The 57671-nt window shown below is 39.4% G+C and carries 57 protein-coding genes, 1 tRNA gene and 3 riboswitches (1 of these 61 only partly in view); of the genes, 45 read left to right on the top strand and 13 right to left on the bottom strand.

Annotated elements, in window-relative coordinates; genetic code table 11:
* Nucleotides 1–233: 233 nt before the first annotated feature.
* Nucleotides 234–1133, top strand: coding sequence for a formyltetrahydrofolate deformylase (gene purU / locus BAOM_RS23240; protein WP_127762311.1), 900 nt, complete (start codon nt 234–236; stop codon nt 1131–1133).
* On the opposite strand, the gene BAOM_RS23235 is transcribed toward purU, so the two are convergent.
* The 3 genes from BAOM_RS23235 to BAOM_RS23225 form a co-directional block, all read right to left on the bottom strand.
* Nucleotides 1130–1792 carry an SIMPL domain-containing protein gene (locus BAOM_RS23235; protein WP_164853321.1) on the bottom strand — a complete coding sequence of 221 codons (663 nt, stop codon included), beginning with the start codon at nt 1790–1792 and terminating at the stop codon, nt 1130–1132. The two genes, purU and BAOM_RS23235, sit on opposite strands and share 4 nt — an antisense overlap.
* Before the next feature lie 125 nt (nt 1793–1917).
* Nucleotides 1918–2112 carry a YwbE family protein gene (locus BAOM_RS23230; RefSeq protein ID WP_127762309.1) on the bottom strand — a complete coding sequence of 65 codons (195 nt, stop codon included), beginning with the start codon at nt 2110–2112 and terminating at the stop codon, nt 1918–1920.
* Nucleotides 2113–2190: 78 nt separating this feature from the next.
* The gene (locus BAOM_RS23225) at nt 2191–3714 is read right to left on the bottom strand and encodes an FAD-dependent oxidoreductase (protein ID WP_127762308.1); all 1524 of its coding nucleotides are present in this window, start codon (nt 3712–3714) and stop codon (nt 2191–2193) included.
* Nucleotides 3715–4061: 347 nt separating this feature from the next.
* Between BAOM_RS23225 and BAOM_RS23220 the strand changes: the two genes are divergently transcribed.
* Both BAOM_RS23220 and BAOM_RS23215 read left to right on the top strand, forming a co-directional pair.
* A complete protein-coding gene (locus BAOM_RS23220) occupies nt 4062–5231 on the top strand; it encodes a ParM/StbA family protein (protein WP_127762307.1) in 1170 nt (389 codons plus the stop codon).
* A gap of 8 nt (nt 5232–5239) precedes the next feature.
* Nucleotides 5240–5785: a hypothetical protein gene (locus tag BAOM_RS23215; protein ID WP_127762306.1), complete on the top strand. Its 546-nt coding sequence runs from the start codon at nt 5240–5242 to the stop codon at nt 5783–5785.
* 50 nt (nt 5786–5835) lie between these two features.
* Here BAOM_RS23215 and BAOM_RS23210 read toward each other — a convergent pair whose 3' ends face one another.
* On the bottom strand, nt 5836–7131 hold the full coding sequence (locus BAOM_RS23210) for an NCS2 family permease (RefSeq protein ID WP_127762305.1): 1296 nt from the start codon (nt 7129–7131) through the stop codon (nt 5836–5838).
* A 275-nt stretch (nt 7132–7406) separates the two neighbouring features.
* Here BAOM_RS23210 and BAOM_RS23205 point away from each other — a divergent pair, with 275 nt between their 5' ends.
* From BAOM_RS23205 to BAOM_RS23170, 8 genes are all read left to right on the top strand, one after another.
* Nucleotides 7407–8891, top strand: a complete 1485-nt coding sequence (locus tag BAOM_RS23205; protein WP_127762304.1) for a DEAD/DEAH box helicase — start codon at nt 7407–7409, stop codon at nt 8889–8891.
* A 17-nt stretch (nt 8892–8908) separates the two neighbouring features.
* Entirely contained in the window at nt 8909–9814 is a 906-nt protein-coding gene (locus tag BAOM_RS23200; protein WP_127762303.1) for a phosphotransferase, read from the top strand.
* 159 nt (nt 9815–9973) lie between these two features.
* Nucleotides 9974–10318, top strand: coding sequence for a lmo0954 family membrane protein (locus BAOM_RS23195; protein WP_127762302.1), 345 nt, complete (start codon nt 9974–9976; stop codon nt 10316–10318).
* Between the two features lie 20 nt (nt 10319–10338).
* A complete protein-coding gene (locus tag BAOM_RS23190) occupies nt 10339–10962 on the top strand; it encodes a PspA/IM30 family protein (RefSeq protein WP_127762301.1) in 624 nt (207 codons plus the stop codon).
* Between the two features lie 96 nt (nt 10963–11058).
* A complete protein-coding gene (liaF, locus tag BAOM_RS23185; RefSeq protein WP_164853320.1) occupies nt 11059–11796 on the top strand; it encodes a cell wall-active antibiotics response protein LiaF in 738 nt (245 codons plus the stop codon).
* The gene (locus BAOM_RS23180) at nt 11793–12839 is read left to right on the top strand and encodes a sensor histidine kinase (protein ID WP_127762299.1); all 1047 of its coding nucleotides are present in this window, start codon (nt 11793–11795) and stop codon (nt 12837–12839) included. Before liaF ends, BAOM_RS23180 begins: the two co-directional genes overlap by 4 nt.
* Entirely contained in the window at nt 12832–13464 is a 633-nt protein-coding gene (locus BAOM_RS23175) for a response regulator (RefSeq protein WP_127762298.1), read from the top strand. The genes BAOM_RS23180 and BAOM_RS23175 overlap by 8 nt, the downstream gene beginning before the upstream one ends.
* Before the next feature lie 25 nt (nt 13465–13489).
* Nucleotides 13490–14677 (top strand): class I SAM-dependent methyltransferase, encoded by a 1188-nt coding sequence (locus BAOM_RS23170; protein ID WP_252282868.1) that lies wholly within the window; start codon nt 13490–13492, stop codon nt 14675–14677.
* 139 nt (nt 14678–14816) lie between these two features.
* Here the strand turns inward: BAOM_RS23170 and BAOM_RS23165 are convergent, their stop codons facing one another.
* Nucleotides 14817–16364 carry an ABC-F family ATP-binding cassette domain-containing protein gene (locus tag BAOM_RS23165; protein WP_127762297.1) on the bottom strand — a complete coding sequence of 516 codons (1548 nt, stop codon included), beginning with the start codon at nt 16362–16364 and terminating at the stop codon, nt 14817–14819.
* A 243-nt stretch (nt 16365–16607) separates the two neighbouring features.
* Here BAOM_RS23165 and BAOM_RS23160 point away from each other — a divergent pair, with 243 nt between their 5' ends.
* The 5 genes from BAOM_RS23160 (at nt 16608) to BAOM_RS23140 (ending at nt 21684) form a co-directional block, all read left to right on the top strand.
* Nucleotides 16608–17612 carry a DctP family TRAP transporter solute-binding subunit gene (locus BAOM_RS23160; protein ID WP_127762296.1) on the top strand — a complete coding sequence of 335 codons (1005 nt, stop codon included), beginning with the start codon at nt 16608–16610 and terminating at the stop codon, nt 17610–17612.
* Nucleotides 17613–17709: 97 nt separating this feature from the next.
* A complete protein-coding gene (locus tag BAOM_RS23155) occupies nt 17710–18186 on the top strand; it encodes a TRAP transporter small permease (RefSeq protein WP_127762295.1) in 477 nt (158 codons plus the stop codon).
* Nucleotides 18183–19463 carry a TRAP transporter large permease gene (locus BAOM_RS23150; RefSeq protein ID WP_127762294.1) on the top strand — a complete coding sequence of 427 codons (1281 nt, stop codon included), beginning with the start codon at nt 18183–18185 and terminating at the stop codon, nt 19461–19463. Before BAOM_RS23155 ends, BAOM_RS23150 begins: the two co-directional genes overlap by 4 nt.
* Before the next feature lie 19 nt (nt 19464–19482).
* Nucleotides 19483–20943 (top strand): MocR-like pyridoxine biosynthesis transcription factor PdxR, encoded by a 1461-nt coding sequence (gene pdxR / locus BAOM_RS23145; protein WP_127762293.1) that lies wholly within the window; start codon nt 19483–19485, stop codon nt 20941–20943.
* 126 nt (nt 20944–21069) lie between these two features.
* Nucleotides 21070–21684 (top strand): PH domain-containing protein, encoded by a 615-nt coding sequence (locus BAOM_RS23140; RefSeq protein WP_127762292.1) that lies wholly within the window; start codon nt 21070–21072, stop codon nt 21682–21684.
* A 150-nt stretch (nt 21685–21834) separates the two neighbouring features.
* Here the strand turns inward: BAOM_RS23140 and BAOM_RS23135 are convergent, their stop codons facing one another.
* Nucleotides 21835–22377, bottom strand: coding sequence for a recombinase family protein (locus tag BAOM_RS23135; protein ID WP_127762291.1), 543 nt, complete (start codon nt 22375–22377; stop codon nt 21835–21837).
* A 184-nt stretch (nt 22378–22561) separates the two neighbouring features.
* Here BAOM_RS23135 and BAOM_RS23130 point away from each other — a divergent pair, with 184 nt between their 5' ends.
* The 5 genes from BAOM_RS23130 (at nt 22562) to BAOM_RS23110 (ending at nt 27184) form a co-directional block, all read left to right on the top strand.
* Nucleotides 22562–24025 (top strand): SulP family inorganic anion transporter, encoded by a 1464-nt coding sequence (locus tag BAOM_RS23130; RefSeq protein ID WP_127762290.1) that lies wholly within the window; start codon nt 22562–22564, stop codon nt 24023–24025.
* Between the two features lie 21 nt (nt 24026–24046).
* Nucleotides 24047–24466, top strand: coding sequence for a universal stress protein (locus tag BAOM_RS23125; protein WP_127762289.1), 420 nt, complete (start codon nt 24047–24049; stop codon nt 24464–24466).
* A 239-nt stretch (nt 24467–24705) separates the two neighbouring features.
* Nucleotides 24706–25431, top strand: a complete 726-nt coding sequence (locus BAOM_RS23120; RefSeq protein WP_127762288.1) for an ABC transporter ATP-binding protein — start codon at nt 24706–24708, stop codon at nt 25429–25431.
* The gene (locus tag BAOM_RS23115) at nt 25428–26483 is read left to right on the top strand and encodes an ABC transporter permease (protein ID WP_127762287.1); all 1056 of its coding nucleotides are present in this window, start codon (nt 25428–25430) and stop codon (nt 26481–26483) included. The genes BAOM_RS23120 and BAOM_RS23115 overlap by 4 nt, the downstream gene beginning before the upstream one ends.
* A gap of 32 nt (nt 26484–26515) precedes the next feature.
* Entirely contained in the window at nt 26516–27184 is a 669-nt protein-coding gene (locus BAOM_RS23110; protein ID WP_127762286.1) for a TetR/AcrR family transcriptional regulator, read from the top strand.
* A gap of 80 nt (nt 27185–27264) precedes the next feature.
* On the opposite strand, the gene BAOM_RS23105 is transcribed toward BAOM_RS23110, so the two are convergent.
* Entirely contained in the window at nt 27265–28272 is a 1008-nt protein-coding gene (locus BAOM_RS23105; RefSeq protein WP_127762285.1) for a bile acid:sodium symporter family protein, read from the bottom strand.
* A gap of 143 nt (nt 28273–28415) precedes the next feature.
* Nucleotides 28416–28832, bottom strand: coding sequence for a DUF6306 domain-containing protein (locus BAOM_RS23100; protein ID WP_127762284.1), 417 nt, complete (start codon nt 28830–28832; stop codon nt 28416–28418).
* Nucleotides 28833–28951: 119 nt separating this feature from the next.
* Between BAOM_RS23100 and BAOM_RS23095 the strand changes: the two genes are divergently transcribed.
* From BAOM_RS23095 to BAOM_RS23080, 4 genes are all read left to right on the top strand, one after another.
* The gene (locus BAOM_RS23095) at nt 28952–29659 is read left to right on the top strand and encodes a Crp/Fnr family transcriptional regulator (protein ID WP_164853319.1); all 708 of its coding nucleotides are present in this window, start codon (nt 28952–28954) and stop codon (nt 29657–29659) included.
* A 48-nt stretch (nt 29660–29707) separates the two neighbouring features.
* The gene (locus BAOM_RS23090; protein ID WP_127762283.1) at nt 29708–31900 is read left to right on the top strand and encodes a DNA topoisomerase III; all 2193 of its coding nucleotides are present in this window, start codon (nt 29708–29710) and stop codon (nt 31898–31900) included.
* Nucleotides 31901–32066: 166 nt separating this feature from the next.
* Nucleotides 32067–34046, top strand: a complete 1980-nt coding sequence (locus tag BAOM_RS23085; RefSeq protein ID WP_127762282.1) for a methyl-accepting chemotaxis protein — start codon at nt 32067–32069, stop codon at nt 34044–34046.
* Nucleotides 34047–34169: 123 nt separating this feature from the next.
* Nucleotides 34170–34523 carry a Ger(x)C family spore germination C-terminal domain-containing protein gene (locus BAOM_RS23080; RefSeq protein ID WP_127762281.1) on the top strand — a complete coding sequence of 118 codons (354 nt, stop codon included), beginning with the start codon at nt 34170–34172 and terminating at the stop codon, nt 34521–34523.
* Nucleotides 34524–34820: 297 nt separating this feature from the next.
* Here BAOM_RS23080 and BAOM_RS23075 read toward each other — a convergent pair.
* Nucleotides 34821–34894: transfer RNA gene (locus BAOM_RS23075), tRNA-Arg, on the bottom strand.
* A gap of 121 nt (nt 34895–35015) precedes the next feature.
* Here BAOM_RS23075 and BAOM_RS23070 point away from each other — a divergent pair.
* Nucleotides 35016–35195, top strand: coding sequence for a hypothetical protein (locus tag BAOM_RS23070; protein ID WP_127762280.1), 180 nt, complete (start codon nt 35016–35018; stop codon nt 35193–35195).
* 72 nt (nt 35196–35267) lie between these two features.
* Here BAOM_RS23070 and BAOM_RS23065 read toward each other — a convergent pair whose 3' ends face one another.
* From BAOM_RS23065 to BAOM_RS23050, 4 genes are read right to left on the bottom strand one after another with little or no spacing between them, the layout of a single operon-like run.
* Complete coding sequence (locus tag BAOM_RS23065; protein WP_127762279.1) at nt 35268–36098, bottom strand: energy-coupling factor ABC transporter ATP-binding protein; 831 nt, start codon at nt 36096–36098, stop codon at nt 35268–35270.
* Complete coding sequence (gene cbiQ / locus BAOM_RS23060) at nt 36098–36886, bottom strand: cobalt ECF transporter T component CbiQ (protein ID WP_127762278.1); 789 nt, start codon at nt 36884–36886, stop codon at nt 36098–36100. The genes BAOM_RS23065 and cbiQ overlap by 1 nt, the downstream gene beginning before the upstream one ends.
* On the bottom strand, nt 36870–37178 hold the full coding sequence (locus BAOM_RS23055; protein WP_127762277.1) for an energy-coupling factor ABC transporter substrate-binding protein: 309 nt from the start codon (nt 37176–37178) through the stop codon (nt 36870–36872). Before BAOM_RS23055 ends, cbiQ begins: the two co-directional genes overlap by 17 nt.
* A gap of 1 nt (nt 37179) precedes the next feature.
* Nucleotides 37180–37923 (bottom strand): energy-coupling factor ABC transporter permease, encoded by a 744-nt coding sequence (locus BAOM_RS23050; protein ID WP_127762276.1) that lies wholly within the window; start codon nt 37921–37923, stop codon nt 37180–37182.
* A 257-nt stretch (nt 37924–38180) separates the two neighbouring features.
* A riboswitch (cobalamin riboswitch) is annotated at nt 38181–38375 on the bottom strand.
* A 260-nt stretch (nt 38376–38635) separates the two neighbouring features.
* A riboswitch (cobalamin riboswitch) is annotated at nt 38636–38821 on the top strand.
* A 146-nt stretch (nt 38822–38967) separates the two neighbouring features.
* On the opposite strand from BAOM_RS23050, the gene BAOM_RS23045 reads away from it, so the two are divergent.
* The 19 genes from BAOM_RS23045 to BAOM_RS22955 form a co-directional block, all read left to right on the top strand.
* Nucleotides 38968–39342, top strand: a complete 375-nt coding sequence (locus BAOM_RS23045) for a (2Fe-2S) ferredoxin domain-containing protein (RefSeq protein ID WP_127762275.1) — start codon at nt 38968–38970, stop codon at nt 39340–39342.
* Between the two features lie 28 nt (nt 39343–39370).
* Nucleotides 39371–41029, top strand: coding sequence for a precorrin-3B C(17)-methyltransferase (cobJ, locus tag BAOM_RS23040; protein ID WP_127762274.1), 1659 nt, complete (start codon nt 39371–39373; stop codon nt 41027–41029).
* A 20-nt stretch (nt 41030–41049) separates the two neighbouring features.
* Entirely contained in the window at nt 41050–42021 is a 972-nt protein-coding gene (locus BAOM_RS23035; protein WP_127762273.1) for a sirohydrochlorin chelatase, read from the top strand.
* Nucleotides 42018–42788 carry a precorrin-6A reductase gene (gene cobK / locus BAOM_RS23030; RefSeq protein ID WP_127762272.1) on the top strand — a complete coding sequence of 257 codons (771 nt, stop codon included), beginning with the start codon at nt 42018–42020 and terminating at the stop codon, nt 42786–42788. Before BAOM_RS23035 ends, cobK begins: the two co-directional genes overlap by 4 nt.
* Nucleotide 42789: 1 nt before the next feature.
* Entirely contained in the window at nt 42790–43440 is a 651-nt protein-coding gene (locus tag BAOM_RS23025) for a precorrin-8X methylmutase (protein WP_127762271.1), read from the top strand.
* A gap of 2 nt (nt 43441–43442) precedes the next feature.
* A complete protein-coding gene (locus BAOM_RS23020) occupies nt 43443–44576 on the top strand; it encodes a cobalt-precorrin-5B (C(1))-methyltransferase (RefSeq protein WP_127762270.1) in 1134 nt (377 codons plus the stop codon).
* Nucleotides 44539–45753: a precorrin-6y C5,15-methyltransferase (decarboxylating) subunit CbiE gene (gene cbiE / locus BAOM_RS23015; RefSeq protein ID WP_127762707.1), complete on the top strand. Its 1215-nt coding sequence runs from the start codon at nt 44539–44541 to the stop codon at nt 45751–45753. The genes BAOM_RS23020 and cbiE overlap by 38 nt, the downstream gene beginning before the upstream one ends.
* A complete protein-coding gene (cobI, locus tag BAOM_RS23010) occupies nt 45746–46453 on the top strand; it encodes a precorrin-2 C(20)-methyltransferase (RefSeq protein ID WP_127762269.1) in 708 nt (235 codons plus the stop codon). The genes cbiE and cobI overlap by 8 nt, the downstream gene beginning before the upstream one ends.
* Entirely contained in the window at nt 46453–47232 is a 780-nt protein-coding gene (gene cobM / locus BAOM_RS23005; RefSeq protein WP_127762268.1) for a precorrin-4 C(11)-methyltransferase, read from the top strand. Before cobI ends, cobM begins: the two co-directional genes overlap by 1 nt.
* Nucleotides 47229–48353: a cobalt-precorrin 5A hydrolase gene (locus tag BAOM_RS23000; RefSeq protein ID WP_180319806.1), complete on the top strand. Its 1125-nt coding sequence runs from the start codon at nt 47229–47231 to the stop codon at nt 48351–48353. Before cobM ends, BAOM_RS23000 begins: the two co-directional genes overlap by 4 nt.
* A gap of 205 nt (nt 48354–48558) precedes the next feature.
* Nucleotides 48559–49938, top strand: a complete 1380-nt coding sequence (locus tag BAOM_RS22995) for a cobyrinic acid a,c-diamide synthase CobB (protein WP_127762267.1) — start codon at nt 48559–48561, stop codon at nt 49936–49938.
* Between the two features lie 3 nt (nt 49939–49941).
* On the top strand, nt 49942–50583 hold the full coding sequence (locus tag BAOM_RS22990; protein WP_127762266.1) for a precorrin-2 dehydrogenase/sirohydrochlorin ferrochelatase family protein: 642 nt from the start codon (nt 49942–49944) through the stop codon (nt 50581–50583).
* Nucleotides 50580–51356 (top strand): uroporphyrinogen-III C-methyltransferase, encoded by a 777-nt coding sequence (gene cobA / locus BAOM_RS22985; RefSeq protein WP_127762265.1) that lies wholly within the window; start codon nt 50580–50582, stop codon nt 51354–51356. The genes BAOM_RS22990 and cobA overlap by 4 nt, the downstream gene beginning before the upstream one ends.
* 16 nt (nt 51357–51372) lie before the next feature.
* Complete coding sequence (locus BAOM_RS22980) at nt 51373–51936, top strand: nitroreductase family protein (RefSeq protein ID WP_127762264.1); 564 nt, start codon at nt 51373–51375, stop codon at nt 51934–51936.
* 25 nt (nt 51937–51961) lie between these two features.
* A complete protein-coding gene (locus BAOM_RS22975; RefSeq protein ID WP_127762263.1) occupies nt 51962–52498 on the top strand; it encodes a cob(I)yrinic acid a,c-diamide adenosyltransferase in 537 nt (178 codons plus the stop codon).
* Between the two features lie 17 nt (nt 52499–52515).
* Nucleotides 52516–54039: a cobyric acid synthase gene (locus BAOM_RS22970; protein ID WP_127762262.1), complete on the top strand. Its 1524-nt coding sequence runs from the start codon at nt 52516–52518 to the stop codon at nt 54037–54039.
* 51 nt (nt 54040–54090) lie between these two features.
* A riboswitch (cobalamin riboswitch) is annotated at nt 54091–54264 on the top strand.
* 120 nt (nt 54265–54384) lie between these two features.
* Complete coding sequence (locus BAOM_RS22965) at nt 54385–55353, top strand: ABC transporter substrate-binding protein (RefSeq protein WP_127762705.1); 969 nt, start codon at nt 54385–54387, stop codon at nt 55351–55353.
* Nucleotides 55319–56380: a FecCD family ABC transporter permease gene (locus BAOM_RS22960; protein ID WP_127762261.1), complete on the top strand. Its 1062-nt coding sequence runs from the start codon at nt 55319–55321 to the stop codon at nt 56378–56380. Before BAOM_RS22965 ends, BAOM_RS22960 begins: the two co-directional genes overlap by 35 nt.
* A 1-nt stretch (nt 56381) precedes the next feature.
* Nucleotides 56382–57671 carry the 5' portion of a heme ABC transporter ATP-binding protein gene (locus tag BAOM_RS22955; protein ID WP_127762260.1) on the top strand. It continues 180 nt past the right edge of the window, so 1290 of the gene's 1470 nt are visible here — the first part of the coding sequence; its start codon is at nt 56382–56384; its stop codon lies beyond the right edge, outside the window.

The following is a 57671-nucleotide window of genomic DNA, read 5'->3' as shown; positions in this document are numbered from 1 at the left end:
ACTTTTTTCCACGTTTGATTGTTGAAGGAGCAATTTGGACATGATTTTATTTGTATGGTAGACAGCCATTTCCTTGTTTCTATTTTACCCATTTTTAGTGGTGTTAAAATTAAGAAAAATCTAAACCTTCACTTCTTATAAACAAGCAGTAAAGAACGATGTATAGTTACTTTCCCTCTATGACCATATTGAAGTATAATGTATCAATAACAAAAGAAGGGTAGTTGGGAAAAGTGAGCAACTTTGTGCAAGAACAATTACGAGCATATCGTAAAAAAAATGAAAATATCGGTCGTTTAATTATAAAGTGTCCAGATCGACCAGGCATTGTCGCTACGGTCACAGCATTTCTAAAAGAGCATAATGCAAATATTGTTGAACTAAGTCAGTATTCCATGAATCCTGAAGGCGGCACATTCTTTACGAGAATTGAATTTGAATGTCCAGATTTAAAGAAGCAGGCGGAAAAGCTGGAACAGGAATTCCAAGAAGTAGCTGACCAATTTTCAATGGAATGGAAGTTTAATTATGTAAGTGATTTAAAGCGAGCGGCCATTTTTGTATCAAAAGAACCGCATTGCCTGCTGGAGTTGCTTTGGGAGTGGCAAAGCGGCGATTTAATGATGGATATTGCGCTTGTTATTAGCAATCATGAAGATGCAAGAGAAACGGTTGAAGCGCTGCAAATCCCTTATTATTATATTCCAGCTAATAAAGACATTCGTAAAGAAGTAGAAGAGAAGCAGTTAAAATTATTGCAAGTGTTTGAAGTTGATTTAATTATTTTAGCTCGCTATATGCAAATTCTAACACCAGATTTCGTAGCGGCTCATCCAAATAAAATTATTAATATTCATCATTCATTCTTGCCTGCTTTTATCGGTGCAAGACCGTATGAGCGTGCGTATGATCGTGGTGTAAAGCTAATTGGAGCGACTTCTCATTACGTAACGAATGATTTAGATGAAGGTCCAATTATTGAACAAGATATCGGCCGTGTGAATCACCGTGATTCAGCTGAAGATATGAAAAAAGCAGGGCGTACAATCGAACGCCGAGTGCTTGCTCGTGCTGTTAAATGGCATATTGAAGACCGTGTGATTGTTCACGGTAATAAAACGGTTGTCTTCTAATAACTATATTCAACTCGAACGGTTGCTGTAATATTGAGCTCTCCTGGTTTAAAAGGTGTCGGTGTAGAACTTTCCTTCGCATAGGTGCTTGCTTGCAAAACTATAGGTGGGCGAGCTGCTGATAGTTCTTCAATCTGAACGGGGAGCGGATGTAAGGATGTTCCTAATGTCTCTGTTAATGTAAGAGCTTTTTTATGGGCATTTTTTAAGGCTAGTGATAGTGCTTGGTTATAATAGACGTCTGGATTGGACAAGGAAAAATGGACATTAGAAACAGAATTGGCTCCTTGTTTGACAGCCGTATCGACAATTGTACCAACATGTTCAATATCATTTGTTTTGATTTGAATCATATGAAGAACTTTGTACTTATGAAAGATTTCTTTACCGTCCACGTAATTGTATTGAGGGTCGATCCGATAGTCACTCGTTTTGATGTTGTTTTCAGGGATGCCTATCTTACTCAAAGCATCTAGAATTTGTGCAATCGTTTGAGAATTTTCTTGCTGTGCAATTTTTGGGTCTACATTTTCAGTCACAACGCCAAGTGTAATAATGGCTTGGTCAGGGGCTATCTGTAATGTTTCTTCACCCGTTACTTTGACTGTTTGCTGATTAGAACGATGTGGAGTAGTGGAAAAGGGATTGATATGATTCATTCTTGTCACCAACCTTTTTAAAAATGCTATTAAACATTGTACGAAACGGTTGCAGAAAACATGACCTAATAAAAAGTAAAAAGGATGAATGCGTGTAGAATGATGCATTCATCCTTTTTTGTTTTTTAATGATGAATCACTTGCACGCGTCCGACCTGTCCATCTGTTAGCCTGACTTTAATTCCATGCGGGTGGGTGCTTGATTTTGTTAAAATGTCTTTTACGATTCCCTTTGTTCGTTTGCCAGTACGTTGGTCAGCTTTTAAAACGATTTCAACGGATAGCCCAGGGGTGATGTCTTTTCGATTTTGTCCGTTCATGTTTAATCCTATCTTTCCTCTTGTTTTCTGCTTTAATTAGGCAGTACCTTAAGTATAAATGAAAAAGATCGGATTGCATTATTCATTTTGTAACTTCTTCAATGGCTCGACTGCAGGTCCATCTAATACTTCTCCCTCAATTGAATAGCGTGAACCATGACAAGGGCAATCCCAAGTGCGTTCTCCACTGTTCCAACTCACTTCACAGCCCATATGGGTGCACGTTGAATCAACGATATGCAGCTTGCCGTCGTGATCCCGATAGCATCCTGCCTTCCGCCCTTTAAAATTAATAATTGCTCCTTCATCATTCATTAAATCATCTGGAGTTGTATAGGCATAAGTAAGTTTTCCACCAATGAGATGTTTTGCGACATCTAGATTGTCTTTTATCATATTCCCCCAGCCGTTTACACGGGAAGGGCTATATAATTCTGCATATCGATTTGGTTGCTCTAAAACGTAATCAGCTAGTATTTTTGCAGCGATTGTTCCATTGGTCATCCCCCATTTTGCATAGCCGGTTGCAATAAGCACATCTGGGTGTCCATCGGTTACGGGACCGACAAATGGCAGATTATCGGGTGTAACAATATCTTGTGCTGACCAACGATATGGAATTTCTTTTACACTTAAATACTGCTCACTGAAGTCTTGGAGAGCAGCATAATGTTGATAGGTTGGCATGCCTTGACCAGGTTTATGACTTTCGCCGCCAACTAAAATCAGCTTTTCCCCGTTCATTTCTGTATAGCGAAGCGAGCGAGTAGGACTGTCAGCACTATAGTACATTCCATTCGGGAAGTCTTCTTCTAATTTAATACCGAGTATATAGGAACGTTCTACATGCACTCGGGCAAAGTATAATCCTGTTTCATCATTAAATGGAAAATGAGAAGCAACAATGATTTTATTAGCGATTAACTTATGTCCATTTCTTAATAAAATAGTCAATTTTCCATCATCGACAATTTTCATAGCGGTTGTTTGTTCATATAGCGCACCGCCGTTTTCTAAAATAGAAGGGATGAGCGCCGTTAAGTATTTTAATGGATGAAATTGAGCTTGATCTTTCATGATGAGTGCTGCTTGACAAGGAATGGAGAAGGGGATGGAATCTACATACTCCCCATCAATACCAAGCTCTTCATAAGCCGACAGTTCACTTTTGATTTGTTGAACAGATTGCTCTGTGTTGCCATATACATAGGCATCTTGTGAGCTGAAATCGCAATCTATGGAATGCTTTTCAACTAACTCCTTTATGTAATCGATTGCTTCGCGATTTGCCTCATAATAAAGTTTTGCTTGATCGCCGCCGTGCTGTTGAATTAATTGATGATAAATTAGACCATGTTGAGCGGTGATTTTTGCTGTCGTATGTCCAGTTGTTCCAGTGAGAATATTACCTGCCTCAATGAGTGTTACTTTCTTACCCTGTTGAGTCAGTAAATAAGCCGTAGTAATCCCTGTAATACCACCTCCGACAATTGCGATATCGGTTTCTAAGTCTTCTTCTAGTTTTTCAAATGTTGGAATTGTAGTTGAATCAAGCCAGTATGGTTCCGGGGTTTTCGGTAATTGTTGTTCAGAATCAGCCATCAAAATATTCCTCCATTGTTCGTAATATAGTCATGTATTATTCTTTCCAAATGCTTCATTTTTAATCGATGCATACTTTTTTGTAAACTTGTAAACAGATTTTGTAAACATGTATACGAGTTGTGTACACATGTTTACATTTTTGTATACGTGTACACAAAGATGTAAACATGTAAACGAAATTTGTAAACTTGTACACATGTTTACAGACTTCGTTTACATGTTGATATGGCGCGATGTGTACATAAAAGTATACAAATCGGTCTAATGTTTTATGGACAATATGTAAAATATTACCTATAATAATAGTAGTTTGATTATATTTTCATAGAAGGGAATGTTTACGAATGAGTACTAGAGTTGCCGCAATAGACGTAGGAAATGATGCCGTTAAAGCACTTTTTGGAAAGCTAGACTCTGAATTGTATATCCCAAATGTGATTGCTAGAGATATTGAAGACCGTCCGATTATTGGGATTGAAGACCTCAATGAAAACAACCCGTTAGATGGACTTCATATTAGACTCCATTCTCCAGCACTCCAAGCGAATAATGTGATTTATCGTGTTGGCTATTTAGCGACGAAAAGTGATAATCCAACTGAGCTGGATATTGGAAGTAGTAAATCTGAAGAAGATCAGACATTAGTTATGCTGTTTGCTGCTCTTGCATTAGATGCTGTTCAGCAAGCGAGTACAGGTGTATTTAAAGTAAACAAATCCGTAGTAGAAGCCAATTATACGCTAGGAACAGGCTTGCCCCTTCGTGAAGTAAAGGAAGGAAAAGACGTTGGCTATCGTTCGAAGCTGTTAGGTTCTGTTCATCAAGTTGAATTTTTAGTGACACCTAAATATCAGGGGATGAAGGTAAACCTTAAATTTGACGAGGTAAAAGTGTATCCGGAAGGCTTTGCTGCTTATATTAATCTAGTTATGGATAATGAATTAAAGGTTATTAACCGTGATTTAATTGATAAACAAATTTTGATTCAGGATATCGGAGGACTATCTACAGATATTGCTGTAATCAAAAATCGAAAAGTAGATGATGATAAAGCAAGAGGTTTTAACTTAGGAGTTGCTGAGGCATTAGAAGCTATTCGTGAAGAGATTCGTAAAAAACATGGCGTAGAATTAGATAGCCGTCGTGATGTCGTTGAAATTATTACAAAGAAAAACGATCGCAATCATATTATGGTGCGTGGTAGCCGAACAAGTGTGCATGATATTGTCGATCGTATTTTAGGAGAACTAGCTAAGAAGCAGTACCGCCATCTACGTAATGTTTGGCAGAAGAATTCACAAACGGAAATTTGCTATTTTGTCGGTGGTGGTTCCCTTGTATTAAAAGAGTATTTGAAAACGTTGAATAATAGTTTTGATGGGTATAATATTGATTTCTTTGAAGATGAAAAGGAAAGCGTTTGGATGATGGCTAACGCTTACTATAAGCTTATAGCTGATTTTCATCGTCGTGAAGAAGCTAATAAGAAAAAAGTCGTTACAAATAATAAATAGGTGGCCATATGAGAAAACTAACCTCTGCCGAAATTAAGAGGGGACAAGCGATTACTTTTCGTATCCCTTCAGATACGCCAGATTATGCATTAAAACAGTTACAAAGATTAAAAGAAACAGAGGGGCGTAATTTTTCAAGTAAAGTGGCTCAATTTGTTTTATCTGGGGTGGGAAATGGCCCGCATCAAGATAAGGAGTTCGTTACGCTGCCGTTGCCGCAACGCCTAAGTAAGGCGCAGCGGGATTGGTTAAAGCACGCTCATTCAGAAGCATTGCTCGGTAATATTCTTTACGAGCTTTTGGAGAATCCAATGCGTACGACGGCCTTGCTTTCAGCCTTAAATGGCGGCGAAATGGATGTTCCTGAGCCTCCTATCACTCCTATACGGCGTGAAGCAGAGCGTGAATTGGCGGTTGCAGAGATGCCGGATATCGTCATTGCTCCAACCGTTGAAAATGTGCAAGAGAATGAACCGGAGCAACCGGAGCATCTAGATGTAGAAGAAGGTTTAGATGATCTTCTAGGTGACTTTTTAGCGCAAATGAATAGATGAAAAAAGCCGTGATTTAGCTTAGGGATAACTAATCTAGATCACGGCTTTTATTATGCTAGGAAAATAAGGTGATATAAAAATAACACTGCGAAAAGATAAAGGAGCGGATGGACATTACGAGCTTGTCCCTTTGCGATTTTCATAATCGGATAAGCGATAAAGCCAAGTGCAATCCCGTTTGCAATGCTAGAAGTAAGCGGCATAGCTACGATAATTAAGAAGGCAGGGAATGCTTCATCAAACTCTTTCCAATCGATTTCTGAAATGCTTCGAATCATTAAGCTACCGACAATAATTAAGCTTGGCGATGTAATAGCAGCAACATTGGAAACGGCGCCAACGAGCGGACTGAAAAAGGCGGCAACGGCAAATAATATAGCTACCACTAATGCAGTTAACCCTGTTTTACCACCAGCTCCAACGCCAGCCGAAGATTCAACAGAAGCAGCGGTTGGGCTCGTACCAAACATTGAGCCAACGGTTGCACCGATTGAGTCAGCAAAGAAGGCACTGCCTGGTTTTTCTAGCTTTCCTTTTTTCAGTAGCCCTGCTTGACCGATAATGCCGAGTAGAGCGCCTGTTGTATCAAATAACATGACAAGTAAAAAGGAGAAAATAACTCCGTATAAGCCAAACTCAATCACATCACTAATGGATTGAATCGGATTGTAAACGAGTACGCCCTCAGGCAAGCTAGGTAAAGACATAAAACCATTTGTAAACTTTAGTTGACCTGTGAAAAAGGCAATAATAGCGGTAATAATCATCCCGATAAAAAGAGCACCTTGTACATTGAGTGTCATTAAAACAAGGGCAATAACAAGTCCAATTAACGTTAGGGCAACACCAGGATCACGAAAGTTTCCGATTGTTACTAAGTTAGAGTCGTGATTTGTTACGATACCAGATAATCGTAAGCCAATGAACGTAATGAATAAGCCAATACCGGCACTAATAGCATGTTTTAAATTATTGGGAATCGCTTCAATTAATCTAGTACGGAAAGAGGTCAGAGAAATTAGTAAGAAGATAATTCCTGTCACAAAAACAGCTGAAAAGGCAATGATGTAAGAAATATGATGTGTCCCAAGCACAGAATAAGCAAAGTAAGCGTTTAATCCCATGGCCGGGGCAATAACGATTGGATAATTAGCTAAGAAAGCCATGCATAAGGTTCCAACCAAAGTTGCAATAATAGTTGCGGTAAAGGCTTGATTAAAAGGAACACCAGCATCTGCGAGAATCATCGGATTGACGATAATAATGTATGCCAACGTAAGGAAGGTTGTAATTCCAGCAAGCACTTCCGTTTTGACATTTGTGTTGCGTTCTTGAAGTTTAAACATGCTTTCGCTCCTTTTTATATACAGAAAACTCCTTGCTTTTGGGCAAGGAGGAGGTCACTACTCTCACTTAGAGTAAACACTCGGTATGTATGGATTGTTCGTGATACAAAACATAATAAATTATAGTAGAAAAACAAAGAAAGAACAATAGTTGATTTCATAAAGAAGCTAGCGAAAATATTGGATGAGGAACGTTTTTTAACAAAGGAGAAATGATATACTAACAAAAACAGCTTTCGATGAAGTGAAAATTAAAGAGAGTAGGCATTTATACAATGAAATCATTTAACGAACTTGGCATGAGTTCAGCAGTTGAATACATATTACAAAAACAAGGAATTGAACAGCCGACACCGATTCAGGAACGAGCAATTCCAGAAGTGATGGCAGGAAGAGACGTCATTGCAAAGGCTCAAACTGGAACAGGTAAGACGTTGGCTTTTTTACTTCCGATTATCGAACAGTTAGATGTGCAGGCAGAGAATATTCAAGCATTGATTGTTACTCCAACAAGAGAGCTTGCATTGCAAATTACAGCAGAAGTTCAGAAATTTGCTGCGGATATTGAGCATCTTACGGCGTTAGCGGTGTATGGAGGACAAGATGTCGAGCAGCAATTGAAAAAGCTACAGCGAACGATTTCCATTGTGGTTGCAACACCAGGACGACTGTTAGATCATGTGCGAAGAAGAACGATTGATTTATCGCAAGTCAAAACACTTGTATTGGATGAGGCTGATCAAATGCTTCATATTGGCTTCTTACCAGAAGTCGAGGATATTATCGAAAATCTTCCAGCAGAGCGGCAGACGCTTCTTTTTTCAGCAACGATGCCAGAGCAGGTGCAATATTTAGCGAAACGATTCATGAAATCACCTCTTACTGTTGCTGTTCAAACAGAGCAAGTGACGGTTAAACAAATTCGTCAGCTTGTAATTGAGACGACAGACCGAGCTAAGCAAGCTACTTTAATAAAAGTAATGCGAGAAGAGCAGCCTTTTTTAGCTATGATTTTTTGCCGAACAAAGCGCCGCGTATCGAAGCTGAATGAGGCTTTAAAAGAAGCAGGTTTTCTTTCAGATGAACTTCATGGTGATATTTCACAAGCTAAACGTGAGCGTGTGATGAAAAGCTTCCGTGAAGCGAAATTGCAATATTTGGTGGCGACAGATGTAGCAGCACGAGGGCTGGATGTAGAAGGTGTCACACATGTATTTAATTATGATATTCCAGAGGATGCAGAGAGTTATATTCATCGAATTGGACGAACAGGACGAGCTGGGGAACACGGCTTAGCCATCACATTTATTGCAACAAAGGACGTGAAGCAATTAGAGGAAATTGAATCTGCCATTTCTATGAAAATTGACCGGAGGAGAATAGAAGGAGTGACGATGTTCCAACCAACTGAAGTCGAGGAAAAAAGGAGTCGAAGAAGTGGGCGCTCTTCAGAAAGCCGCGGTCATTCTAGACAAGAGGACAGAGAACGAACTCGACGCAGTTCAAGAAGGGAAGGAGCACGAGATGAACGAGGGCGTGATCCGCGAAGAGTCGATACAGGGGGAAATCGTGGGGAAGACTCAAGAAGTGGAAGAGGACGCGACTCGAGGCGAATGGATACAACGGGTGAAAGAAGTCGTACGGCTAGAAGCGGCGGCTCAAGAAGAAGTGACAGCGGCCGTCGTTCGACGGGGCAGTTAGGCTCTCGCAGTGATTCCTCTTCTCGTACATCCAGAGGAAGAAACGATCGTAGAAGGTAAGTAAGGAGGGGGAATCAATGGAAAAGCCGTGGTTGGCGGATTATCCAATGTCATTAGAGAAAGCGAAACGATTAATTAATCAGCAATTTCCTGAAGTACATATTCGTGATATCCGGCTTTTAGGAGAAGGGTTTGACAATACAGTTGTTCAAGTGAATGAGTATGTATTTCGCTTTCCGCGTCGTGAGTTAGCGATGCAATTAATTGAAGTTGAAAATCAACTGTTGCCATTGATTGTTGGGCGAGTACCTTTAGAGATTCCAGAGCCGCTTTTTTTTGGAAAACCGAGTGAGAACTTTCCTTATTCTTTTACAGGATACAAAATGATAGGCGGAAGGACACCATACCGAGAGTCTTTGGAGGATAAGATTGCCTCTGCACAGAAATTGGCTTGTTTTCTTAAAGTATTACACGATGTGCCAGTCACTCAAGCAGCGAAATGCGGCGTAACCTTTGATCAGAGAAGAAGATTAGATCTTCCATTCCAAAAGGGTAAGTTGTTGGAAAATGCTAAGCTTGTTAAGCGTTTAGGATATGCAGAGCAAGCTAATCTAGTATTCAATTATGCGGCTTCTGTACAAGGTATGAAGCAGACCAGACATATATCGTTTGTTCATGGGGATATTCATATTCGGAATGTTTTACTAGATCATAGCGGTGTTCTAACAGGCATTATTGATTGGGGAGATGTTCATCTCGGTCATCCAGCGGTCGACCTTTCTTTTATATACAGCTATTTCCCTAAGCAAGCACGCGAAGCCTTTTTTGATATATATGGTGAGATTGACGATGAAACGGAGAAACTAGCAAGATTTCGAGCTATATTTATGCTTGTTACTTTATTTATATATGCAATTGATCGTCATGATAAGCCGTTGATAGAGTTAATTACAGAGGGGCTGCGGCTTGCTATTGAAGACTAAGAAGTGTCTGATTCTTTTATAAGGAATCAGACATTTTTTTATGATTGGACTAGTCTTATGACAAGCTAAGCCTCAAGTCTTATTCCAAAATATAGCTTAGGCTCATTATGAACTCTTTGAAAACTAGATAAGATAGAGACAAGAAAGGAGGACGTGAAAATGAAAAAATTTGGTTTATTCCTTGTAGGCTTAATTGCTTTGATGGTGGTGTTAGCGCATGTCGGGCCGCTTATTAGCTTAGCGCTTTGCTTGGTCATTTTATACTTTGGCTTTAAGCAATATGTGAAGGCTGAGTCAAAAGGAGCAAAGATTTCCTGGGCAATACTTTCAATCATTATGCTTATGGTGTCTATTTCTCACTTCCCGGCAGTAATAGGGCTTGTAGCAGCGTACATTTTGTATCTTGTGTATAAGAAGTGGAAGGAAGAGGATGAAGTAGTGGTTGAGCAAGCAGATCCGTTTATGAATTTTGAAAGACAATGGCAAGAATTAAATAAAAAATAATAGAGAGGGAGCGAATAAATATGGGCTTATTTTCAAGAATCAAGGCAACGGTTGAGGCAGATTTTCATGAGTTATTAGATAAAAAGGAGCAGAAGAATCCGATTGCGATGTTGAATCAATACTTGCGTCAATGTGAGCAGGAAACGGAGAAGGTTCGCAAGCTTATCGAGCGTCAATCGCTTTTACAAGCAGAGTTTACGAGGGAATATAAGGAGGCGCAAAACCTAGCTGAAAAGCGTAAGCGCCAGGCTGAGATTGCAAAACAAGCGGGTGAGGCAGAGTTAACGGAATTTGCGACGCAGGAAAGTCTTCAATATGAACAGCGTGCGCTGCATTTACAAGAAGCATTGCAACAAGCAGCGCAGCAATTGACGGAACTTGAGAGAAAATATGAAGAAATGAAACATAAGCTAAAGGACATGCATATTAAGAGAATGGAATTAATGGGGCGGGAGAATATTGCTCGAGCCAATCATCGAATAAACCAGGTCTTATCTGCCGACGATCCTTATACGCAGCCGATAGCTAAATTTGAAGAAATGGAACTTTATTTAGAGCGCATTGAGCAGCAGGTAAACACTAATTATCATCGTCACACGATTGATGCCCGCATTGCTCAGATTGAAAAGGAAAATAAACAATAAGAAAGCCATTCAATTTCTTATTGTTCTCGTGGTATTCTTAAAAGGCGTAGGTTTCTACGCCTTTTAACATCTGATGAAATGAAGGAGGGAAGGCCAATGTTTCATAAAATGAAAACAGATTATATGAGTTGGATTTTTTTGATTGGACTAGTGTTATTGATTGTCGAGATTTCATTTTTTGGCGGCGGCTTACTATATTCCCTCGCTTTTTCAATTGGATGCATCTTCGTTGGTAAGAAGTTCTTCAAACGGACATTAGGGAAAATTGTGTTTATCCTTGGAATGATTATGACGGTCGCAACCGTTTTAAATATGATGGTATTTCGTTTCTTTCTCATGGTGCTTCTGATTTATTGGTTACGTATGTATTATAAATCGAAAAAAAATCCGCAGTGGATGAAGCCAGCTTTTAATGAAATGAATGAGGGAATGACGAAAGAGAATCTCGTGAAAGTAGATGTTCTTTTTCAAAATAAATGGTTTGGTCATCAACAAACACCTGATACGGTATATGAATGGAATCCTGTGAATATCCAAACGGGTTTTGGGGATACGGTAATTGATTTAAGCCAAACACTTCTTCCGAAAGGGGATGCGGTTATTTCGATTCGCTGTTTGGTAGGGAATATGCAAATCCTTGTTCCATATGGAGTAGAAGTGCGTGTTCATCATTCTGTTATGGCTGGAAGGGCAACCATCTTTAATCAAGCTTATGAGGAGCGAATTTTTAACCAAATTGTCTCTTATCAAACGGAAGAGTTTACCGGGGCTAAACAAAAAGTGCATATTACGACAGCAGTCATCGTCGGCGATTTAGAGGTGAGACGCGTATGAGTATGATGACACGTCAAATTTTATCTGCTTTAGGTGTTTCTTTCGTATTGTCGATTGTCGTACCAGCGCTCGTTTTTCTCGTTTTTCCTTTAGATCATTGGCAATTACTGTGGGAGAGACGGGTAATGGATCTTCCTTTTGTTATTTTTGTCCCTATTATGATGATGGGAGCAGGCATTATATATGGTGTTTTTTCCGGTTTGTATTGGAAGCGCCAATGGAAGGAGCTAGATGAACAACTTTATTTACTCCAGCAAGGCCGAGCATCACAAAGGACTCCAGTCTTTTCTCTTCAAGAACTGAAGCGGATGGCGGAGCGAATTGGGCATGTGCAGAAGCAAATGAATGAACAAGTGAAGCTCTCACAAAAAATGGCCAATGAAAAAGCAGTGGATCAGGAAAAACAAATTCAAGAAATTATCTCCCAAGAGAGAAATCGCTTAGCGAGAGAGCTCCATGATTCTGTTAGTCAGCAATTATTTGCAGCATCGATGCTGATGTCGGCCATTACAGAATCGCATGCTGATGCTGAATCGACAGAAAAGAAGCAGTTGACATTAGTCGAAGGGATGATTCATCAATCTCAGCTTGAGATGCGTGCATTATTATTACATTTGCGTCCTGTTGCTTTACATAATAAAACATTGCAGGAAGGGATTCAGGAATTGCTCGTTGAATTAACACAAAAAGTACCAATGGAGATTGCGTGGAAGCTGGAACCCGTTATCTTAGACAAAGGTATTGAAGATCACCTCTTTCGCATTGTTCAGGAGTCTGTTTCTAATACATTACGTCATGCGAAAGCGAATTCACTTGAAGTGTTATTGATGAGTCGCGATGAGTTGCTTATTTTGCGTATTGTGGATGATGGAGTCGGTTTTTCCGTTGATGAAGCAAAAGCAGGGTCTTATGGTTTGCATAATATGTACGAGCGAGCCGTGGAGATTGGCGGAACGATGAAGATTGTAAGTGTGCCCAATCAAGGTACACGACTGGAAGTGAAAATTCCATTCATGCATGTGGGAGATGAAGAAAATGATTAAAGTATTGTTTGTCGATGACCATGAGATGGTAAGAATAGGAGTAGCCGCCTATTTATCTGCACAAAGTGATATCGAAGTGATAGGTGAGGCGGATAATGGGCGCACGGCAGTGGACATGGCAATTGAATTGCGTCCTGATATTATCCTGATGGACTTGGTGATGCCGGAGATGGATGGGATTGAAGCAACCAAAGTTATTTTAGAAAAATGGCCAGAAGCGAAAATTATTATTGTAACAAGCTTTTTAGACGATGAAAAAGTGTATCCAGCCCTAGAGGCGGGAGCAACAAGCTATATGCTGAAAACATCGAAAGCGAGCGACATTGCCGATGCTGTTCGGGCTACTTATCAGGGGCAAAGCGTGCTTGAGCCGGAAGTCACCGGAAAAATGATGGCAAAGCTTCGTCACCCTAAAGTTCAAGCATTGCATGAACAATTAACGGCACGAGAAATGGAAATCTTATTATTAATGACACAAGGAAAAACAAATCAAGAAATTGCAGATGAATTGTTTATCGCGTTAAAGACAGCGAAAGTTCATGTGAGCAGTATATTAAGTAAGCTTGAAGTACAAGATCGTACACAAGCTGTCATTTATGCATTTAAGCACTCGTTAGTTCAATAGATACGAGTGCTCTTTGGAGGTTTTTATGGAAATTTCATATGTACATACAGTGCAACAGATTGGACAAGCGCTTGAAGAAGCATCGATTCCTTATCAATTTATCGGTCAAGCCGCTTTAGCCGTTCAGCAGGTCCGCTTACATGATTATAGTGAGATTGAAGTAGCCGTTCAATGGGACCTGTTTAAAGAAGCGTGTGATACATTGCACACTTATTCATTGTCTAATATCGAAAAAACAGTGGAACGAGCCGTAGCTTACTTGGAGCAAGATCATATTTCCATAAGGGTCAGTTGTTTATTTAATACAACCATTAAAACAGACCCGTACCGAATTTCGTATCGTTTCGATAATCAGGAACTATGGTGCCGTTCTCTATATAGTTATTTATATGATGAAGAAATGGCTGCTTACGAGAAAGAAATTCATGACTATTTAATGAAAGAGCAGCAAGGATTTACAGCCAAAAATGAACAAGCGTGGAATCAGAATAATTACATCGCTTTAGTGAATCGATACGGCGAGCCAGCAGAGCTTGCTGAAAAGATTATGCAAAATCCAAAATGGCGCTTACATCCATTTTATAAATATTTGCATGACGTGCAGGGAAAGAAAATCACCCATTTAATGGGGTCAAATGGAGTCAAAGCTGTTGCGCTTTCTCTTTTAGGAGCAGATGTGAAGGTGGTCGATTTTTCAAAAGAAAATGCGACGTTTGCTAATGAATTAGCAACAGCCGCAAATGTGGATATAATGTATGTTGTTTCAGATATTTTATCTTTACAAGAAGAGCACCTTAACAGCAATCAAGATCTTGTATTAATGGAACTTGGCGTTCTACATTATTTAATTGACCTACATCCGTTATTTGAAAAAGTGAAAGCGATGTTAAAGCCGGGTGGTTTGTTTGTTCTGCATGAATTTCATCCGATTTCGACAAAACTGATTACGTCTACAGGTAAAAAACATAAAGTCACGGGGAATTACTTCACACCAACAATGGAGAAAAATCCTGTTGCGTTTACAAAACATATGCCAGATGATGCAAAAGAGACATTGGCACAAGTGGTACAAAGAAAATGGACAATTGGGGAATTAATTACAGCTGCCGCTCAGTCAGGGCTTGTCATTAAAGTGTTAGAAGAAGAACCAAATCATAAGCTGCATGATATTGGCTTACCGAAAACCTATACATTAGTTGCTGAGCGTGTTTAAGATTTCGGTTTAATCGACGACTCTTTCTGATTTATCAATGCAAATTCAATTTTATCTACTGAAATCATTCATTTATCAATAACTTTTGCAATTTATCCACGAAAGAGGGCTGTCCATTAAATGGACAGCCCCTTTTTACTTATTGATTTGACCATTCTTCTACGTCCCATACTTTTGTGACCCAATCTTCATAGAAGTCAGGTTCATGGCAGACGAGGACAATTGTTCCTTTATATTCTTTCATCGCACGCTTTAATTCTTCTTTAGCGACTACATCTAAATGGTTGGTTGGCTCGTCAAATAGAAGCCAGTTGCTTTCTGTCAGCATTAATTTACAAATGCGGACTTTTGATTGCTCTCCACCGCTTAGTTGATTCATCGGACGCATAATATGTTCGTTTTTCAGACCAACACGAGCGAGAATAGCGCGAACTTGCGGTTGATCTAAGTGCGGGAAGGCATTCCATACTTCATCAATCGGCGTTGTGCTGCCAGCTTTTACTTCTTGCTCGAAATAAGATGGGAATAAGAAGTCACCGAGTTGTCTTTTTCCGCTAAGCGGCTCAATTTTACCAAGAATCGTTTTTAATAATGTCGATTTACCAACACCATTACAGCCAACTACAGCAATTTTTTCCCCGCGCTCAATATTCATTGTCAGTTTTGGTAGAAGAGGGCGGTCATAGCCAATTTCTAAATTTTCCCCTTCAAATACATAGCGGCTGCTAGCACGTGATTCTTTAAAGTCGAATGTTGGTTTCATCGCTGTTTCAGGGCGATCAATTCTCTCAATTCTGTCCAATTGCTTTTGACGGCTTTTCGCACGACCTGTTGTAGAATAGCGCGCTTTATTTTTCGCGATGAAGTCTTCTTGCTTTTTAATAAACTCTTTTTGTTTTTCATAGGCATTAATATGTTGATTTTTGTTGATTTCTGCAAGCTCTAGGAATTTTTCATAAGTCGCAGTATAACGCGTTAATTTTGAAAATTCTAGATGGAAAATAACATCAACAACACCGTTCATAAACTCTGTATCATGCGAAATTAATAGAAACGCATGTGGATATTCTTTTAAATAGCTGCTTAGCCAACGAATATGTTCAACATCTAAGTAGTTCGTTGGTTCGTCCAATAGTAAAACTTCAGGTTGTTCTAGTAATAGCTTTGCTAATAAAACTTTTGTACGCTGTCCGCCGCTTAGTGCAGAAACATCACGGTCAAGGCCAATAGCGTCTAGTCCTAAACCACGAGCGGCATCTTCAATTTTTATATCAAGATTATAAAAACCGCCAGCCTCTAGTTTATCTTGAATGATGCCCATGTCCTCAAGCAGTGTTTCCAATTCCTCAGGTGTAGCGGTTGCCATCTTTTCTGTTACTTCATTCAGCGCCTTTTCTTGCTCAAAAAGAGGAAGGAAAGCATCTCTTAATACGTCACGAATGGTTTTTCCTCTCGATAATACAGTATGTTGATCAAGGTAGCCATATTGTACGCCTGGTGTCCATTCAACGCGGCCTGTATCATGAATTAATTGACCTGTAATAATATTCATCATCGTTGATTTTCCAACGCCATTTGCGCCAACTAATCCAACGTGTTCACCGGCTAACAGCCGAAAAGAAACATCTTTAAATAATGTACGATCGCCAAAGCTATGGCCTAATTTATCTATAGAAAGTAAGCTCATTCTGTTTGTGAACCTCCTAAATAATATGCAAAATCCCTACGAATTATCATACTAAAATATATAGTAGATTACTATCTAAACTAGGAAGTTATATATGGAAATAAAATTGAGCTGTTATAGTACTGTGCTAATAAGCTGTAACTGTATAAGTCCAATTGAAAAATTGGTTATATCCAATGTTATTTTTTTATAATATTCTAAATATTAAGTGAAAACGTATGCAAAAGAGGGGGAAACAAAAGAATGAAAAAGTATATGAAATGGGGAGCAGCTGCATTGCTTGCACTTGGTCTTGCGGGTTGTTCCAACAGCAGCAGCGGAGAAAAGGATGATCAATTAAATGTGAAGGTCAGTATTTCCGTATCTGAGCAAGATACTTGGGGGCAAGGTGTTAATAAATGGGCCGAGCTTGCTAAGGAAGAATCTGATGGGAAAATCAGCATTAAATTATATCCAAATGAATCTCTTTCAAATGGTAATCAACCTAAAGGGTTAGAGGCAGTTCAAAATGGTTCAACGGAAGCTTCTATTCACTCTATGATTATTTATAATGTACTAGATCCAAAATTTGCTGCACCTTCTTTACCTTGGTTAATTCCAAATTATGAGCAGGCGGATAAAGTAATGAATGGTGAAGGTGGAGAGAAATTAAAAGAGCTAATTCGCAGTAAAGGAATTGAACCTTTAGCATTTGGTGAAAACGGATACCGTCAAATTACGAATAGCAAACATGCAATTGAAACACCGGAAGATTTAGAGAAGTTAAAAGTTCGAACACCTTCTATGGAGGCAATGGTTGATACATATAAACAATTTGGTGCAGACCCAACGGTTATGAACTGGTCAGAAGTGTTTACTTCTCTTCAACAAGGTGTCATTGATGGACAAGAAAATCCACTGCCAATTATTCTGAATAATAAATTATCTGAAGTTCAAGATTATTTAACAATCTGGAATTACATGTACGACCCGCTTGTATTTGGTATTAATAAAGAGTTATATGATGGTTTAGATAAAGAAACACAAAAAATTCTAAAAGAAACAGCTGAAGAAGCTGCACAATATCAAATTCAGTTAAATCGTGAAAAAGATAAAGAAATTCTAGCTGAATTAAAAGAGCAAGGCATGAAAGTAACAGAATTAACTCCGGAGCAAATTGCGGGTTTCCAAGAGAAATCGGCTCCAGTTATCGATCAATATGAAAAAGTGATTGGGAAAGAGTTCTTAGATGCGTTCCGTGCTGAATAAGACATTGGTAATGTAAGCAGCTTGTAGAAATAGTACTCGGAAGGAAGCGAGTTTCCTTTCGAGTCTTTTCTTATTTAATCAAGATGGGGGAAATACAGTGAAAATCTTTGTTAGGCTAGAGGAGTGGTTGTTAGCGATTTTAATGATTGTCATTTGTGGAGTAACGATGGCTAACGTGTTATCTAGATACTTTTTAAATGTATCGCTTTCCATGACAGAAGAGTTAACAACAAATTTATTTGCTTATGCAATCTTTATTGGAGCGTCTTTACTTGCCAGAGAAAAAGGGCATTTAGGTTTTAGCTTATTAACAGATTATTTGCCGCCAAAATTGCAAATAATTATCGCGATCTTAATTGGTTGTTTAACAACTGTATTCTTTGCTGTTCTGTTTTGGTTTGGGCTAGAAATGGTGATGCAGCAATATGAATATCAGCAAAAAACGCCAGCTTTAGGATTAGATGAATGGATTATGGGTTTAGCAGTTCCACTCGGGTCCTTTCTATGCGTTCTTCGTTTCTGGGAAGGGTGTATCTTGGAAATTAAAACAATTAGAGGGAGAATGAAGTCATGAGTGCAACAGCGATTTGTTTATTTGCCAGCTTTTTTATATTATTATTTTTAAATGTGCCGATAGCGGTTGCTCTTGGTTTATCCACGGTTATTACGATGTTTGCGTTTGAATTACCGTTACCATCTTTACCGTCTACGATGTTTTCATCGATGACCAAATTTACCTTACTTGCGATTCCTTTCTTCTTCCTAGCAGGATTGATCATGGAGAGAGCGGGGATTTCTAAACGTTTAATTGCCTTTGCTCAAGCAATGACAGGCCATTATCGAGGCGGCATGGCAATTGTAGCCGTTATTGCAGCTACTTTCTTTGCTTCCATGTCAGGTTCCGGTCCAGCAACCATGGCTGCTGTCGGTGCGATTGTCATTCCAGCTATGGTAAAGCAAGGATATCGAAAAGACCAATCAGCAGGATTACTTGCAACGGCTGGTGGAATGGGTATCGTTCTTCCGCCAAGTATTGCCTATGTTGTCTATGGGGTCGTTGCGGAAGTTTCAATTGGTAAACTATTTATTGCGGGTATCGTTCCTGGTTTATTAATGGGGCTATTTTTGGCGATTACTGGATATGTAATAGCAAGAAAGTACAATATTCCAACATTGCCGAAAGCAAGCAGCCAAGAAAGATGGAAAGCGTTTAAAGAGGCTTCTTGGGGGTTACTGGCACCTTTAATTATCCTAGGTGGGATTTACTCCGGTTTATTTACACCTACTGAATCAGCGATTGTAGCTGTATTTTATGGTTTATTTGTTGGTTTATTTATCTATAAAGAGTTTAGTTTGAAAGAGATTCCTAGTTTATTAATTGAGTCTGCGAAGAATACCTCTATGATCATGCTAATTGTCGCAGCGGCTTCCTCTTTTGCTTGGTTATTGACAGTAGAGGGAATCGCTCAAGATATGGCTAATATGTTAATGGGACTTGCGGATAATAAATATACAATTCTATTCATTATTACCATTATTTTATTGATTGCGGGGATGTTCGTTGATGCTATTTCTGCGTACTATATTTTCCTGCCAATCTTTTTACCAATTCTTATTGCGATGGAAATTGACCCTATTCATTTTGGGGTGCTAATGACATTGAACTTAGCGATTGGTTTAGTAACGCCGCCTGTAGGATTGGATTTATATGTGGCCTGTGGATTGACAGGACTCTCTTTAAAACAGATTTCAATAGGGGTTATTCCGTTCCTTTTAGTTGCTATTTTCGTTTTACTGCTCGTTACATATATCCCGGCTCTGTCATTATGGCTTCCAGGCTTAATGGATTAAAACAGAAGGGGGTGCTCCCATGACTGGACTTTGGCAAGATATCGAACTCGACAGTGAGCACAAGCTTCCGTTATATAAACAAATATCTGAGCAAGTCGAAAAAATGGTCTATCAAGGCAAGCTGAAGCCAGGTACTCGTTTGCCATCAGAAAGAAAATTAGCAGATTACTTGCAAGTGAGTCGAATGACCATTACATTGGCTAATGAAGATATGAAAACGAAGGGGATTATTCGCAGTCAACAGGGGAGCGGGACCTTTATTATGCGTGGGCCGCGCCGAGAGAGAGTTAGCACTAAGACTAAGTGGCAATCCAACTTTGTGTATGAAACAGATACGATGAATCACGGATTAGAAGCGATTATAAAGTTTGGACAAAACTCAGAATCTATTCAGTTGGCAAGGGCAGGTACTGCTCCTGAGATTCATCCTGGTATTGAGATAAGCGAGTGTTTAGCCGAATGTTTACGGAAACATCCAAAGCTTATACAGCTTCCCTCTCCTACACAAGGATATGAACCACTGCATTCCTATATGATGGAATGGTTAAAGGAAAGCAGGTTATATCCGAAAAAAAGTGAAATGATGATTGTTTCTGGAGCGATGCAAGGATTGGATCTTATCAGCAGACTGTTTTTAGGTCCAGGAGATTATGTCATCGTCGAAGAGCCGGGATTTCAGGTTGCTTCTGATGCCTTTACTGCAAGCGGAGCGGAAATTTTGAGAATAACGTTAGATAAAGAAGGAATTAAATTAGATAATTTAGAACAGTTACTAAGGAACTTTCCTGTGAAGTTTATCTATCTAAATCCTACTTTTCATAATCCAACTGGGATTGTGATGTCACAACAACGAAGAAAAGATTTATTAAATCTTGCTAAAAAGTATGATGTCCTTCTAATAGAAGATGATCCAACGAGTTTACTTTATTACGGGAAAAAACCGGCTCCTCCGTTAAAGGCGATGGATGAGGATGGCATGATTATTTATCTTCGATCATTCTCAAAATACTTATTTCCAGAACTTCGTGTAGCAGTGGTCGTTGCACCAGAGGGGATTATTGCAAACCTAACGAAAATTAAGCAGCGTATTGATTTACATAGTAATGTTTTAACACAAGCAGCTGTGTATACATTCTTATCTGAAGGGCGTTTAACTCCTCATTTACAACGCGTCAGAAAGGCGTATAAGATAAGGGTAGACATGGTTCAGGAGGCTTTTAGTAAATCGAAAGCGGTTAGTGTGCAAATACCGGAAGGCGGCATTTTTGCGTGGTGTAAGTTAGAGCATGGACTTTCTTCGGAAAGGCTCCTCGACTTAGCTCTGCCTGATGTATCGCTTGTTCCAGGGAATTGGATGAGTGGAACAGGAATGTATGAAAATTACTTCCGTTTGGCGTTTACAAATCCATCGCTTGAGCAATTGAAGCGTGGCTTGAACAGGATTGTGGAGATTATAGATCGAGAAGATATGAAAACATGAGTCTAAAAGAGGCTCATGTTTTTTTATCATTCATATAGGGCATAACCCTACTAAAACACCATATAAATGTATATTGGTTGTTGGTAAAATGAAGGAGATGACAATAGTTAAGGAGGAACTTATACAATGTTTAAAAAAATTGCTGCGGATGCGTTAGGTCTATCTGATATTGGTAAAATTATTTCCCCTGCTGATTATGATAAAACAGATGCTGATGATTATGTCATGCATGAAGATAACGAAAAAATCTACTTTTTAATTAAGACAAAAGCAGATGAATATTGCTTTACAAACTTAGCGCTTATTCATGTGGATGGAGCAAGTGCGGTTTCTTCAAAAAGAACATTGAAGCGCTACCCATATTCACAATATGCCATTTCTAATGTGCTTCTTGAAACGGCCGGAAAAATTGATATGGATGTAGAGATTAAATTTACGATTGGCAATGTTCAATTTGATATCGATGTACGCAAAGATCAAATTGAACAGCTGAAGGATTTATATAAATCGCTGCTGCGTATTGCTGAAATCACTTATGAGAATAAGATTTACTTAGAAATGGGTTCACGAAGCTTAGATAAAGCGGTGAGTATTCTCCAAAACTCAAGAACAGATGATAACAAACTAGCTGATACGTACAAAGAGTTAACCGATTTTGGTTTTACTTGGCTGACATCGGTTCATGATCAGTATCATTTGAAGGATTTTGGAGATGTGTTTGAGAAGTATATTAATAACTAATTGAAAAAGACACCATTTGAGTGAGGTTATGAACTTCAACTCAACATGGTGTCTTTTTTATTCATCAATATCAACGAGAGGGAGCAGGTTATACTTTCTAGCTTTTGCTAAAGTAAAGCCTTCGTTTGAGAAAGGAAGACAAAAATAACTTCAATTTTCTAAATAACGATACAGAGTCGACTTGCTAATCCCTGTTTCAGCTTTAATCTCAGCCAGACTATATTTTTTACTTTGATACATAATAATAGCACGTGTTACATTTTCGTCAGGCTTTCTTGGTCTGCCCGGGGTAGCTCCTTTTTGCTTGGCCCTATCTATGCCTTGTTTAGTTCTTTCACTGATTACGTCACTTTGAAATTCTAACAGGTGCTTCGCGATTTCATTAAAACTGTATCCTGAAGTTCTGCTTGTATCGATTCCTTCTGAAATAGAGTGAAGGTGAGCTCCTTTAGCAGCGATTACATCTAATACTTCCACTAAATGACGTGTGGAATCAGCAATAGTGAAAAGCTTGGTAATGACTATTTTGTCACCTTGATTGAGATGATTTAGCATATGATGTAATTGCACTCTTTTTTTAGCTGAGGAATGCTCTTCTGAAATGATAGTTTGACAATTGATCTCTGTTAAATAGCTATGTTGCATTTCACAGTTTGGATCTTCTTGGGAAGGCCTCATATACCCGATTAACATTGTATATTCTCCTAACAATCCTTTGTTTAGTGTATCATATCATAAAAAATTTCTTTAATAAAAAATTCCCAAAATAGTTCCTTTTAGGGAAGAATGGTGATAAACTCATTCTATTAATTATCGATTCTTGACTTTTAGGAGAAGTAAAAGTCGAAAAAATCTACGTGAGGTGTAAATAACTAACATGACAGAAAAGTTGAAAAAAGAATGGTTTTCAAATATTAGAGGAGATGTGCTTTCTGGGATTGTTGTGGCATTAGCATTAATTCCGGAAGCTATTGCTTTCTCCATTATCGCAGGAGTAGACCCCATGGTTGGGCTGTATGCCTCTTTTACTATGGCAGTTATTATTGCATTTGCTGGCGGAAGGCCGGGAATGATTTCAGCTGCAACCGGAGCTATGGCATTATTAATGCTTCCTTTAGTAAAGGAACATGGATTGAACTATTTGTTCGCAGCAACCCTTTTAACAGGAATTATTCAAATTATTTTTGGCGTATGTAAAATAGCTAAATTGATGAAATTTATTCCGAGAGCGGTCATGATTGGTTTTGTTAATGCCTTAGCTATTTTAATTTTCATGGCACAGGTGCCTCATTTTATTGGAGTTTCTACTATGACATATGTTTTTGTCGCCATTACATTAGTGATTGTATATGTAGTGCCTAAATTTATTAAGTCCATTCCGGCTCCGTTAATAGCGATTATTTTATTAACCATTATTGCGATTTATTCAGATGTGGAGCTGCGCACGGTTGGCGATTTAGGTACGATAACACAATCATTACCGACGTTTTTTATACCAGATGTACCGTTAACATTTGAAACGTTGAGCATTATTTTTCCGTATTCTATTGCTTTAGCTATTGTAGGTTTATTAGAGTCTTTACTGACGGCCTCAATCGTTGATGATATGACGGGGACGGAAAGTGACAAAAATAGAGAAGCTAGAGGACAAGGTATTGCGAACATCGTAACTGGTTTCTTTGGAGGAATGGCAGGTTGTGCGATGATTGGACAGTCTGTCATCAATGTAAAATCAGGTGGACGCAGCCGTTTATCTACTTTTATTGCAGGTATATTTTTAATGTTTTTAATTATTGTATTAGGCGATTTAGTCGTGCAGATTCCAATGCCTGTTCTAGTTGGAATTATGATTATGGTCTGCATTGGAACATTCGATTGGTCTTCTTTCTCTTATTTAAGAAAAGCACCAAAAAGTGATGCAGTAGTCATGCTAGCTACGGTATCTATCGTAGTAGCCACGCATGATTTATCAAAAGGTGTCATTGCAGGTGTTATTTTGAGCACTATTTTCTTTGCAGCTAAAATTTCTAAGATTAAAGTAACGAAACGTAACGTAAATCAAAACTTAGTATTTGATGTCGAAGGTCAATTATTCTTTGCTTCTGTTGAAGGCTTTGTAGATTCGTTTGACTTTGCCGTTAAACAGTCCAGTATTATTATTGATTTCTCAAACTCTCATATATGGGATGACTCGGCAGTAGGAGCTATTGATAAAGTCGTGATGAAATATCAAGAAAGCGGCAATGCAGTAACGATTAAGGGCCTAAATGCGACTAGTCAAAAGCTTGTAGATAAACTATCTATATATGATGATTCCCATGCAAAATTAGGTACACATTAATCTTTCAATAGGAGTGGAACGATGTATAAAAAGATTTTGTTGGCTGCGGATGGGTCGGAAAATTCATTGAGAGCAGCTGAAGAAGCTGTAAAGATAGCTTCTTTAGATAAACAATGTGTGATTGAAATTGTATATATAGTGAATTTTACAAAATCTAGAAGTGAGGTTCTTCACGCTCAAGGAAAAGAAGAATTAGAATTATCGCGTCGAAAAAAACTTGAATCAGTGGAAAAACTGTTAAAGTCCCATGAACAATCTTACCGAATTAATATTATGCATGGAGAGCCTGGTCCAACGATTGTTGAGTATACAAATAAAGAACAATTTGACTTAGTTGTCATTGGAAGCCGCGGACTTAATTCTTTACAAGAAATGGTGCTAGGAAGCGTGAGCCATAAAGTTGTAAAAAGAGCCAATTGTCCAGTTCTTATCGTAAAGTAAGTACAATTGCTCATCTTAGCTTAATTTAGAGAGTATTTTACCCAGCTGCTTATTGGTTTGACTTAGATAAATAGGGAACAAAAAGACCAAACCACCGATTAATTATCCGGTGGTTTGGTTTATGATTTGGATTATGCTTAGTCATAAATAAAAGGAATTCATTGTTATTGATGTGAATAAAATACGTAGTAAAGTTAAAATAAGTAATCAATCACTTTTTGTGAATGGAGGTATGATATATGAGTATCAGCATTGCAATCGAACAAGTTAGTAAACGTTTCGGTAAAAAAGTGGTCTTACATGAGATTGATCTACAGATTGAGGAAGGTCGAATTTATGGATTTATTGGTCCCTCAGGTGCAGGGAAGACAACGTTAGTAAAAATGATTGTTGGTATGGATATGCCTGATTCTGGAACTATTCATGTATTAAATGAAAAAGTGCCTAATCTGGCACTGCTGCAAGAGATTGGCTATATGGCTCAAGCTGATGCCTTATATGCAGAGTTAACAGGGAAGGAAAACCTTACATTCTTTGCTTCTCTGTACAAATTGAATAAGACAGAAATGAAGAATCGAATCGCCTACGCAGCAGAATTAGTGAACTTAACAAATGAATTAAATAAAAAAGTATCTGCTTACTCAGGAGGAATGAAGCGTCGGCTATCTCTTGCCATCGCTTTGATTCAAAATCCAAAAATTCTTATCTTAGATGAACCAACGGTAGGAATTGACCCGGAATTAAGATTAAGCATTTGGAATGAATTATTACGTTTGAAGGATGAAGAAGGGAAAACTATTATCGTGACTACACATGTTATGGATGAAGCAGAAAAATGTGATTTTGTCGCGATGGTAAGAGATGGTGTCATTTTAACAAGAGGTACACCGCAAGAATTAAAGACGTATTACGGAGCAGGCAATTTAGATGAGGTATTCTTACAAGCGGGGAGGAGCCATTCATGAGAATAGCGGCGTTAGTCAAAAGAATTTGTCAACAAATGCTCCGAGACAAACGAACCTTAGCTTTGTTATTTGTTGCGCCATTAATCATTCTAACGCTTATGTATTTCTTATTTAATGGCAATACGGTTGACCCTAAATTAGCGGTAGTAAATGTAGATCATAGTCTTGCAAATGTATTAGAAGAAGCAGATATCAACGTGAAACAGTATGAGAAAGCTGATGAGGAAACAATTGTGGAAGACGAACTGGATGGTTTGCTGAAAATGAAAAGTGGAAAACTAGAATTAACATTACTGAATCGTGAGCCAACAACATCTAAAGCTTTACAACTGAAGGTGAACCAAGCCGTATCCCTATATACACAATCAAAACGGATGGATCAGCATGCTTCATCCGTTAAGTTGCCGCAAAACAGTATCGATACCCAGTATGTTTACGGGAACAGTGAAACTGAATTTTTTGATGTATTAAGTCCTGTTTTAGTTGGTTTCTTTGTATTCTTTTTTGTTTTTCTGATTTCCGGGATTGGATTATTAAAAGAGCGAACAACTGGTACATTGGAACGGCTGATGTCAACACCTATTCGAAGATGGGAAATCGTAGCGGCATACTTGATCGGTTTTGGGATATTTGCGGTTATTCAAACCGTTATTGTCGTGCTATTTTCTATTCATGTATTAGATGTGGTTATGGTAGGGTCTGTTTGGAATGTCATCCTTATTAATTTATTGCTGGCACTAGTCGCTCTTTCTTTAGGAACATTGTTATCTACCTTTGCTGCGTCTGAATTTCAAATGGTACAGTTTATTCCTGTTGTTGTGATTCCACAAATCTTTTTTGCTGGTATTCTTCCGCTTGATGGCATGGCGGATTGGCTGCAAGCAGTAGGCAAAGTTATGCCTATCTACTATGCGGCAGGTGCTTTGAAGGGCGTTATGTATCAAGGACTAAGTTTAAGTGAAATTAGCGGGAATATATTTGCTCTAGTTGTCTTTGCTGTCATCTTTATTATTCTCAATATATTCGCATTGAAAAAGTATCGTAGGTTATAATTAAGTCCAGAGGATAAAGGAAGTGGTCTTAATTGTCTAAAGAAAATCTATTAGATGCAATCATTGCCCAAACGAAATTGTCAAAGAAGCAAACTACTAAACAACGAAAAATCGTTGAAACCGCTGTTAAATTATTTGCTGAAAAAGGGTATGCCAATACGTCAACGAGCGAAATAGCAAAATCCGCTCAAGTAGCTGAGGGTACGATTTTCCGCCATTATGGAACGAAGGATAATTTATTGCTTTCGGTTATTCTCCCGTTTATCAAAGATGCACTGCCTACTATGGCAGAAGCGGCTTTTAGCGAGATTATGATCAAAAATGCAGCTTGCTTTGAAGACTTTTTAAAAGCTTTGATCAAAAATCGACTCCTTTTTATTAAAGAAAATAAAGAAATATTTCAAGTGGTAGTTAAAGAGTTACTATATAATGATGAATTGAGAAAAGAGTTACAACCTTACTTTTTCGAAAATATTATGCAGCACATCAGCAAAGTTATTACGATGTTTAAAGAACGTGGTGAGCTCATTGACATACCAAGTGATACACTCTTAAAAATGATATTCAATGTTGTCGGCAGTTACTTCGTATCACGTTTTGTATTACAGTTTGCTTATTCGGATATGGATGAAGAAGCAGAGGTCGAAAATCTAGTTCGATTTATTATGGATGGAATAAGAAAACCAAGCCAGGGGATGTAAATTCCTTTGGCTTGGTTTGTTTGGGATAAAAGTTAATAGTAAATGGCGAGTCTATTAAGCTCATTTGAAAAGGCTGTAACTTAGTCTATTCTTTTTTCCTTTTGTTCATTTCGATTTTTTAAAATGGCTCTTTTCCTGATTTGGTAGCTTTCCCACTTCTCTGATAATGGCTTCCACGCAATCGCAATAAGAGCTCCTAAAAATGTATTTGTAATCATATTTGCAACAGCTGGTACAGCAGCAATCGGACTGATATGGTGCATAGCAAGGATGGAGGCAAGCGCTGTATTACAGATTCCAAACTCGTAAAACATCGAAATTCGGTCCGGTTTTGGCATATTGAAAAAGATTCCGTATATATACCCAAGAATCATTGGGATCATAATTTGCAAAAATACACAGAAAAAGATAAGCGGAAGTAGACTAATATTTTTCTCTAAGATACCTTGTGCACTCGATACAATCGCTAAATTAATAATAATAATCGCAATAGATGAGAGATACGGTAAAATCGGTTTCACTTTTACGGTATAGTGCTCCCATTTGTATTGAATGAATAATCCAAGTGCGATAGGGACCAATACAACAAGCACCATTTGTTTAAACATTGATAACGCATCAATCGGAATCGTACTATTGATAGTAACTTTCATAAGCAAGGGTGTTAAAAACGGTCCAATTAACGTATCGACCGCCGACATCATAATGCTAAGCGCTAATGTTCCGCCTGCCATAAATGTGTATAAATTAGCAGTTGTCCCGCTCGGAACCGCTCCTGCAAGCAGCACGCCCGCTTTTAGTTCGGGATGATTGGCAAAGAACAATGTAGCTAACAGAAAAGAAATCCCGAGCGTAATGGTCCATTTCCCCAATACACCGAGAAATGCATTTTTGGGTTTAGCTATTACTTTTTTTAAGCTATCAATGGACAGCGTTAGCCCCATTGTGAACAAAATAAAAGCCAAGGCAAAAGAAGGCCATTCTCGAATAGGAATAAAAGTATCAGGAAAGAAGTAGGCCGAAACAGAACTACAAACAATCCATAATGGTAGAAGTGTGACAATTATAAAATGTAAAAAGCGTCTCATTATAACCCCTTGTTCCTCTTTTCTTCAGCTCGATAGGAACCGATAATTGACAATATTTCTCTTATTATCTCGTGATTAGAACAAAAAGGCTAGAGCCAATGTAAGATATTGGTCTATATAAATGACGCATGTTTAGTTAATGTTCATTTTCCTGTTAAATAGTTATCTAATTCATTAATATTTGTGTGGTGCTTCTCCTTCATTTCCTGTAAAAATAGTTCCGTATCAGGGTGGATATCATAAGCAAGGGCTTCGTCAATTTTGCGTGCGACCCATGCTTGACCTTTGTTGAGGAGAGTTAGTTTTTCTTGTAGAGTATCAAGAGCAATCACTTTATCAGCAAATGCGCCTGTTTGTTTGCTCGGAGTACCGCCTTCGCGTAAGATTGCTTGGTGGAGACCAGCACAACTCCAAGCTTCATCTTTTTTTACTTGTTTATATTGAGCGTCCAGCTCTTCTGATTGGTGTTTTTCTAGAAGGTAATTGGCTGTCTGTACACCTGCTCGTTCAGCCTCGAGTAATGCATTTAAAAGATCAAGTAATGCTTGCTTTTTGTTCATGATTCTTCCCCCTTACAATTTTTAGGATTAGTATGTTAAGTTAATTATAAGCTTTTATCATCGTTTTATAGTGATATTTATCATTGCGAGCAGGTGGTAAGTTACAAGGAGAGATTACTATGCAGGCTAATATGAATAGAAGCGGCCTCCTTTCACAAGAACTATTTCAATTATTAGAAGAAATCGGCACAATCAAAAAAATTGAAAAAAATACATATTTGTTTCAAGAAGGGATGGAGGCGAATGAATTGTATCTGATTAAATCCGGTATGATTCATTTGCATCATCTAACAATGGAAGGAAGAGAATTGACACTACGAATATGTAAGAAGAATGACCTGATAGGAGAACTCATTTTATTCGCAAATCATGCAAAGTATATATTAAGCGCCAAAGTAATCGCGGATGGCGAGGTACTGATGATTCATAAAGATCAGCTTGAAAGAAAATTGAGTTTGGATGGGAAGTTAACATTTGAATTTATGAAATGGTATAGTGACCATGTAAGAAACATTCAATCGAAGCAAAAGGATCTTTTGTTAAACGGCAGAAAGGGTGCCCTTTATTCGACATTAATTCGTTTGACAAATAGTTACGGAGTGGAGCATCGTAATGGTCTATTAATTGATATGTTGTTAACGAACCAAAATTTGGCTGACTTTTGTGCATGTACTCGCGAAAGTATGAATCGGATGTTAAGTGAATTAAGAAGGCAAGGGATTCTTTCCTATGATCATTCTGGGAAAATTATTATCCATGATATTGACTTTTTACGCCAAAGAAATGGATGTGACAGTTGTCCGATTGAAAAATGTAGTATCAATTGAAATATGAGATAATCAAGCCGTGAGCTTTAAATGGAAAGGATGTTTTGATTGAGTAAAACCGTTGTTCTAGCCGAGAAACCGTCGGTCGGAAGAGATATAGCAAAAGTCTTGAAGTGTGGGAAAAAAGGAAATGGTTATTTTGAAGGAGACAAGTATATCGTTACATGGGCGCTAGGTCATTTAGTGACTCATGCGGATCCAGAAGCTTATGATGAGAAGTATAAATCATGGCGTTTAGAAGATTTACCGATGCTGCCATCTCCTTTAAAATTAGTCGTCATTAAGCAAACAGGTAAGCAATATCAAGCAGTTAAAGCACAATTGAATCGGAAAGATGTAAATGAGGTAGTTATCGCAACAGATGCAGGACGCGAAGGAGAACTTGTGGCACGCTGGATTTTGGAAAAAGCAAATGTCAAGAAGCCGATTAAGCGTCTATGGATTTCTTCTGTTACAGATAAGGCGATTAAAGAGGGATTTAACAAGCTAAAAAACGGTAAAGAATATGAGAATTTATATGCGTCTGCGGTTGCTCGTGCTGAAGCAGACTGGCTTGTTGGGATGAATGCTACACGTGCGTTAACGACAAAGCATAATGCTCAATTATCATGCGGCCGTGTACAAACGCCAACGCTTGCGATGATTGCTGCGCGAGAAGAGGACATTAAGAAGTTTGAGCCGAAGCCGTATTATGGAATTACAGCAATGGCAGAGCCTAAGCTAAAACTAGTTTGGCAAGACGCTAAAACGAATGATTTCCGTACATTTGACCGAGAAAAGGCGAGTCAACTTGTCGCTCGTTTGCAAAACGAACAGGCGGAAGTCGTTGAAGTGAAAAAAACGCATAAAAAGAACTTCGCCCCGCAGCTCTATGATTTAACAGAACTGCAAAGAGAAGCGAATAAGAAATTCGGTTACTCAGCAAAAGAAACCTTATCCATTATGCAGCGTTTATATGAAAGTCATAAAGTATTAACATATCCGCGAACTGATTCACGTTTCTTATCAGCTGATATTGTGGATACGTTAAAAGAAAGACTGCAAGCGGTGAGTATTAAGCCTTATGCTCCAGTTGCAGCAAAAATTTTGCGCCAGCCAATCAAAGTGAATAAATCATTTGTTGACGATAGTAAGGTTTCAGATCATCATGCGATTATTCCAACAGAGCAGACACCGCTTCCGGGAAAATTAAGTGATAAAGAATCAAAAATTTATGATCTTGTGGTGAAACGATTTTTAGCTGTTCTTCTTCCTCCTTTTGAATATGAGCAAACGACAATTAGAGCAAAAATAGCGGATGAAGTCTTTGTCGCAAAAGGAAAAGTTGTGTTGAAATCTGGTTGGAAAGAAGTATATGATCATCAATTTGATGATGAAGAAACGAAGGATGATGTAGCTGAACAGTTGCTGCCTGCTCTGCAGCAAGGGGCTAAGCTAACGATTACTTCTGTGAAACAAACAGAAGGTGCAACGAAACCGCCAGAACCATTTAATGAAGGAACATTGCTATCGGCGATGGAAAATCCAGCACGTTTCATGGCAGGTGAAAGTAAGGATTTAATTAAAACACTTGGTGAAACAGGCGGGATTGGAACGGTTGCTACGCGTGCAGATATTATCGAAAAGTTATTTAAAAGCTTCTTAATCGAAAAAAGAGGAAAAGGTCTTCATGTGACATCAAAAGGGAAGCAGTTGCTCGAATTAGCACCTGAGGAATTACGTTCGCCGGCACTTACTGCTCAATGGGAACAAAAATTGACGGCAATCGCCAAAGGAAAGCTGCCAAAACAGGCGTTTATTAGCGAAATGAGAACATATGCGAAAGAAATTGTGGATGAGATTAAAGGAAGCGACAAAAAATTCAAGCATGATAATTTAACCGGCAGCAAATGTCCAGAGTGTGGAAAGCTGTTACTTGAGGTCAACGGAAAGAAAGGGAAAATGCTTGTCTGTCAAGACCGCGAGTGTGGATATCGCAAAGGCGTTTCACGTGTAACCAACGCACGCTGCCCACAATGTCATAAAAAAATGGAAATGCGCGGGCAAGGTGAAGCCCAGACGTTCACTTGTAAATGCGGCTTTCATGAGAAGTTATCGTCCTATCAAAAACGAAAAGGACAAAATAAAAATCAAAAAGTATCTAAGCGTGAAGTGGCTAATTATATGAAGAAACAAAATAAAGAGGAACCACTGAACACAGCCTTCGCAGATGCATTAGCAAAGTTAAAATTCGACGAATAGATAGAAAAGGATGGAGCATGTAGCTTCATCCTTCTTTAGTGCAAACGACCTAAATTTTTGATATGATTTCCCATGATTGAAGGTCATTTAATGTTATAATGATTCACATGTAGTATTTTTTTAGAATACTTTTATAATAACTAATATCAAGGTGGGACTTTACATAATGAAATTTGTGAATAAATGGTTTACTGTGTCCGTTCGGCGCCAAATACTTGTTCCATTTCTAAGTTTGCTAGTAATTAGCTGTGTTCTTATTTCCTTTTTTAGCTATCGAAATGTTATTAAAGTAGCGACAAGTGAACAAACAAGGGCTACGGCGGAACAAGTTCATGCATTAAATACTTCCTTTGAACTCTTTTTTGAGCATATGGAATCAACAGTTAATCGACTTGCTGCGAAAGATGAGTTAGATGATATTTCAAAAAAACGTTCTATTATATTGAAAGAATTAGAACAAACAACAGAGCATAATCATGCAATCGGTAGCTCATACTTTGGTATTGAACAATCTGGCAAGGTACTCATCTATCCTAAGGCAGATTTAGGGGCTGATTTTGATGTACGTACAAGAACGTGGTATCAATTAGCACAGAAAAATCCAAATCAGTTGGTCTGGACAGAGCCTTATAAGGATGCACGTACGGGAGATATGATAGTCACATTAGCCAAAAGTGTGGATGATGCAGGGGTTGTAGGGATTGATATCACACTGGCGACTTTAACGGAAATGATTAACGAAACGAAATTAGGTGAATCAGGCTTTGCCTTTTTACTTGATCAAAATGGATATTACATGGCCCATCCTGATGCAGCTAAAGTGACAGAGGATTTTTCAAAAGATTCACTGTATGCAGCGATGGATGAAAAAGAAGGCTCGTTCATTGGAAACTACTATGATGAAGAGAAGTTAATTGGTTATGTGACAAATGAAACAACGGGATGGAAGATTGTTGGACTAGTAGATAAAAGCGAGATTGTTGGGCGTGCCAATGTCATTCTTATACCAAACTTACTTGTACTTGGCATAATTATTTTAGTAGCTATTGCACTTGCTAGTTTAGCTAGTCGCTTTATTACGCGGCCCATTAAGCAGCTTAGAAATACAGTAAGAAAAATGGCAGAAGGAGATTTTACCGTTAAAGTAGACGTACAACGCTCCGATGAAGTAGGGGACTTGGCTCGAAGCGTAAATACAATGAGTGAATCCGTTCATCAGGCACTTACTAGAGTAGAACAAATATCTGATCAAGTTGCTCATTCTTCAAAGGCTCTTTCCACAAGTGCAGAGGAAACCAGCGCAGCTTCTAATGAAGTAGCGGTAACAATGGAGGAAATTGCTTCAGGAGCAACGAATCAAACGGAGATTATTCAGGTGAATGAAGGGGCTATTCAACGTGTTACACGGCATATTACATCAATTGATCAATATGCACAGAAGGTAGCCGTTGATTCGAAAATGATGATCGAAGTGTCGGAAAGTGGAAGACAGACGGTACTTGAAATGAAGCAGCAGTTTGAGGAAACAACAAAAAATGCCGATACGATGAGCCAAGCTGTTCATTCATTGGATGCTCGTTCCCATGAAATTAGCAAAATTATTAATACAATTACGAATATTGCTAGTCAGACAAATTTATTGGCCTTAAATGCAGCCATTGAAGCTGCTCGGGCAGGGGAACATGGCAGAGGCTTTGCTGTTGTAGCCGATGAAGTGAGAAAATTAGCAGAGCAGACCGATCAGTCGACAAAAGAAGTTACAAATATTATTAGTACTATGCAGGCTGATACATCTCATACTGTACATTTAATTGGTTTAACAAATACACAAATTCAACATCAAGGAAAAGCAGTAGTTGAAACAGAAGAAGCCTTTTATTCGATTGCAACAATGATTCAAGAAACGTTTAGTAAATTTACGCATATGACTAGTTCTTTACGAGACATGATTGTTCAATTAGAAAAGACCATGGAAAACTCCGAACAACTAATTTCCATTAGTCAAGAAACAGCGGCGGGTACAGAAGAAGTATCTGCATCAATTGAACAGACAGCCGCTTCGATGGAGCAATTAAATCAATTAGCAAGTGATTTAGAGGACATGTCTCATCATCTTTATAATGAAATTAAAAAATTCAAGATATAAATCATCTTTGTGAGACATATGTTTATATGGAAACCCAGGATCAAAGCAGCCCAAACCTTATGAATGAAAGGTTTGGGCTGTTTTTTTAGGTTCTTTTGCTTTAGCAATGAGGAATCATGCTAAATTACGGAAATAAATGTAAAGGTTCCATTTCAATTAGAAATATTAGCAGTACCAAGCCTAATTGACTATTCTTCTAATAAAAAGAATAGGGAATTGTTAAAAAAGGCAATAGAAAGTGATGCAAAGAGAAAATTTGAAGATTTTGTAAAGAAAACACAGAATGAATATAAGGAAGAACCTTTCTATTGGTCTTTATACGTAAGAAAGTACTTCAAAACGATAAAAGAGTATGAAAAGGCTAATTGGAGTAAAAACATTTACCCATACGCCCATATTAATATTGAAGTGGACTTAGAGAAAATTGAATTTGGAAACCTAATAAGAAGTACGAGATTTTCGGAGGTCGCTGATTAGTATGTTAAAGTTTATCATTTATTTTCTAAGTTTTTTGGTGGTTATATATACAAGTGTTCATTGTATTAAAGTTTTTAAGGAAGAGAAAATAGGAGGGATTGCTATTATTATTCTAATTCTTCTTGCCTTAATATGCCCATTTATAATATTGCAATCCTGAGGACTTTTTAGGTAACAAGCATTTTCCTGTTTCACACGAATGAGCCAAAAACCGTATAAATCCACACTATTTATTAACGGAGCCTTATGATAGAAGAAACCCCCTTATTTAATAAGGGGGTTCAATGTCTGTATAAGCGTCCCAGATAGGAATCGAACCTACGACCTACAGCTTAGGAGGCTGTCGCTCTATCCTGCTGAGCTACTGGGACATATAAAAGAGTCAATGTATTCATTATATTCCTAAGGTGAAAAATTATCAATTGAACGACTGCTCCAATTGTAAAGATAGATTATAATAATGGAAATTAAATATTGAATAGGATGGTTGAAGTGACATTTCGAGAGCGAAAGGAAGAATATAAGCAGAAGCGAGCAGCTAAAAAGAAATCGAACGAAAGCTCTTGGTGGGATATTTTAATTGAAGTGTTATTTTCTGTTCCAGAATTGCTTTTGTTGCCGTTCCGATTAGTGTGGTGGGGAATCCGAGGCTTGATTAAATGGATTTGGTAGATAGGTAAGGTTTTTTCTCTATGTAAGAAGATTCTTCATTCCAAAGAAAAAGAGACTGTTAAAGCAGTCTCTTCATTTCAGTAACTGGAACAATTCTTCTTTGCTGCGGGGCATCGGTCCTTCATCCCGAAGCAGCTGTTTTGTCAGCAATTGTTGTGCCGTTTCAAATACCCACGGTTTTTCTAAATGAGCTTGATTCAGTAATGCTTCGTTATGAAAAACGGTTACAGGGTCACCGTGATACAAAATTTCACCATCGCTCATGACGATGATTTCATCTGCCCATTCATAAGCAAAGTGAACATCATGAGTGGAAAGAATAATCGTTTTATCCTCTTGATGAATATCGCGGAGAATGTGCATGATTTGCTTTGAATAATAGGCATCTAAGCCTGCGGAAGGTTCGTCTAAAATGAAAACTTCCGGATTCATCGCTAATACCCCGGCAATAGCGACACGTTTTTTTTGTCCTAAGCTTAAAAAATGAATGGGGCGATCTTGCAGAGCGGTTACTTCTGTTTGCTCCATTGCCCATTCTACTTGCTTGTGTACTTTTTCCTGCGACCAGCCTAAATTCATTGGGCCAAACGAAATATCTTGTCGTACATTTCCAGAAAACAGCTGTGAATCGGGGTCCTGGAAGACAATACCTACTTGCTTTCTTAATGTCATCAAGAACTTTCGATTATACTGCACCTGTTCTCCCTTGAATAAAATGGAGCCTGTTGTGGGCTGCAAGATTCCGTTTAAATGTTGAAATAAAGTGGATTTACCGGCTCCGTTGTTTCCTAATAGGGCAATTTTCTTCCCTTTTTTAACGGAGAGAGAAAGATTTTTTAACGCTGTTGTACCATCGACATAACGATGGGTGAGCTGGTCAATTTTGAAAAAAAGCTCGTCCATTATAAAGTCCCTCCAAATAATAGATAGACCGCCACGATACTAGCGATAATGGTCGTAATAATTAGCCAATTTACAGCTGAGTACTGATAGTTGTCGTCTATATACATAATGTCCTCTGTGTATCCACGTGAATCCATTGCGATTGTCAGCTCTTTCGCTCGTTTAAAAACGTTAATAAACAAAGAAGAAATTAATAACCCAAGCGAATGCAGCCATTTTTTCGTTGTCATATAGCCAAGTCTAGAATTTTGAGCTTGATAAATATGTATGGCCGTTTCTAAAAACACGAAAATAAAGCGATACGTAATTTCTATTATTTCAATGAGTAATTGCGGTACCTTTAGTTTACGCAGCACTTGAAGAATCGCATTAACGGGTGTTGTTAACGTTAAAAAGTATAAACAGCTTATACTGCTCAATACAACAAAAATAAGATTCATTGCTATTTCAATATTGTTTTCTGTGATGAATACTTTCCAATTACCTAACTCCGCAGACCATAGTGTGTCAGGAGTCACCGTTTCAACACTAGCAAACGAAATAAGAATCGTGAATATTCCTGATAAAAGGAAGAACCCTGGAAGAAGCAGCAATTTAATATAATAACGAGGCGGGATTTTTGCCCCCAAAATGATAAAAGCACTCGTCACAGTGAAGGTGATGAGTGAAACAATCGTGTCTTTGACAGTTAAAGCAAACAGGAGAAGGAATAGCGCGAATGTCATCTTCTCTACGGGGTGAATATGCTTTAGACGATTGAAATACGCATATTTATCGATTAACAACATGTTTAGATGGGCTTTCTGTTTTTTTTGATTTATGTTTTCCTCTTGCATACCCTATAAAGTAGCCGATGAATCCAGCTCCAATTGCTGCTTGAAGAACGAATAATAAGCTTTCAATTTCCCCGCTTGGCGGCTCCCAGATGTTAGAGAACCAAGGTTCATAGCTTGAATTGATTTCGCCAATGGCTTCTTCTGCTTCGCCATCAGCTCCGCCAAACTCAGCTCCTTTTTGAATAAACAGAGGGAAAATCGCTAGGATGACTACTAATCCGAGCAGTAATAGATTTTTTTTCATCTTAACGGGCCTCCTTCGTTAGAACGCGCAGTGCTTTCAATTCGCTTACATTATATTTTTTTAAGAAGTTCATAACAATAACAGTTAATAGACCTTCACTGATTGCTAATGGAATTTGTGTTAACGCAAAGATTCCAGCGAATTTAGTGAAAGAAGCCATGAAACCGCCAACTTCAGAAGGGAATGCTAAAGCAAGTTGAACAGACGTCATGATGTATGTTCCTAAATCGCCAAGTGCTGCTGCTAAGAAAACAGCCACGGAAAAAGACCAGCCAGCTTTTGTTGCGCCTTTATATACAAGATAGGCGATAATCGGTCCAACAACGGCCATGGAAAAAGCGTTCGCTCCAAGCGTTGTTAATCCTCCATGAGCAAGTAATAAAGCTTGAAATAATAAGACGATTGATCCGACGATACTCATTGCAAATGGTCCAAACAGCACCGTACCTAAGCCAACTCCAGTAGGGTGAGAACAGCTTCCGGTAACGGATGGAATTTTCAGTGCGGATAGAACAAAGGCAAAAGCCCCTGACAAACCAAGCATCATTTTTGTTTCAGGGTTTTCTTTGATGCTTTTACGAATCGAACGGAAACCAAGAATTAAAAATGGGAGGGTAACCGCCCACCAGAAGATTGCCCATTCAATAGGGAGGAATCCCTCCATAATATGCATAGCGGAGGCTTTATTAGGAACGAAAAGCAATAATGCGATAAAATAAAGAACTTTCCAATTCAATGTTTTCATACAGGTCTCCTTTTTAATCTTTGCTATTCTAGAAAAACAATCGGCAGCGTTTTACGTACTTTTTTGCCGCTGCCATCACCTCCTCATTTGTTATCCCTGAAGAACGTGAGAGTGCGTCTGAGCTTTGTAAAATTATGTACAAAACAAAAAAGCACTTCTTTCATCCTTGAAAGAAGTGCATAACTGAATAGTAGCAGGACTGTGATTAAAAAACACTGACTAGCTATATATCCGTATCCCCATCCTCGTAGGTTGAAACAGTTTTACTCTTTATGGCAGGTCTCCTGGCTCTGGATCACGACATCATTACAACCTTCCCATCTTAGAGTAGACAGTGGTTCTTACGTAAGTAATGATGCTCCCCATTACAGTGGCGGGACCGCGCCGGACTTGCACCGACTTCCCTTTTAAGCCAAATATCAAAATTTAGCACCGTAAAGTTTATAAAGTTTTAAGATTTCTAGCATAGTGTACCATGAGAGAATTGCTTCTTCTATAAAAATTTTTTTAATGATTGTATTTCAAAAATGAAATATAGAAAAATATTGATTTTTTTAGAAAAAATGGAACAAAAAGCGGAGAATATTTGCTGAACTATTTTCCCTGTACAGGCTAGATTTATATGTAAGTTGTAATTATCTATTTAAAATTTTAAAAAGATGGTATATGATAGGTACAGTTTTACGAATTGAGAGAATATTGTTATAAAACAATTGAATATAAATTTAAAAGTGCCCAAAGTGTCATGCTAGGGATAATAGGGAAATCGGTGAGAATCCGATGCAGCCCCCGCTACTGTAACGCTGATGAAATTGTCAATACCACTGGTGCAAACCGGGAAGGGACAAGAATAAAGAGAAGCGTAAGCCAGGAAACCTGCTTTTAAGTGAAAAAGTAATACTTTTCGGAGGGAAGGGTAGAGGCTGTCAAATATATGGAGCGGCATGTTTATGCTAGTACATGTTATTTTTTAGCTTTTTAAAAACCTTAACTCAAGAGAGTTAAGGTTTTTTTTATTCTCTTCTGCCTAATAGGAGGAAACATATGACAACTTGGAATTTAAAAGGTACAAAGTCTCATCTACTGATCTGTAACGGAAGTAGTTGTATGAGAAAAGGTGGCGAAGAAGTGACACAAGCCGTTCGTGATGAAATTAGTTTACTAGGATTGGATGAAGAGATTCATACGACACGAACTCGTTGCAATGGACGATGCAAAGATGCTTGTATCGTTATTGCCTATCCAGAGGGTAATTGGTATCGAGTTGATTCGCCTGAAATTGGCCGCCAAATTGTTCGGGATATGCATGAACCTAGTCTTGAAACACACAAAGTATATGAATTTGTGAATGGAGAAATGTCACCTAATCCAGCAGCAGCTGCTATTGTAGGGATTTCAAAGAAAAAAGTAGAATCCTAGATTACGGATTACGAAGGGGGATATTTGTATGGCACAAAAAGGGAAACTGTTTGTTGTTGGATTTGGTCCAGGGGACTTTAAACATATTACAACGCGAGCTGTGGAAGCACTTCAAGAAAGTGATTTCATTATCGGTTACAAAACATACGTGGAATTGATTCAAGATTTATTAACTGATCAAGCGATTATTAGTACAGGAATGACAGAAGAAGTATCGCGTGCACAAGAAGCGGTAAAACAAGCGGAAAACGGCAAGAAAGTAGCCGTTATTTCAAGCGGTGATGCAGGAGTCTATGGAATGGCGGGCCTTGTGTATGAGGTCTTAATTGAAAAGGGATGGAAAGAAGCAACAGGTGTTGAAATTGAAATTATTCCTGGGATTTCAGCGATTAATTCCTGTGCATCATTACTTGGGGCACCCGTTATGCATGACTCTTGTACGATTAGTTTGAGTGACCACTTAACACCGTGGGAGCTGATCGCGAAACGAGTTGAAGCAGCGGCACAGGCGGATTTTGTTATTGCGCTTTATAATCCGCGTAGTGGTCGTCGAACAAGACAAATTGTTGAAACACAGCGGATTTTACTGAAATATCGTTCGCCAGATACGCCGGTAGGGCTAGTGAAAAGTGCGTATCGCGAGCGTCAGGAGATTACCATTACGAATTTAGCAGAAATGTTGAATCATGATATTGGAATGCTGACAACTGTTGTAATTGGGAATTCATCGACATTCTTATATGACAATAAAATCATTACGCCTCGTGGCTATCAAAGAAAGTATACATTGGGTTCAGAAAAGCAGCCGTTAAAACCGCATCAACGCTTGAAAAAAGAAGCAGAGCCATGGGCGATGGATCAAGAAACAGGACTTACGCAAGGCTCTTACGGAGAAGCTGCTGTTGGGTTGCTGACGAAAGCGCCTGAGAAGAAGAGTACGAGCACTTCTTACGAGGTAGCGTTGGAAGCTTTATCGAGAGTATCTGGTCAAAGTGTGGTTAAGCCAACAACTTCATCGTTCGTTCAACAAAATATAGAATCCATATTTGAACTAGCGGTTAGCCCAGGTGTTGCTAATAAGCAATTTACACCGCAGCAAATGATGACACTAGCACAAGTTGTTGGTGAAAAAGGAACGATGGAATATACGCCGAATCATAAAATTGTATTAAAAATCCCGACGACTGAGCCGGATTTAATTACAGAGAAACTGCAATCCGTTGGCTTTTTACTGTCTCCAATTGGCGATGTTGTGACGTTAAAAGCGTGTGATTTCTGTGATGGAGAAAAAGAAGAACCAATTCCTTATGCGGATGAATTGCAGCGTGTACTTGGTGGAATGGAGATGCCGAAAGAATTAAACATTGGGTTTAATGGATGCGGGATGGCTTGTTATAGTGCGGTCATGGATGATATCGGAATTGTCTTCCGCAGAGGGAAATTTGACTTATTTGTAGGCGCCAAACCAGTTGGACGAACAGCTCATCCAGGTCAACCCGTTGCGGAGGGAATTGAGCCAGATCGCCTTGTTGAATTAATTACAGATATTGTGGAAGAGTACAAGCAGAACGCACATCCTAATGAACGCTTATTTAAATACTTCAAGCGTGCGAAAAAGATTCAAGGTTTTCAATATCAAGACATTGCACCAAAGATTCACATAGAGCCAGCACCATGTGAGGATTAATGAATAGGGGGAAATAGTGAATGAAAGCAGTATTGTTTGTTGGACATGGAAGCCGATTAGAGGCTGGAAATGAAGAGGTTCGTATTTTTGTAGACAAGATGATTCCAACAATGGATGAAGGCTTAATCATTGAAACATGTTTCCTGGAATTTGCATCACCTAATATTTCACAAGGGATCGACAATTGTGTGAAAAGAGGAGCGACAGAAGTTGCTGTTATTCCAATTATTTTGCTGCATGCGGGTCATTCGAAGCTGCATATCCCTGCGGAAATTGAGGATGGAAAGACTAAGTATCCAGAAGTGAAATTTACATATGGACAAACGATTGATGTTCATCCAGCAGCATTAGAGATCTTAACCGATCGTTTGGAAGGCATCGGCTTTGATACAAATGCGGAACATCATGACACAGCTGTTTTATTAATTGGCCGCGGTGGCAGTGATGCCGATGCGAATAGTGATTTTTATAAAATTACTCGTTTGCTTTGGGAGAAATTGAATGTGAAATGGGTGGAAAGTGCTTTCATGGGTGTTACGACACCACTTGTCGATGAAGGGATTGAACGCTGTATCAAGCTTGGTGCCAAAAAAGTGGTTATGCTGCCATACTTCTTGTTTACAGGTATCTTAATGGAGCGAATGGCTAAGATGCTAGAAGGCTACCAGGAGCAGTATCCAAATCATGAGTTTGTGTTAGCGGATTACTTTGGTTATCATCCGAAGCTTCAAACAATTTTAAAAGAGCGTGTGGCAGAAGCATTGGAAGGAACATCAAGAGGAACTCAAGATTTAGAAAACTATCGTTTGTATGTCGAGGAGCATGGTGACGCGCATCATCACCATCACCATCACCATGATCATCATCACCATCATGACCACCATCACGACCATGACCATGATCACGACCATGACCATGATCACGACCATGACCATGATCACGACCATGACCATGACCATGCACATGCACATGAGGTGGAGGCATCAAAATGATTTTGTTCTTGGCGGGCACAAGTGATGCAAGAGAATTAGCTATTGAGATACAGAAAGCTGGTTTGCCTGTTCTAGCAACAGTCGTGACAGAATCAGCAGCGAAAAGTTTGCAAGATGCCAGGATTGATACTCAAATTGGACGATTAACAGCGGCGGATATGGCGGCATTAATTGCTGAAAAAGGATTTCAAGCGGTTGTCGATGCGAGTCATCCATTTGCGGAAGAAGCTTCAAAAAATGCGCTTCAAGCAGCAAAAGAGGCAAACGTTCCTTACATTCGCTATGAACGAGAAAGCCAACGATTCCATGATGACCAATTAACGGTTGTTAGTGATTATGCTGAGGCGGCTAAGCTTGCTGCAGAGAAGCGAGGCGTGATTATGCTAACAACAGGTAGTAAAACATTAGAGATTTTTGCAAAAGAATTAATAGGTTTAGAGAATACTAGATTAATTGCGAGAATGCTGCCGCGTATCGACAATATGGAAAAATGCGCGGAGTTAGGTGTTGAGCAAAAAAATATTGTGGCGATACAAGGGCCGTTTTCAAAGGAGTTAAATAAAGCACTATATAACCAATACGGTGTCACATTAATGATTACGAAAGAAAGCGGAAAAGTTGGCTCGGTCGACGAGAAGCTAGAAGCCGCTTTGGAGTGTGGCATTGAAACGATTATGATTGCTCGTCCAAATGTGAATTATCAAAATGTGTATTCGAACTTTGAAGATGTGATTAACAATTTGAATAAACAATTAGGGGGAAAATAAAATGGACTTTAAAACAGATTTCAAACCGTTAACAGTAGATCCTGACAAAATTTATGATTATAGCTTTGCCATGATTGCAGAAGAAATGGGACCACATAATTTCTCAGAAGACGAGTGGAAAATTGTCCGCCGTATTATTCATGCATCAGCAGACTTCGAATTAGGAAGAAGCGTTATTATTCATCCTGATGCGATACGTGCAGGAATCGAAGCGATTCGCAAAGGACGTCATGTTATTGCGGACGTACAAATGATTGAAAGTGGTACAGGGAAAAAACGTTTTCAAAAATATGGCGGAGACCTGCATTGCTATATTGCAGACGAAGATGTCACAATTGAAGCCAAAAAACAAAATACAACACGCGCGATTATTTCGACGCAAAAAGCAGTACGTGAAAATGAAGGCGGCATTTATGCAATCGGAAATGCGCCAACTGCTTTATTAGAACTAATTCGTTTAATTAAAGAAGGAATCGCAAAGCCCGATTTAATTATTGGAATGCCTGTAGGTTTCGTTTCCGCTGCAGAATCAAAAGAGGAGTTAGCTAAAATTACTGAAGTTCCTTTTATTACGAACGTTGGTCGGAAAGGCGGAAGTACGGTTACGGTTGCGGCATTGAATGCGATTTCTCTTTTAGCTGATCAGGTATAATCATGCAAAAGAAGGCGAAAAAAGATCCATCGGAAATGAGACATGGCTATACGACAGGAGCTTGCTCAACAGCAGTAACGAAGGCGGCATTAACCGCTTTAATTACTGGTGAGGCGCAGGAAACTGCAACGATTCATTTACCGATTGGACGGAATGCGACTTTCACGATAGAAAAATGTGAAATGGGCAAAGACTCCGTGAGCTGTGAAACGATTAAAGATGCAGGCGATGACCCAGATGCGACTCATCAAGCACTGATTGTTTCAACCGTGAGCTGGACGGATACACCGGGCATCATTTTGGACGGAGGAGTCGGGGTTGGTCGGGTGACGAAGCCTGGTCTTCCTGTTCCAGTCGGTGAAGCGGCGATTAATCCAGTGCCGCGCAAAATGATTTTAACGACTGTAGAGCAGACGTTAGACGAATTTCAGATTAATAGAGGTGTGAAAGTTGTGATTTCTGTTCCGGCCGGTGAAGAAATTGCGAAGAAAACATTAAACGGCCGATTAGGAATTATCGGTGGTATCTCGATTTTAGGGACAAGAGGCACCGTAGTTCCTTTTTCTAGTTCTGCCTATATGGCGAGTATTGTGCAAGCTATTAGTGTGGCCAAAATGGCAGGCTGTGAGCATCTCGTTTTAACGACAGGCGGACGCAGTGAGAAATATGCAATGGGACTGCTATCTGAGTTACCAGAGGAAGCTTTCATTGAAATGGGTGACTTTGTCGGATTCTCTCTAAAGCAATGTAAAAAACAAGGTATTAAAAAAGTAACGCTCGTTGGAATGATGGGTAAATTTTCAAAAGTGGCGCAAGGTGTAATGATGGTCCATTCGAAAAGTGCGCCGATTAATTTTGAATTCCTTTCGGAGCTGGCACGTGATATTGGGGCTAGTGAAGAACTTGTGGCAGAAATAGCAAGCGCGAATACTGCTTCTCAAGTCGGTGAGCTAATGGCTGAGACAGGTCATGATGCCTTTTTTGATCATCTTTGTGAAGCGTGCTGCTACTCGTCATTACACCATATTAAAGGTGGAATAGAACTGGGAACAGCGATTTATTCGATGAAAGGACAATTACTAGGAAGGGCTGTTGGCATTGACTCAATCGATGAAATTAATTGGAATCGGGGATAACGGGCAAGAAAGTTTGCTGCCGCAATACGCACAATGGATTGAAGAAAGCGAAGTACTTGTTGGCGGTGAGAGAGTACTATCTTTCTTTCCGAATTATCAAGGAGAGAAAGTTGTCGTTAAAGGCGGTTTGAAAGCGCTTGTAGAGAGATTGCAAGAAGAAACGCGTCCAACGATTGTGTTAGCTTCAGGTGATCCGCTTTATTACGGAATTGGCGGCTATCTTTCTAGCAAAATAAATATAGAAGTATATCCATATGTAAGCTCTGTGCAACTTGCTTTTTCAAAAATGGGCGAAAGCTGGCAAGATGCTTATGTAACAAGTGTTCATGGTCGGAGTATGAAAGGACTGGCACAGCGAATCGATGGCAAGGCAAAGGTAGCGTTGCTGACAGATGCTGAGAATAGTCCGAATCGTCTTGCCGAATATCTCCTCTCGTTCGGGATGACCGAGTATCGTGCATTTGTTGCCGAAAACCTGCAAGGGGAAAATGAAAAAGTAGGCTGGTATGAACTTGAAGACATGGTGAATCACGAGTTTTCGCCATTAAATGTTGTGATTTTGAAAAAAGTGGCGGATGGTCCAAGCTGGTCGCTAGGTATTGACGATGAAGAGTTTTCACAACGGAAGCCGGACAAAGGGCTGATTACAAAAAAGGAAATTCGCGTATTAAGTTTATATGCGTTAAACCTCAAGAAAAATAGCACTGTTTGGGATGTTGGAACATGTACCGGTTCAATGGCGATTGAAGCAGCAAGACTAGCTCCAGAAGGGCAAGTATTTGCTGTTGAAAAAAATGAACCGGATTTAGAAAATTGTTTGCAAAATCAACGCAAGTTTCGTACCGATTTAACAGCCATTCATGGAAAAGCACCGCAAGGGCTTGAAACTTTTCCAGATCCGGATGCGATTTTTATTGGGGGAACGGGCGGCGAAATGGTTGACTTAATCCAAACATGCTGTCAGCGCTTGAAAGAAGGCGGAAGGATTGTTCTCAATGCTGCGACCATTGAGAATTTATACCGAGCGAATGAAGCTTTCGCACAAGCAGGCTTTCAAACATCCATTATGCATGCACAAATTTCCCGGAGCAAGCCAATCTTAGGCATGAATCGTTTTGTTCCGCTGAATCCAATTTATATTATTACGGCACAAAGAAAGGAAGAAACGAATGAGTAATCTCGGCACATTATATGGTCTTGGCGTTGGTCCAGGAGATCCAGAATTAATTACAGTTAAAGCGTTTCGCGTAATTCAAGAGTCACCGGTTATCGCTTATCCACGCAAACGTAAAGGCAGCAAAAGCTATGCACATCGAATTGTTGAAGTATATATTCGCCCTGAAGAAAAAGAAATGCTTGGCCTTGTTTTCCCAATGACAAAAGACCAAACCATCTTAGATCGTGAATGGAATGCAACGGTTGAGAAGGTTTGGGAGAAGCTGCAGGAAGGGAAAGATGTAGCTTTTGTAACGGAAGGCGATCCGCTTTTATATAGTACGTTTATTCATATGATGAAATTGATGCAGGAATTGCACCCTGAAGTAGACATTAAAACCGTGCCGGGCATTTCATCCTTTAACGGTTCTGCTTCAAGATTAGGGATTGCTTTAGCTGACGGCGATGATCATGTGGCAATTGTTCCTGCTCGTGATGATTATGAAGCGATGAAAAAAGCGCTTGAAGATCATGACGCGGTTGTATTTATTAAAGTGGCAAAAGTAATAGATTTAATGATTACGGTTTTAAAAGATTTAGACCTTTTAGAGAAAGCCTCTGTTGTAACAAAGGTAACATCTGATGAAGAAGTGATTTGGAAGGTTAGTGAGCTAGAAGGCGTTGAGCTTGAATACTTAACATTAATGGTGGTGAGAAAATAATGAAGAAGATTTATATTGTAGGAGCAGGCCCGGGAGATCCAGATTTAATTACAGTAAAAGGCTTAAACATTCTTCAAACAGCAGATGTTGTTTTATATACGGATTCGTTAGTAAATGACGAATTGATTGCCAAGGCAAAGCCAGAAGCAGAAGTATTAAAAACAGCTGGTATGCACTTAGAAGAAATCGTTGATGTAATGGTAGACCGTGTGAATGCAGGTAAAATGGTTGCTCGTATTCATACAGGCGATCCAGCTATGTATGGAGCGATTATGGAACAAATTGCGCTTTTGAAGAAGGAAGAAATCGGATATGAAGTGATTCCAGGTGTGAGTTCGGTATTTGCTTCTGCTGCGGCAATCGGTGCGGAACTGACGATTCCCGATTTAACACAGACGCTTATTTTAACAAGAGCGGAAGGACGTACGCCGGTTCCAGAGTTTGAGAAGCTAAAAGATTTAGCAAGTCACCATTGTACAATTGCGCTTTTCTTAAGTGCTACGTTAACGAAGAAAATTGTCAAAGAACTGCAATCGGCTGGTTGGAAAGATGAAACACCAGTTGCTGTGATTCAACGTGCCTCATGGCCAGACCAAAAAATTGTTCGTACGACATTAGTGAATCTAGATGAAGATATGCGCAAAAACGGAATTCGTAAACATGCGATGATCTTAGCGGGATGGGCATTGGACCCACATATTCATGAGAAAGATGAATATCGTTCAAAACTATATGATGCGAGCTTTACACACGGATTCCGTAAAGGAATTAAATCATGATTATCGAATTGCAAGAAGGAATTCAGCCATCTGTTGTCCAAAAGAATTCTTATGCGATTGTAGCGATTACGAAGCACGGTGTTGAAATATCTCGACGTTTACATACGATGTTTGCTAATTCAGATTTGTATTATATGAGTAAATTTGAAAAAGGGGATGAGGAGCAAAAGCATATCCAGCTGTTTTCAGGCAGTGTGCGGATGCTGCTCCCTACGCTATTCAAACAATATAAAGGCATTATTATGATTATTTCCCTCGGTGCCGTTGTCAGAATGATTGCACCGATTTTACAAGATAAAAAAACAGATCCAGCTGTTGTGGTCATTGATGATCGAGGAGAAAATGTTATTAGTGTGTTATCCGGTCATCTTGGCGGTGCTAATGAACTAACGCGAGAAGTGGCTGCTACTTTAGATGCAAGAGCAATTATTACGACTGCTTCTGATGTGCAAAAAACGATTCCTGTTGATTTATTCGGCTCCCGATTTGGTTGGGTATGGGATTCGGCCGAAAAACTAACGCCTGTAAGCGCATCTGTTGTAAATGAAGAGCATGTTGCGATTGTCCAAGAATCGGGTGAGCGTAATTGGTGGATGCACGATACCCCTATTCCAGAATCTATTATTAGCTATCCTTCTATTGCTGAGGCAATTGAAGCGAAACCGAAAGCTGCGTTAATCGTGACTCATCGTTTGTTAACGAAAGAAGAGGAAGTCATTTTAGAAAACGGGATTGTCTTTCGACCAAAAACAGTTGTAATTGGTATGGGGTGCAATCGCGGAACGTCAGCAGAAGAAATTGAGCAAGTGATTGTGGATACGCTAGTAGAACTTCATATTTCTATTAAAAGCGTGAAGGCGCTTTGTACCATTGACTTGAAAAAAGACGAAGCGGGCTTACTGGAAGTTGTAGAGAAATATGGCTGGGAGTTTGTGTATTATCCACCAGTTGAATTAAATACAGTGACGATTGAAGCACCGTCTGATACTGTATTTAAATATACAGGTGCTTATGGAGTGAGTGAACCAGCTGTTCGCTTATATTCAGGAGCAGAGCAATTAGAGCTTGTAAAGAAAAAATCAGGCAATGTCACGATTTCTGTCGGGGTTATTTCTTTTTAAAAAAGCTATGTTAATCAATATTGTTGATAAAGCGATTTTTGACTTATTTCGTGTGAGGCCTTGGTCTCACACGTCTTTCAGCTACAACAGAGTTAAGTAATAAAGTCTTAAAATAAGAAATGATAAACTTTCAAGGCGTTTTGTGTCTTATGTTTGTTGCTGATTATGGGCACCTTGCGCTTTTCTTAAATGGAGGGACCTTTGTATGAGTACAAGAAGATTAGTCATTGCTGGGACTGGCAGTGGAGTTGGTAAAACGACATGCACAATCGGCATCATGGCTGCTTTGCAACAAAAAGGCTATACTGTGCAAGGGTTTAAATGCGGACCGGATTATATTGATCCTTCTTATCATACTGCGGTTACAGGCAGAATCTCACGAAATTTGGATAGTTGGATGTTTGAACATGATACGGTACGTGAAATGGTAGCACGAGCAAGTAAAGGAGCCGATATTTCAATTATTGAAGGAGTTATGGGCTTCTATGATGGGAAAAGTCCGTTAGAGAATACAGGCTCAACGGCTGAGATTAGCATGATTACAGAAAGCCCAGTCCTGCTTATTGTAAACTGTGCTAGTATGGCGCGTAGTGCAGCGGCGATTGTAAAAGGTTTTCAAACGTTAGCGACTGGCCCGAATATTGTCGGTGTGATTGCCAATCAAGTTGGCAGCGTTGGACATTACAATATTGTAAAGGCTGCCATTGAGCAAGAGTGCAATGTCCCTGTACTTGGCTACATGAAGCGGGAGCAGGATATCGATATTCCTAGTCGTCATTTAGGGTTAATTCCAGCCATTGAACGAGGCGAGTTAGATCCGTTTTTTGAAAAGCTGGCAAACCTTATTTCGGAAACAATCGATGTGGACCGTCTATATGAATTAGCGGAAACGACGGAAATTGTAGAAGAGCCAACAGGTTTATTTGAGCAGCGTGAAGATCAAGGGGTTTGTATTGCAGTTGCTAAAGATGCAGCATTCAATTTCTATTATCAAGAAAACCTTGAATTATTAGAAGCTTACGGAGCAAAATTGACGTATTTCTCTCCATTAAAGAATGAGGAAGTTCCTGCTGAAGCGGATGGTTTGTATCTTGGGGGAGGTTTCCCGGAAGAGTTTGCAGCTGAGTTAGTTCATCATGAACGCACAAAAGCATCGATTCAACAAGCTGTTACGAGCGGCATCCCAACGCTCGCTGAATGTGGCGGCTTTATGTATTTAACAGAATCGATTGCCAGCACGGAAGGTGTGGAGTATCCAATGGTGGGGCTCATTCCTGGAAAAATAACGATGCAGAAGAAGCTAGCGGCGTTAGGCTATCGAGAAATATTCGGAACAGAAGGGAATTTCCTAATTAATCCGAATCAACAAGCAAAAGGTCATGAATTTCATTACTCAACGTATGAACGAACAGAAGGTTTGCCATATGCATATGAAACTAAGGGCCGTTTTGGCAAGAAACAAGAAGGATATTTAAAAGAAAACCTTGTCGCGGGCTATACACACTTCCACTTCGCTTCCAATCCAGAAATTGTTGAGCGTTGGATTCAGGCATGTGTCCATCATAAGCGTAAGGTATTGAAGTAGAACATGGTGAATTATTATTCAGCTATGTTGAATCTTTCAGGAAAAAAAGCGGTTGTGATTGGCGGTGGAGCAGTTGCAGCCCGAAAGATTTTGACGTTGTTAGAAGCGGATGCTGAAGTGACGGTTATCAGTCCGAACCTCCATGAAAGCATGATGGAAGTGTTTATAGCAAAAAAAATCATCTGGAAGCAAAAGAGGTTTGAACCGAAGGATTTGCAGGATTTCTTCTTAATTATTGCAGCTACTAATCAAGCGGTAATTAATAGGCAAGTATACGAGTCTGCGAACAATCAGCAATTAATAAACCTTGTTGACCGTCCTGATTTAAGTAATTTTATCGTGCCAGCTTCGTTTCGAAGAGGGGCATTGACGATTTCAGTCTCTACTTCTGGAGCGAGTCCAGGATTGGCCCGGAAAATTAAACAAGATCTTGCGAAAGAGTATGATGAAGTATACGAAGAATATCTGCTGTTTCTTGAACAATCACGAAAAAGAGTGATAGAAGAAGTTGCGGATAGTACAATAAGAAGACACATATTACAAGGTTTGCTTGAACCGCAATTTTTGGAGTTGACGAAGCAAGCCAATTATAAAGAACGAGAAGCGCGCTTACTACAATTATTAACAGGGGGGATTGCGCCATGAGTCAAGGAAAAGTCTATTTAGTTGGTGCAGGACCAGGTGATCCAAAGCTGCTTACAGTTTATGGGCTTGAATGTATTCAAACTTCGGATGTCATTGCTTATGACAGGCTTGTTAATCCGAAATTATTAGAATATGCAAAAGAGGGAGCTGAGCTAATCTTTTGCGGAAAATCACCAGGGAGACATCATTTTATTCAAGATGAAATTCATACCCTTTTAGTGAATAAAGCGCTAGAAGGAAAAACGGTGACCCGTTTAAAAGGGGGAGATCCGTGCGTGTTTGGGCGAGGTGCTGAAGAGGCAGAAGTATTGGCTGAGCATGGAATCGAATATGAAATTGTCCCTGGTATAACAGCAGGCATTGCGGCTCCTGCCTATGCGGGGATTCCTGTCACACATCGTGAGCATGCATCAAGCTTTGCGATTGTAACAGGGCACGGTCGTGATAGTAAAGGCCAAGACCATCTGAATTGGTCAGCGCTTGCAACAGGCATTGATACAGTGGCCTTTTATATGGGTGTTGGCAACTTAGCGTATATTTGTAAACAATTAATTGATCATGGAAGATCCGCTCAAACACCTGTTGCTGTTATTGAATGGGGAACGACCGACAAACAAAGAACGGTTACTGGAAACCTCGAAACGATTCGTGATTTAGTCATACAAGAGAATATTCAAAACCCAGCGATGGTTCTTGTCGGTGAGGTTGTTCAATTACGTGACAAAATTAAATGGTACGAAAAAATACTAGAAACAGAAACGGTTACACCTTAAAAAGGAGAGATATAACTTGTCGATTATTCAAGCACTGAAAGAGCGGCGTGCGATTCGTAATTATGAGGACATTCCAGTTGAAGAGGAAAAAATTCAACAGTTATTAGAAGCTGCGACATATGCACCGAATGATCGTCTGCGTGAGCCTTGGAATTTTTATGTGATTAAAGATGAAGCAAAAAAGCGTTATGAAGCATTAGCACAAGAATACTTGCAAGAACGTTTTCCGACTAAGCCTCATTTAGTAGAAAGTTCACTAAAAGTTGTAACATCGACACCGGTCGTCATTGTTGTAACGGCAGATCAGATTCCGGATGATTCGGATGCTTCTCACGATAATGTATTCGCAGTATGTTGTGCGATTCAATCGATGTGGCTTGCAGCTGGAGAGCTTGGTCTCGGGTTTGTTTGGCGTACAAGAGGAGTCGGTCTTGTTCATGACGAAAGAATGCATCAGTTTATTGGATCGCCGGAAAATCAAAAGGTAGTAGGGACAATTTTTATTGGGTATCCAAAAGCCGATCAAGAAGTGCCAGCGACGAAACGAACTCCTTATACCGAAAAAACCGTTTGGCTCTAAATCATGAGGAAAAGAGGAGATTGAGATGGCACGCCAAGGATTATTTTTGATTTATACAGGTGAGGGAAAAGGAAAAACAACGGCCTCACTTGGTGTGACGCTTCGGGCAATTGGTCGAGGAATGAACGTGAAATACTTGCAGTTTATTAAATCGCCAGAACGCACATATGGCGAGGCATTGGCACTTCGGAAGTTAGGTGTCGAAATGGAGCAATTGGGCATCGGGTTTACATGGACGAAAACACCAGAAGAACATCGGGCAGCCCTAAAGCAGGCTTGGGTAAAAGCGAAAGAAGCACTACAAAATCCTGAAATAGATTTGCTTGTATTAGATGAACTAAACAATGCATTAGCGATTTCTACATTTCCAATCGATGATGTCCTACCGCTTGCAGAAGTGGTGGAAGCGATTCGTAACCGCCCCTCTCATATGCATCTCGTTGTAACAGGGAGAAGTGCAGCGAACGAATTAATCGAGCTTGCTGATCTTGTGTCTACAATCGATGCGACGAAACATTACTATGAAAACGGAATTCCTGCTGTAAAAGGATTAGAATTTTAAAGAAGCGAGGTATGTTTATGACTGCAAAAGCAATTATGATTCAAGGGACATCCTCTGATGTAGGGAAAAGTGTCATTTGTACAGCCTTCTGCCGAATTTTTTCTAATGATGGATTACGCGTTGTGCCCTTTAAATCACAAAACATGGCGCTGAATTCATTCGTGACATCAGATGGCGGTGAGATTGGACGAGCGCAAGGCGTTCAAGCGGAAGCAGCACGTGTCGTGGCGACAACCGATATGAACCCTATTTTATTAAAACCAAAGCAAGATATGGTGTCAGAAGTGATTGTTCATGGTAGACACTTTTTAGATATGGATGCAAGAAGCTATCGTAACAACTTTGTCCAAGAAGCGATGCCAATCGTGGAACAATCCGTTCGTAAGCTGCAACAATCCTATGATGTAATCGTTTTGGAAGGGGCAGGCAGTCCAGCAGAAATTAATTTGAAAGATCGAGATATTGCTAATATGCGAATGGCTCATTTGGCAGATGCAGCGGTTATTTTAGTTGCTGATATCGACCGCGGAGGCGTATTTGCTTCTATTGTCGGAACGCTGGCACTCTTAGATGAAGCGGAAAGAAAGCGTGTTAAAGGCATTATTATTAATAAATTCCGTGGTATGCGTGAACTGCTGGATGACGGAATCCGTTGGGTTGAACAGGAAACAGGCATCCCAGTCCTCGGTGTTGTTCCATATATTGATGTCAATATTGAAGCAGAAGATTCCCTTGCCCTTTCTTCATTACGTTTTAAAAAACCAAAGCAAAATGAATTTGCTATCGATGTAGCGATGATTCGTCTGCCGCGTATTTCTAACTTTACGGATGTGGATCCACTTTTTGATGAACCGGATGTTGGTGTGCGCCTCGTTAGTTCATTAAAAGAGCTTGGCGAACCAGATCTATTAATTATTCCGGGTACGAAAAATACAATCGGTGACTTAGCGTGGTTGAAAGAGGAAGGATTTGACCGGGCCATTTGTGAACTTCATGCAAAAGGAAAGCGAGTTATTGGTATATGTGGCGGTTTTCAAATGCTAGGATGTGAACTACTAGATCCTGATGCAGTAGAAGGCAGTGGTGAAAGTGCGATTGGCCTTTCTTTGCTTCCAGTGAAGACCGTTTTTAATAAAGAAAAGAAAACAAAGCAAATGACAGGTCGTCTTGTTCAAGCAATCGGATTAGGTGAGATGACACTTTCAGGTTTTGAAATTCACCTTGGAAGAACAAAAATTGATGCTGCCAAAGCAAGTCCTTTTTTATTATTAGAAGATGGCCGCGAGGATGGCGCCGTATCGAGTGATGGGCTTGTCATCGGTACATATTTTCATGGCGTGTTCCATAATCGTCAGTTTACGAGAGAGCTAGTTAATCAAATTCGTAAACAAAAAGGGTTGCCGGAAGTACAGGAAACGGTTAAATCGGATGCTGAGAGACGAGAAGAAGCCTATAATTTGCTTGCGAATCATGTAAAGCAACATATGGATATGGAACGTGTGTATCAGTTAATAAATCCTGAATTTTCCTTCAAATCATAAAAAAGATTATCTCTTACCCGTCTTTAGTGTATAATCAAGCATAATGAACTATACATATGAAACGGATAAGGTGTCTACATTGACTTAAAAGGGAAGTTGGTGAAAATCCAACGCGGTCCCGCCACTGTTATTAGAAGTTTGCAACGAATGCCACTGTATATTTATGGGAAGGTGTTGTAAACGGTTTCTAAAAGCCAGGAGACCTGCCATATTCGAACACTTATGCACCTACGCGGATAGGGAAGTGTATGGCGGATATCCATTTATACATATAGCCATGCAAACACCTCTGATCCTGTAGGAGGTGTTTTTTCTATGTTCAAAAAAGAAAAATGGGGGATAAGCATGAAAAAATTATCTAGTTTGTCAGCTGTGTTAGTACTTTCGGTAGGTCTTATGGCAGGATGTGGTGATTCTTCTAAAGAAGAAAATGCTTCAACTTCTAAAGGGAATGAACCAACTGCTACTCAAGCTTTTCCGGTGACAATTAAGGATGCTGCAGGTGAAGAAGTGACAATTGAAAAAGAGCCGAAAAAAATTGTTTCCCTTATTCCGAGCAACACAGAAATTGTTTTTGAACTAGGGGCAGGTGACAATGTTGTCGGTGTTTCAGATAACGATAATTATCCAAAAGAAGTAGAGAAGATTGAGAAAATCGGCGGCATGGAGATGAATACGGAGAAGGTAATTGCAATGGAGCCGGATTTAGTGCTGGCTCATGCCTCTAATGCTCATAATGGAAGCGAAGGAATTAAACAATTAAAAGAAGTAGGTATTCCAGTACTAGTCGTTAATGATTCACAAAACTTTGAACAGGTCTATGAATCCATTGAAATGATTGGTCAAGCAACAGGTGAAAACGAAGCAGCAGAAGAACTTGTTCAAGATATGCAGGAAGATTTAAAGGAGATTGAAGAAAAAGCGAAGGCTGTGACAGAGCAGGACCGTAAGAAAGTGTTGATTGAAGTGTCGCCAGCACCTGAAATTTACTCTCCGGGTAAAAATACATTTATGAATGAAATGCTGCAAATCATTGGAGCAGATAATGTAGCAGGAGATCTTGAAGGCTGGGCTAAAATTGATGAAGAATCAATGATTGCTGCTAATCCAGATGTAATCGTTACGACTTATGGATACTACACAGAAGACCCAGTTGCTCAAGTGAAAAGCCGCAACGGGTGGGAAGATGTTACAGCGATTAAACAGGAACAGATCTATGATGTGCATTCTGATTTAGTTACTCGTTCTGGCCCACGTTTAGTAGAGGGAGTAGAGGAACTTGCTGAAGCAATCTATCCGGAAATCTTTAACTAATAATAAACCTTTAGCTTATATTATTGCCGTTAGTTTTCTACTATTCTCGATGATGGTAGGGATTTCAATTGGTTCAGTTTCGGTTCCTTTTCTCACATTATTTCAGATATTAGGTAAGGAAGTATTTCATTTACCCATTGCAGCACAACCAGATACGATGTTTACGAATATTGTCATGAATATTCGCTTGCCGCGTGTGTTGTTAGCGGGCTTAGTAGGGGCATCTCTCGCTATTGCGGGAGCTGCCTTTCAAGGTTTGTTGCGCAACCCGCTTGCCGATCCATATACATTAGGGGTCTCTTCAGGCGCATCTGTTGGAGCCGTTGCGACGATTTTTCTTGGACTTTCTATACCTGTTTTAGGTAGCTTTACACTTCCGATATTGAGCGTAATCTTTTCGGTCGTCACGATTTTTTGTGTACTTCTTTTTGCTAAAAAAATGGATCGATCGATGAAGGTTGAAACGATTATTTTAACAGGGATTATTTTTAGTTCATTTTTAAGTGCGTTCATTTCGCTCATGATTGCGTTAACAGGTGAGGAATTACGTCAAATTATCGGCTGGCTCATGGGGAGTGTGTCGATGCGCGGTTGGAACTATATTGTAATTATCCTGCCGTTTTTCGTTATCGGTTCACTGATTTTAATGATGAATACTCAGGAACTAAATGCCATGACATTTGGGGAAAATCGGGCGAAGCATTTAGGTGTGAATGTACAAAGACGGAAGTTAACTATTTTAATAGCAGGTTCTGTTTTAACCGGAGCTGCTGTTGCTGTATCAGGGACGATTGGCTTTGTTGGTCTCGTTATTCCTCATATTATTCGGCAAATTTGGGGACCGGATCATAAACATTTATTGCCGTTATCGTTACTCATCGGCAGTGGTTTTTTAATATTAGCTGATTTAGTCGCAAGGATGGTTATATCACCATCTGAATTGCCAATTGGCGTTATTACGTCTTTAATTGGTGCGCCGGCATTTGCTTTAATTTTACTAAAAAGAAGAAGGCAAGGGGAGAGATAAGATGCTTGAAGTAACGGGGTTATCGGGTGGGTATTATAATCACCCTGTCTTAGATTCGGTTTCTTTTACGGTAAATAAAGGGGAGTTGTTTGGAATACTCGGCCCAAATGGAAGCGGAAAAACAACACTCCTAAGCATGTTAAGCGGCGTGTTAGCTTATGAAGCCGGTACAATTAAAATTAAAGGCAAAAGTCTAAAGGAATATTCAGCAAAGCAATTAGCACAAGTGATTGCCGTTTTACCACAGCATTCTTCGCTTGCGTTTTCTTATACGGTGAAAGAAACCGTTTCACTCGGTCGATATGCCCATCAAAAAGGTCTATTTCATTCATGGTCAGACGAAGATGAAGCCGTTGTTCAGAAAGTAATGGAACAGACAGGGGTAGCCGATTTTAGCGATTATCAGTTTGAACAGTTATCTGGGGGAGAACGACAACGTGTATTGTTAGCCCAAGCACTTGCTCAAGAACCAGAAATTTTATTTCTAGATGAACCAACGAATCATCTCGATCTTTCCTATCAAAAAGGGCTGCTCGATTTAATGAAAAAGATGGCGATGGAGTATGAGCTAACGGTCATTGCTATTTTTCATGATTTAAATTTAGCTGGTTTATATTGTGCTCGTTTAATGCTGCTTGAAAAAGGCCAAGTAAGGGTAAACGACATTCCAAATGAGGTGCTAAAGCAAGAACGAATTCAGCAAGTATATCGAACAGAGATTGAAAAGCATCCACATCCAGCGATTCCAAGACCGCAAATGTTTATTGTCCCCGATCAGCATGATTCAGAGAAAGAATCATGTGTGATTAATGGGGAATATTTAAAGGTTTCAGATGAAATGATTCAATTACATGCCCCGATTCCATTGCGGACGATGTCTTCAGGAGTGACAGGTTCTGGAACTGGATGGCATCAGGCATTTGTGAATCGTCATGTGTCTCATACATATAGTTGTGAGAATCATGTAGAAGAAATGACGGATTATTTACGAAGTTATGGATTTGAACCGAGTGAAACAGTTGGCATGATGACAGCTGTTTTTTTAGAAGCGGTGTCTTATCGGTTTTTACAGGGAGAAAACTTCTCAATCTTTGTCGTTGTGACGGCGGGAGTCGGGAACGCAGTTGATGCTTCGCTTGCTGATCAACATTCAGATGCGCCAAGGCCAGGAACGATTAATACGTGGATATTTATCAACGGTCACGTAGCTGAAGAAGCATTCATTCATAGCATTGTCACGGCAACAGAAGCGAAAGTAAAAGCCTTACATGAACTTGGCGTGAAAGATCCA

Origin of the sequence: Peribacillus asahii (assembly GCF_004006295.1) — a bacterium.
In the GTDB taxonomy this organism is placed as follows: Bacteria; Bacillota; Bacilli; order Bacillales; family DSM-1321; genus Peribacillus; species Peribacillus asahii_A.
Note: the sequence above shows the minus strand (reverse complement) of the source record. Positions and strands in the feature narration are given on the sequence as shown.

Excerpts from the sequence above, each read along its gene's own strand:
- BAOM_RS23190 (WP_127762301.1), top strand. The coding sequence starts at position 10,339 with ATGGGCTTATTTTCAAGAATCAAGGCAACGGTTGAGGCAGATTTTCAT.
- BAOM_RS23105 (WP_127762285.1), bottom strand. The coding sequence starts at position 28,272 with ATGAGACGCTTTTTACATTTTATAATTGTCACACTTCTACCATTATGG.
- BAOM_RS23115 (WP_127762287.1), top strand. The coding sequence starts at position 25,428 with ATGAGAATAGCGGCGTTAGTCAAAAGAATTTGTCAACAAATGCTCCGA.
- BAOM_RS23000 (WP_180319806.1), top strand. The coding sequence starts at position 47,229 with ATGATTATCGAATTGCAAGAAGGAATTCAGCCATCTGTTGTCCAAAAG.
- BAOM_RS23020 (WP_127762270.1), top strand. The coding sequence starts at position 43,443 with ATGCAAAAGAAGGCGAAAAAAGATCCATCGGAAATGAGACATGGCTAT.
- cobK (WP_127762272.1), top strand. The coding sequence starts at position 42,018 with ATGATTTTGTTCTTGGCGGGCACAAGTGATGCAAGAGAATTAGCTATT.
- BAOM_RS23085 (WP_127762282.1), top strand. The coding sequence starts at position 32,067 with ATGAAATTTGTGAATAAATGGTTTACTGTGTCCGTTCGGCGCCAAATA.
- BAOM_RS23180 (WP_127762299.1), top strand. The coding sequence starts at position 11,793 with ATGAGTATGATGACACGTCAAATTTTATCTGCTTTAGGTGTTTCTTTC.
- BAOM_RS23130 (WP_127762290.1), top strand. The coding sequence starts at position 22,562 with ATGACAGAAAAGTTGAAAAAAGAATGGTTTTCAAATATTAGAGGAGAT.
- cobI (WP_127762269.1), top strand. The coding sequence starts at position 45,746 with ATGAGTAATCTCGGCACATTATATGGTCTTGGCGTTGGTCCAGGAGAT.
- BAOM_RS22965 (WP_127762705.1), top strand. The coding sequence starts at position 54,385 with ATGAAAAAATTATCTAGTTTGTCAGCTGTGTTAGTACTTTCGGTAGGT.
- BAOM_RS22995 (WP_127762267.1), top strand. The coding sequence starts at position 48,559 with ATGAGTACAAGAAGATTAGTCATTGCTGGGACTGGCAGTGGAGTTGGT.
- BAOM_RS23055 (WP_127762277.1), bottom strand. The coding sequence starts at position 37,178 with ATGAAAAAAAATCTATTACTGCTCGGATTAGTAGTCATCCTAGCGATT.
- cobA (WP_127762265.1), top strand. The coding sequence starts at position 50,580 with ATGAGTCAAGGAAAAGTCTATTTAGTTGGTGCAGGACCAGGTGATCCA.
- BAOM_RS23225 (WP_127762308.1), bottom strand. The coding sequence starts at position 3,714 with ATGGCTGATTCTGAACAACAATTACCGAAAACCCCGGAACCATACTGG.
- BAOM_RS23170 (WP_252282868.1), top strand. The coding sequence starts at position 13,490 with ATGGAAATTTCATATGTACATACAGTGCAACAGATTGGACAAGCGCTT.
- BAOM_RS23165 (WP_127762297.1), bottom strand. The coding sequence starts at position 16,364 with ATGAGCTTACTTTCTATAGATAAATTAGGCCATAGCTTTGGCGATCGT.
- BAOM_RS23095 (WP_164853319.1), top strand. The coding sequence starts at position 28,952 with ATGCAGGCTAATATGAATAGAAGCGGCCTCCTTTCACAAGAACTATTT.
- BAOM_RS23065 (WP_127762279.1), bottom strand. The coding sequence starts at position 36,098 with ATGGACGAGCTTTTTTTCAAAATTGACCAGCTCACCCATCGTTATGTC.
- BAOM_RS23025 (WP_127762271.1), top strand. The coding sequence starts at position 42,790 with ATGGACTTTAAAACAGATTTCAAACCGTTAACAGTAGATCCTGACAAA.
- BAOM_RS23215 (WP_127762306.1), top strand. The coding sequence starts at position 5,240 with ATGAGAAAACTAACCTCTGCCGAAATTAAGAGGGGACAAGCGATTACT.
- BAOM_RS23230 (WP_127762309.1), bottom strand. The coding sequence starts at position 2,112 with ATGAACGGACAAAATCGAAAAGACATCACCCCTGGGCTATCCGTTGAA.
- BAOM_RS23100 (WP_127762284.1), bottom strand. The coding sequence starts at position 28,832 with ATGAACAAAAAGCAAGCATTACTTGATCTTTTAAATGCATTACTCGAG.
- BAOM_RS23150 (WP_127762294.1), top strand. The coding sequence starts at position 18,183 with ATGAGTGCAACAGCGATTTGTTTATTTGCCAGCTTTTTTATATTATTA.
- BAOM_RS23160 (WP_127762296.1), top strand. The coding sequence starts at position 16,608 with ATGAAAAAGTATATGAAATGGGGAGCAGCTGCATTGCTTGCACTTGGT.
- pdxR (WP_127762293.1), top strand. The coding sequence starts at position 19,483 with ATGACTGGACTTTGGCAAGATATCGAACTCGACAGTGAGCACAAGCTT.
- BAOM_RS23120 (WP_127762288.1), top strand. The coding sequence starts at position 24,706 with ATGAGTATCAGCATTGCAATCGAACAAGTTAGTAAACGTTTCGGTAAA.
- cobJ (WP_127762274.1), top strand. The coding sequence starts at position 39,371 with ATGGCACAAAAAGGGAAACTGTTTGTTGTTGGATTTGGTCCAGGGGAC.
- BAOM_RS23210 (WP_127762305.1), bottom strand. The coding sequence starts at position 7,131 with ATGTTTAAACTTCAAGAACGCAACACAAATGTCAAAACGGAAGTGCTT.
- BAOM_RS23140 (WP_127762292.1), top strand. The coding sequence starts at position 21,070 with ATGTTTAAAAAAATTGCTGCGGATGCGTTAGGTCTATCTGATATTGGT.
- BAOM_RS23125 (WP_127762289.1), top strand. The coding sequence starts at position 24,047 with ATGTATAAAAAGATTTTGTTGGCTGCGGATGGGTCGGAAAATTCATTG.
- BAOM_RS23220 (WP_127762307.1), top strand. The coding sequence starts at position 4,062 with ATGAGTACTAGAGTTGCCGCAATAGACGTAGGAAATGATGCCGTTAAA.
- BAOM_RS22975 (WP_127762263.1), top strand. The coding sequence starts at position 51,962 with ATGGCACGCCAAGGATTATTTTTGATTTATACAGGTGAGGGAAAAGGA.
- BAOM_RS23195 (WP_127762302.1), top strand. The coding sequence starts at position 9,974 with ATGAAAAAATTTGGTTTATTCCTTGTAGGCTTAATTGCTTTGATGGTG.
- BAOM_RS23045 (WP_127762275.1), top strand. The coding sequence starts at position 38,968 with ATGACAACTTGGAATTTAAAAGGTACAAAGTCTCATCTACTGATCTGT.
- BAOM_RS23050 (WP_127762276.1), bottom strand. The coding sequence starts at position 37,923 with ATGAAAACATTGAATTGGAAAGTTCTTTATTTTATCGCATTATTGCTT.
- BAOM_RS23200 (WP_127762303.1), top strand. The coding sequence starts at position 8,909 with ATGGAAAAGCCGTGGTTGGCGGATTATCCAATGTCATTAGAGAAAGCG.
- BAOM_RS23175 (WP_127762298.1), top strand. The coding sequence starts at position 12,832 with ATGATTAAAGTATTGTTTGTCGATGACCATGAGATGGTAAGAATAGGA.
- BAOM_RS22970 (WP_127762262.1), top strand. The coding sequence starts at position 52,516 with ATGACTGCAAAAGCAATTATGATTCAAGGGACATCCTCTGATGTAGGG.
- liaF (WP_164853320.1), top strand. The coding sequence starts at position 11,059 with ATGTTTCATAAAATGAAAACAGATTATATGAGTTGGATTTTTTTGATT.
- BAOM_RS23205 (WP_127762304.1), top strand. The coding sequence starts at position 7,407 with ATGAAATCATTTAACGAACTTGGCATGAGTTCAGCAGTTGAATACATA.
- BAOM_RS23135 (WP_127762291.1), bottom strand. The coding sequence starts at position 22,377 with ATGTTAATCGGGTATATGAGGCCTTCCCAAGAAGATCCAAACTGTGAA.
- cobM (WP_127762268.1), top strand. The coding sequence starts at position 46,453 with ATGAAGAAGATTTATATTGTAGGAGCAGGCCCGGGAGATCCAGATTTA.
- BAOM_RS23235 (WP_164853321.1), bottom strand. The coding sequence starts at position 1,792 with ATGAATCATATCAATCCCTTTTCCACTACTCCACATCGTTCTAATCAG.
- cbiQ (WP_127762278.1), bottom strand. The coding sequence starts at position 36,886 with ATGTTGTTAATCGATAAATATGCGTATTTCAATCGTCTAAAGCATATT.
- BAOM_RS23035 (WP_127762273.1), top strand. The coding sequence starts at position 41,050 with ATGAAAGCAGTATTGTTTGTTGGACATGGAAGCCGATTAGAGGCTGGA.
- BAOM_RS22990 (WP_127762266.1), top strand. The coding sequence starts at position 49,942 with ATGGTGAATTATTATTCAGCTATGTTGAATCTTTCAGGAAAAAAAGCG.